Origin of the sequence: Paraburkholderia fungorum, from assembly GCF_900099835.1 — a bacterium.
GTDB lineage: Bacteria > Pseudomonadota > Gammaproteobacteria > Burkholderiales > Burkholderiaceae > Paraburkholderia > Paraburkholderia fungorum_A.
On sequence record NZ_FNKP01000001.1, the window covers coordinates 1 to 57,671 of the forward strand.

Genomic DNA, 57,671 nt, shown 5'->3' on the forward strand with positions numbered 1-57,671 from the left:
ACTGAATGTACTCGGGCCGGAAATCGTGCCCCCATTGCGACACGCAATGCGCCTCATCAATCGCGAAAAGGCCGATGCGCGATCGCTCCAGCAACTCCTGGAAACGCGGCGTCATCAGACGCTCTGGCGCGACGTACAGCAGGTCAATCTCGCCCTCGCGCAACGCGCGCTCAGTGGCCATTGCCTCCGCACTCGACAACGTCGAGTTCAGATACGCCGCGCGCACGCCAACTTCAGTGAGCGCCGCCACCTGATCCTGCATCAGCGCGATCAACGGCGACACGACGATGCCCGTGCCGAAACCACCTTCACGCCGCACCAGCGAAGGAATCTGATAGCACAACGACTTGCCGCCGCCCGTCGGCATCAACACGAGACAATCACCGCCGCCGGCGACGTGATCGACAATTTCGCCCTGCTGCCCTCTGAACGCGGGGTAACCAAAAACTTCGTTGAGGATTTCGAGCGGACGGGACATGTATTTGGAAGAAGCAGCCTAAAGCCGGTAACACGAATTTTACCAACGCATTCGCGCCGCGCCGGCGCTTTGCGGCAACGTTAGCCATCAGGCCTACGAATCCACAAAAACGCACAGAAAAGACGCCCGCGGTGCGTGGGACAGGAGCAGGTGTGAAAGCACTAAGTCCTGTCGAAAAAAAAGCCGCTCAGTCGAAACTGAGCGGCTTCGCTGGCTAGAGCCCCAAGCGGCTTGCGCCGCCGGGACTTACTCGCCTGAGTGCTGCTGTTCGGCGGCCGGGGTTTCCGGCGTACCGAATTCGAACGACTCTTCCGCTGCGATCTGATCGAAACGCTCGCGGTCGGACAGTTCCTTGCTCTTGCGTGCCTTGTGGAACGCGAGACCCGTACCGGCCGGAATCAGACGGCCGACGATCACGTTTTCCTTCAGACCACGCAGATCGTCGCGCTTGCCCATAATCGCCGCTTCGGTCAACACGCGGGTCGTTTCCTGGAACGACGCTGCGGAGATGAACGAATCGGTCGACAGCGACGCCTTCGTGATACCGAGCAACACGTTTTCGTACGTTGCCGGACGCTTGTCTTCCGCGATCATACGGTCGTTCTCGTCGAGCATATCCGACCGCTCGACCTGTTCGCCCGGGATGAAACGCGTATCGCCGTTGTCCGTAATCTGCACGCGGCGCAGCATCTGACGAACAATCACTTCAATGTGCTTGTCGTTGATCTTCACGCCTTGCAGACGGTACACGTCCTGCACTTCGTCCACGATGTAACGCGACAGCGCTTCGATACCTTGCAGACGCAAGATGTCGTGCGGATCGGCCGGACCGTCGACAATCATTTCGCCCTTGTTGACGACCTGACCATCGTGCACCAGAACCTGCTTTTCCTTCGCGATCAGGAACTCGTGCTGGTTACCCTCGAGGTCCGTGATAACGAGACGCTGCTTGCCCTTCGTGTCCTTACCGAACGACGTCGTACCCGTGACTTCCGCCAGGATACCTGCGTCCTTCGGCGAACGTGCTTCGAACAGTTCCGCCACACGCGGCAGACCACCGGTAATGTCACGCGTTTTCTGCGATTCAACCGGAATACGTGCGAGCACTTCACCGACCTGCACTTGCTGACCGTCCTTCACGGTGATCAGAGCGCCGACCTGGAAGCCGATCTGCACCGAATGCTCGGTGTTCGGGATCTTGACTTCTTCGCCGTTCGCGTCGAGCAGCTTGACCTGCGGACGCACCGTCTTTGCCGCTTGCGAACCACGACGCTTCACGTCGATCACAACCAGCGTGGACAGACCCGTCACATCGTCGATCTGCTTCGCTACCGTCACGCCTTCTTCGACGTTTTCGAACTTCACCGTACCGCCCCACTCGGTGATGATCGGACGCGTCATCGGATCCCACGTTGCCAGTTGCGTGCCGGCCTTGATCTGCGCGCCGTCGAGTTGCAACAGCGTCGCGCCGTACGGCACCTTGTGACGTTCGCGCTCGCGACCGTGGTCGTCGGTGATCATCGCTTCGCCCGAACGCGAGATGACGATCTGCTCGCCCTTCGCGTTGGTGACGTAACGCATCGTTGCCGTGAAACGCACCGTACCGTTCGACTTCGCTTCAACCGACGAAGCCACTGCCGCACGCGATGCCGCACCACCGATGTGGAACGTACGCATCGTGAGCTGCGTGCCCGGTTCACCGATCGACTGCGCAGCGATAACACCGACTGCCTCACCGACGTTGACCGACGAGCCGCGGCCCAAGTCGCGGCCGTAGCAGGCTGCGCACAGACCGTAACGCGTTTCGCAAGTCAGCGGCGTACGCACGCGCACTTCGTCGATGCCGAGGCGTTCGATTTCTTCGACCGCATCTTCGTCGAGCAACGTGCCCGTTTCGTACAGCGTTTCCTGCGATTCCGGATTGACGACGTCAGCGACCGTTACGCGACCCAGAATACGGTCACGCAGCGCTTCGACGACTTCACCGCCTTCGACCAACGCCTTCATCGCGACGCCGTTGGACGTACCGCAATCGTCCTCGACCACCACGAGATCCTGCGTCACGTCGACCAGACGACGCGTCAGGTAACCCGAGTTCGCCGTCTTCAGTGCCGTATCAGCCAGACCCTTACGTGCACCGTGGGTCGAGATGAAGTACTGCAACACGTTCAGGCCTTCACGGAAGTTCGCCGTAATCGGCGTTTCAATGATCGAGCCGTCCGGCTTCGCCATCAGGCCACGCATACCGGCCAGCTGACGAATCTGAACTGCGGAACCACGAGCACCCGAGTCCGCCATCATGTAAATCGAGTTGAACGATTCCTGACGCGTCTGGTTGCCGTCGCGGTCCACAACCGGTTCCGTCGACAGCTGCTCCATCATCGCCTTGCCGACCGCTTCCGACGTTGCCGACCAGATGTCGACCACGTTGTTGTAGCGCTCTTGCGACGTGACGAGACCCGACATGTACTGACGGTCGTATTCCTTCACCTTCTTCGCGGCGTCGCCGACGATGGTTTCCTTCTGCGGCGGCACGAGCATGTCGTCGACGCAGATCGAGATACCAGCGCGCGTTGCCAGACGGAAACCCGACTGCATCAACTGGTCGGCGAAAATCACCGTTTCACGCAGACCGCACTTGCGGAATGCGGTGTTGATGAGGCGCGAAATTTCCTTCTTCTTCAGCGGCTTGTTCAGCACCGAGAACGGCAGGCCCGGCGGCAGAATTTCCGACAGGATCGCGCGGCCAACGGTCGTTGCGTACAGCGTGATCTTCGGCACGAATGCCGGAGCGCCTTCCGACTTGTCTTCGTTGTGGACCATTTCAGTGATCCGCACGTTGACGCGCGATACCAGCTCGACTTCCTTGTTCTCGTATGCACGCAGCGCTTCCGAGACGCCCGTGAACGTCAGGCCTTCGCCCTTGGCGTTCACTGCTTCGCGGGTCGCGTAGTACAGACCGAGCACGATATCTTGCGACGGCACGATCGACGGATCGCCGTTGGCCGGGAACAGGACGTTGTTCGACGCCAGCATCAGCGTGCGCGCTTCCATCTGCGCTTCCAGCGACAGCGGCACGTGAACAGCCATCTGGTCACCGTCGAAGTCGGCGTTGAACGCCGCGCAAACGAGCGGGTGCAGCTGGATTGCCTTACCTTCGATCAGCACCGGCTCGAAAGCCTGAATGCCAAGACGGTGCAGCGTCGGCGCACGGTTCAGCATGACCGGATGTTCGCGGATCACCTCTTCGAGGATGTCCCACACCACCGGCGTCTGGTTCTCGACTTCCTTCTTCGCAGCCTTGATGGTGGTAGCAACACCCATCACTTCGAGCTTGTTGAAGATGAACGGCTTGAACAGTTCGAGCGCCATCAGCTTCGGCAGACCGCACTGATGCAGCTTGAGCGTCGGGCCGACCACGATCACCGAACGGCCCGAATAGTCAACGCGCTTACCGAGCAAGTTCTGACGGAAACGACCGCCCTTACCCTTGATCATGTCAGCGAGCGACTTCAGCGGACGCTTGTTCGCGCCGGTCATCGCCTTACCGCGACGGCCGTTGTCGAGCAGCGAGTCGACGGCTTCCTGCAGCATCCGCTTTTCGTTGCGGACGATGATTTCAGGCGCCTTCAGCTCGAGCAGACGCTTCAACCGGTTGTTACGGTTGATCACGCGGCGATACAGGTCGTTCAGGTCCGACGTCGCGAAACGGCCGCCGTCCAGCGGCACCAGCGGACGCAGTTCCGGCGGCAGCACCGGCAGCACTTCGAGCACCATCCAGTCAGGCTTGATGCCCGAACGCTGGAAAGCCTCGAGCACCTTCAGGCGCTTCGCGTACTTCTTGATCTTCGCTTCCGAACCCGTGTTCTTGAGTTCGGTACGGAGCATCTCGACCTGTTCGTCGATGTTGATCGCGCGCAGCAGCTCGCGAACGCCTTCCGCGCCCATCTCGGCACGGAATTCGTCACCGTATTCTTCGACCTTGTTGTAGTAATCCTCTTCGGTCATGATCTGCCGCGCTTTCAGCGGCGTCATGCCCGGGTCGATCACGACATATGCTTCGAAGTACAGCACGCGTTCGATGTCGCGCAGCGTCATGTCGAGCACCATGCCCAGACGCGACGGCAGCGACTTCAGGAACCAGATGTGAGCGACCGGCGAGGCCAGCTCAATGTGGCCCATCCGTTCGCGACGCACCTTGGCCAGCGTCACTTCGACGCCGCACTTCTCGCAGATCACGCCACGATGCTTCAGGCGCTTGTACTTGCCGCAAAGGCATTCGTAGTCTTTGATCGGCCCGAAGATCTTCGCGCAGAACAGACCATCGCGTTCCGGCTTGAACGTCCGGTAGTTGATGGTTTCCGGCTTCTTCACTTCGCCGAACGACCACGAACGGATCTTGTCTGGCGAAGCCAGACCGATCTTGATCGCGTCAAAAACTTCGGGTTGTTGGACTTGCTTGAATAGATCGAGCAGAGCTTTCATTGCCTTCTCTCCGTAGTCCGATTAGTTGCGGTCGAGGTCGATGTCGATACCCAGCGAGCGGATTTCCTTCACCAACACGTTGAAGGATTCCGGCATGCCTGCATCGATCACGTGATCGCCCTTGACCAGGTTCTCATACACCTTGGTCCGGCCTGTCACGTCATCCGACTTCACCGTCAGCATTTCTTGCAGCACGTACGATGCGCCGTACGCTTCGAGCGCCCACACTTCCATCTCACCGAAACGCTGGCCACCGAATTGCGCCTTACCGCCCAACGGCTGCTGCGTCACGAGCGAGTACGGGCCCGTGGAACGCGCGTGCATCTTGTCGTCGACCAGGTGGTGCAGTTTCAGGTAGTGCATGTAGCCGACCGTTACCGTACGTTCGAACATCTCGCCTGTGCGGCCGTCGTACAGACGAACCTGATTCTTCGACGGCGTCATGCCGAGGTTCTTCGCGATGTCGTCCGGGAATGCCAGATCCAGCGCGCGCGACATTTCTTCTTCCGTCGCACCGTCGAACACCGGCGTTGCGAACGGAACGCCTTCGCGCAGGTTCTTCGCCAGTTCGACGATTTCCTCGTCGGTGAAGCTGTCCAGCTCTTCAGCGCGGCCCGACTCGTTGTAGATCTTGGTCAGGAATTCGCGCAGTTCAGCGATCTTCGCCTGACGTTGCAGCATTTCGCCGATACGCCAGCCCAGACCCTTCGCGGCCCAACCCAGATGCACTTCGAGAACCTGACCCACGTTCATCCGCGACGGCACGCCGAGCGGGTTCAGAACGACGTCAGCCGGACGGCCGTCGGCCATGTACGGCATGTCTTCGATCGGAACGATCTTCGACACGACACCCTTGTTACCGTGACGGCCAGCCATCTTGTCGCCAGGTTGCAGACGACGCTTGACTGCCAGATACACCTTGACCATCTTCAGCACGCCCGGCGGCAGTTCGTCGCCTTGCGTGAGCTTCTTGCGCTTTTCTTCGAACGCGAGGTCGAACTGGTGGCGCTTTTCTTCGATCGAGTTCTTGATCGCTTCGAGCTGTGCCGCTGCTTCTTCGTCCGCGAGGCGGATGTCGAACCAGTGATAGTGATCCAGATCTTCCAGGTAAGCCTGTTCGATCTTCGTGCCCTTCGCCAGCTTCTTCGGACCGCCGTTCGCGACCTTGCCGTCGAGCATACGTGCGAGACGCTGGAACGCGTCGCCTTCCACGATGCGCAGCTGGTCGTTCAGGTCGAGGCGATAACGCTTCAGTTCATCGTCGATGATCTGTTGCGCACGCTTGTCGCGTTGAATGCCTTCACGCGTGAACACTTGCACGTCGATGACCGTGCCGCTCATGCCCGACGGCACGCGCAGCGACGTGTCCTTCACGTCCGAAGCCTTCTCGCCGAAGATCGCGCGCAGCAGCTTTTCTTCCGGCGTCAGCTGGGTTTCGCCCTTCGGCGTGACCTTACCGACCAGCACGTCGCCTGCTTCGACTTCCGCGCCGATGTACACGATGCCCGACTCGTCGAGACGGCCAAGTTGCACTTCAGCCAGGTTCGAGATGTCGCGCGTGATTTCTTCCGGTCCGAGCTTCGTGTCGCGAGCGACGACATTCAGTTCTTCGATATGGATCGACGTGTAACGGTCGTCAGCAACCACCTTCTCCGAGATCAAGATCGAATCTTCGAAGTTGTAGCCGTTCCACGGCATGAACGCGATCAGCATGTTCTGGCCGAGCGCGAGCTCGCCCAGATCGGTCGATGCGCCGTCAGCCAGCACGTCGCCACGAGCAACCTTGTCGCCCATCTTCACGATCGGACGCTGGTTGATGTTCGTGTTCTGGTTCGAACGCGTGTACTTGATCAGGTTGTAGATGTCGACACCGACTTCGCCGGCAACCGCTTCGTCGTCGTTCACGCGAATCACGATACGGCCTGCGTCGACGTAATCGACCACACCGCCGCGGAATGCCTGAACCGTCGTACCCGAGTCGACTGCCACCGTGCGTTCGATACCCGTACCGACCACGGCCTTTTCAGGACGCAGACACGGCACAGCCTGACGCTGCATGTTCGAACCCATCAATGCGCGGTTCGCGTCATCGTGCTCGAGGAACGGAATCAGCGATGCTGCCACCGACACGATCTGCGACGGCGCCACGTCCATGTACTGGATGCGGTCCGGCGTGACCATCAGCGTTTCGCCCGCTTCACGCGACGACACCAGTTCGTCGGTCAGCGAGCCGTCTTCAGCAACCGCCGCGTTCGCCTGAGCGATCACGTAACGGCCTTCTTCAATCGCCGACAGGTAGTCGATCTGATCGGTCACCTTGCTGTCCACGACCTTGCGATACGGCGTTTCGAGGAAGCCGTATTCGTTCAGGTGCGCATACAGAGCGAGCGAGTTGATCAGGCCGATGTTCGGACCTTCAGGCGTTTCAATCGGGCACACGCGACCATAGTGAGTCGGGTGCACGTCGCGGACTTCAAAGCCAGCGCGCTCACGCGTCAAACCGCCCGGGCCAAGTGCCGAAACACGGCGCTTGTGGGTGATTTCCGACAGCGGGTTCGTTTGGTCCATGAACTGCGACAGCTGCGACGAACCGAAGAACTCGCGAATTGCCGACGAAATCGGCTTCGAGTTGATCAGGTCGTGCGGCATCAGGTTTTCGCTTTCGGCCTGGCCGAGGCGTTCCTTCACAGCACGTTCGACACGCACGAGACCTGCACGGAACTGGTTTTCCGCCAGTTCGCCGACGCAACGCACACGACGATTGCCCAAGTGGTCGATGTCGTCCACTTCGCCCTTGCCGTTACGCAGCTCGACCAGGATCTTGATCGTTGCGAGGATGTCGTCGTCCAGCAGCGTCATCGGGCCGACGATCTCGTCGCGACCCACGCGACGATTGAACTTCATACGACCCACCTTGGACAGGTCGTATGCGTCTTCGCTGTAGAACAGACGGTTGAACAGCGCCTCGACCGCTTCTTCGGTCGGCGGTTCGCCCGGACGCATCATGCGGTAGATCGCGATGCGAGCGGCCATCTTGTCCGCGGTTTCGTCGATACGCAGCGTCGACGAGATGTACGGACCTTGATCCAGATCGTTCGTATAGAGCGTCTGGATGTCTTTGATCTTCGATTCGCGCAGCTTGTCGAGGACGGTTTCGGTGATTTCGTCGTTCGCGTTAGCGATGACTTCACCCGTGTCGCCGTCGACAACGTTCTTCGCAAGCACGCGGCCGAGCAGATAGTCTTCCGGGACCGAGATGAACTTGGTCTTCGCGTTGTCGAGATCGCGAATGTGCTTCGCGTTGATCCGCTTGTCCTTCTGGACGATCACGTTGCCATCACGGTCGGTGATGTCAAAGCGCGCGACTTCACCACGCAGACGCTCCGGCACGAATTCCATCTGCGCGCCTTCCGGCATCAGCGTGAAATTGTCGAACACGAAGAAGTTTGCGAGGATCTGTTCCGGCGACAGGCCGATAGCCTTCAGCAGGATCGTGACCGGCATCTTGCGGCGACGGTCGACGCGGAAGTACAGCACGTCCTTCGGGTCGAACTCGAAATCGAGCCACGAACCGCGGTAAGGAATGATACGTGCCGAGAACAGAAGCTTGCCCGAGCTGTGCGTCTTGCCCTTGTCGTGTTCGAAGAACACGCCAGGCGAACGGTGCAACTGCGAAACGATCACACGTTCCGTGCCGTTGATGACGAACGAACCGGTCGGCGTCATGAGCGGAATTTCGCCCATGTAGACTTCCTGTTCCTTCACTTCCTTGACGACCGGCTTGCTCGGCGATTCCTTGTCGAGCAGCACCAGACGCACTTTCGCGCGCAGGGCCGAGCAGTACGTCAAACCGCGCTGCTGACATTCCTTGATGTTGAATGCCGGCGGCGACAGCATGTAGCTGACGAACTCGAGACGAGCGAACCCGTTGTGCGAAACGATCGGGAAAACGGATGTAAACGCCGCTTGCAGGCCTTCCGGCTTGCGTTGCGTAGACGACGTGTCTGCTTGCAGAAACGTGCTGAATGATTCAAGCTGGGTAGCCAGCAGGAAAGGTACTTGGTGAACGATGGGGCGCTTCGCAAAACTCTTGCGAATACGCTTCTTCTCGGTGAAGGAATATTGCATACGATCTCCGAATCACGGCGGGCATTGTTGTCGAGGCAGGATACCTTGATGAGACAACCCGAGTGTTCACCGACTGAGACCCGATGGCCGTCCGATGGCTTGAACGAGCCTAGAAGCTTGGTGGTTGGCCGCTACCAACCGCTGGCTGACGGCAGCGGATGCCTATGTTGCCCGCTACCCGACCAAACTTGCCTTCTGCAGTCGCTTCAGAAGACAAAGAGAAACGCCGGTCAATGTTGCCGAATGGCGATTTTCTTTGGCTTCTGGGAACGACGTTTCTGCCGAAACAAGCCTGCAAAAACGTAGCCCCCACAAAGCACAAAAAGGCCGGCGGTGAAAAACCGCCAGCCTTCGCACAGCGCGCTGAAACTTACTTGATTTCAGCCTTCGCGCCGGCTTCTTCCAGCTTCTTCTTGGCTTCTTCAGCAGCAGCCTTCGGTACCGATTCCTTAACAGGCTTCGGTGCGCCGTCGACCAGGTCCTTCGCTTCCTTCAGGCCGAGACCCGTCAGTTCACGAACAGCCTTAATGACCGAAACCTTGTTCGCGCCGACTTCCGTCAGGTTGACCGTGAATTCGGTTTGCTCTTCAGCAGCAGCAGCAGCGCCGCCTGCCGGGCCTGCCACTGCAACAGCAGCTGCCGACACGCCAAACTTCTCTTCGAACGCCTTGACCAGTTCGTTCAGTTCCAGAACCGACATCGAGCTTACTGCTTCGAGGATGTCTTCTTTTGCGATTGCCATTTGAAATACTCCTAAATTGAATTCGGATACAGCCAGCGATCAATCACGCTCGACTGAAGTGCGTTACGCAGCGGTTTCTTCGCCTTGTTTCTTTTCAGCCAGCGCGGCCAGAGCGCGCGCGAAGCCAGAAACAGGTGCTTGCATAACGTACAACAGCTTGGAGAGCAGTTCTTCGCGGCTCGGGATGCTTGCCAGCGCTTGCACGCCAGCCTTGTCCATCACCTTGCCTTCGTAGGAACCAGCCTTGATGATCAACTTGTCATTGGTTTTGCCGAAGTCGTTGACGACCTTAGCAGCAGCAATTGCATCTTCCGAGATGCCGTAGATCAGGGGGCCAGTCATCTGCTCTGCCAGCGGAGCAAACGGGGTACCTTCGACAGCGCGACGCGCCAGCGTGTTCTTCAACACGCGAAGGTAAACCTGTTGCTCACGCGCTTTCGCGCGCAGCTTGGTCAGATCGCCAACCGCGATTCCACGATACTCAGCCAGAACCACGGTCTGGGCTTTCGCGACTTGCGCGGCAACCTCAGCGACGACGGCCTGCTTGCTTTCTTTGTTGAGTGGCACGGTTAACCTCCAGATTCGATACACACAGCGTGCGCCATGCGTACCGCGTTCAATAACGGCGTCCGACCAGTCAGGAGTATTTCGACCGCCTGACACCCGCATTACTGCGGAGATCAACCGGCTTCATCACTACAAAACCTTTTCGGGTTCGCCATCTGCGTTGGCTTGAATTAAGGGCCCGCCTACCTGCTGCTTGCCCACCAACGGTCTTTGACAACCGGTTGCGCGATGCATACTGCCATCTCGCAACCGCCCAAAGCCCATAAAACCGCCCCGACTCACGCCGAGGCGATGAGATTCATTACTGTGCAGCGATCGATGCCTGGTCGACGCGAACGCCAACACCCATCGTGCTCGACACTGCAACCTTGCGCAGGTAGACACCCTTGCTCGTTGCCGGCTTCGCCTTTTGCAGCGCGTCGACGAGAGCATTCAGGTTGCTACGCAGAGCCGTCGGCTCGAACGAAGCACGGCCGATGGTGGCGTGGATGATACCGGCCTTGTCGACACGGAATTGCACCTGACCAGCCTTGGCGTTCTTGACAGCAGTCGCGACGTCCGGCGTAACCGTGCCAACCTTCGGGTTCGGCATCAGGCCGCGCGGGCCGAGGATCTGACCCAGCGTACCGACAACGCGCATCGTGTCCGGCGAAGCGATCACGATGTCGAAGTCCAGCTTGCCAGCCTTGACTTGTTCAGCCAGGTCTTCCATACCGACGACTTCTGCGCCAGCTGCGCGAGCCTGCTCAGCCTTTTCGCCTTGAGCGAACACCGCGACGCGAACCGACTTACCAGTACCTGCCGGCAGAACGACCGAACCACGAACCACTTGGTCCGATTTCTTCGCGTCGATGCCGAGTTGCACTGCGACGTCGATCGACTCGTCGAACTTCGCGCTTGCGCATTCCTTGACGAGCGACAGAGCCTCGTCGATCGCGTACAGTTTTTGACGATCAACTTTGGCTGCAAATGCTTGCAGACGCTTTGAAAGCTTAGCCATTTACACGCCCTCCACGGTGATGCCCATCGAGCGGGCGCTACCAGCGATCGTACGAACCGCTGCGTCCAGATCAGCTGCCGTCAGATCGGGCATCTTGGCCTTGGCGATGTCTTCAGCTTGAGCGCGGGTGATCGTGCCGACCTTGTCGGTATGCGGCTTGCTCGAACCCTTGTCGATCTTCGCTGCCTTCTTGATCAGAACCGTAGCCGGCGGCGTCTTCAGAACAAACGTGAAGCTCTTGTCCGCGAACGCGGTGATCACGACCGGAGTCGGCAGACCCGGCTCCAGCGCTTGAGTCTGCGCGTTAAACGCCTTGCAGAACTCCATAATGTTCAGGCCGCGTTGGCCCAGTGCCGGACCGACCGGCGGCGACGGGTTGGCTTTACCTGCAGGGATCTGCAGCTTGATAAAGCCGATGATTTTCTTTGCCATTTTGAAAACCTCTTTGGAGCGCCGGATGAAACAACCAGGCGCTCAGTGAGTGATAGCGCGCGTTCGTCGAAACTGAACTACTTACGCTCCTCAACGGCCATTACGCGGACCGTAAGCGCGAAATACGGAGCGCACCATCTGGTGCGCTCCGTGGAATTCTGGATTACAACTTTTCGACTTGGCCGAATTCCAGCTCGACCGGCGTTGCGCGGCCGAAGATTGTAACGGAAACACGCACGCGCGACTTTTCGTAGTTCACTTCTTCGACGCTGCCGTTGAAATCCGTGAAAGGACCATCCTTCACTCGAACCATCTCGCCAACTTCAAACAGGGTCTTCGGACGCGGCTTTTCCACGCCTTCCTGCATTTGCGACATGATTTTTTCGACTTCCCGCGGGGAAATCGGGCTCGGGCGATTACGCGCACCGCCGACGAAACCAGTCACCTTAGCCGTGTTTTTCACGAGATGCCACGTTTCGTCCGTCATTTCCATTTCCACCAGCACGTAGCCAGGGAAGAAACGACGTTCGGTCACAGATTTGTGACCGCCCTTGACCTCAACCACTTCTTCAGTCGGAACAAGGATTTGACCAAACTGGTCCTGCATGCCAGCACGTTCAATGCGCTCCTGAAGCGCACGTTGCACGCTCTTCTCCATGCCGGAGTAGGCGTGCACCACATACCAACGCTTGCCGCTCGGGGACGCCGGAGTATCGCTCATATCATTTCCAACCCAGAATCACCGAGAAAATCGCCCATTCGATGGATTTATCACTAACCCAAAGAAAGATTGCCATGACAAACACGAAGCCGAACACTACTAGCGTTGTTTGGGTGGCCTCTTTACGAGTTGGCCAAACAACCTTGCGAACTTCTTTGTACGAGTCTTTGGCGAAAGCGATGAAACCCTTGCCAGGCGCGGAGAGGAGACCGACTGCAACACCCGCGATAGCACCAACAGCCAAGGCAGCTCCGCGGACGTACCATTCCTGACCGTTAAGCCAGAAGAACCCCACGAACCCGGCCAAGACCAACAATACGCCCGCGACGAGCATCAGCTTGTCGCCGGATGTATTTACAGTTTCGACGGAAGGATTCGCCATAACACCTTAACGAAGCGCCATACACGACGCGAGAGTTGGCAGGGGCAGAGGGAATCGAACCCCCAACCTTCGGTTTTGGAGACCGACGCTCTGCCAGTTGAGCTATGCCCCTAAACCATTTGGGGTTGACGACACCGCCAACCCCTAAAACTATCGATCAACGAGAACTAACTGGCTTACTCGAGGATCTTTGCAACCACACCAGCGCCGACCGTACGGCCGCCTTCGCGAATTGCGAAACGCAGACCTTCTTCCATCGCGATCGGGTTGATCAGCTTCACCGTGATCGACACGTTGTCGCCCGGCATGACCATTTCCTTGTCCTTCGGCAGCTCGATCGAGCCCGTCACGTCCGTCGTACGGAAGTAGAACTGCGGACGGTAGTTGTTGAAGAACGGCGTATGACGACCGCCTTCGTCCTTGCTCAGCACGTACACTTCAGCCGTGAAGTGCGTGTGCGGGTTGATCGAACCCGGCTTCGCCAGAACCTGGCCACGCTCCACGTCTTCACGCTTCGTGCCGCGCAGCAGGATACCAACGTTGTCGCCTGCCTGACCCTGGTCGAGCAGCTTGCGGAACATTTCCACGCCCGTGCAGGTCGTCTTCACCGTCGGCTTGATACCGACGATTTCGATTTCTTCGCCGACCTTGACGATGCCGCGCTCAACGCGACCCGTCACCACCGTGCCACGACCCGAGATCGAGAACACGTCTTCCACCGGCATCAGGAACGCACCGTCAACTGCGCGCTCCGGCGTCGGGATGTACGTGTCCAGCGCGTCGGCCAGATTCATGATCGCCACTTCGCCCAGCTCGCCCGCATCGCCTTCCAGCGCCAGCTTGGCCGAACCCTTGATGATCGGCGTGTCGTCGCCCGGGAAGTCGTACTTCGACAGAAGTTCGCGAACTTCCATTTCGACGAGTTCCAGCAGCTCAGCGTCGTCCACCATGTCGCACTTGTTCAGGAACACGATGATGTACGGAACGCCAACCTGACGGGCCAGCAGGATGTGCTCGCGCGTTTGCGGCATCGGGCCGTCTGCAGCCGAACACACCAGGATCGCGCCGTCCATCTGCGCTGCGCCCGTGATCATGTTCTTCACATAGTCAGCGTGGCCCGGGCAGTCAACGTGTGCGTAGTGGCGGTTAGCCGTTTCGTACTCGACGTGTGCCGTGTTGATCGTGATACCACGTGCCTTTTCTTCCGGCGCCGCGTCGATCTGGTCGTATGCCTTTGCTTCGCCGCCAAACTTCTTGGTCAGAACCGTCGTGATCGCTGCCGTCAGCGTGGTCTTGCCGTGGTCAACGTGACCGATCGTGCCGACGTTCACGTGCGGCTTGGTCCGCTCAAACTTACCCTTGGCCATTTTCGACTCCTAAGAGGATTTTTCCGTACGTTGCGCCGGGCGCAAACAATCACCGTGTATTTCTGGTGCCCATGGGCAGGATCGAACTGCCGACCTCTCCCTTACCAAGGGAGTGCTCTACCACTGAGCCACATGGGCGCTACTTCTGTATTGCTGGAGCGGGTGAAGGGAATCGAACCCTCGTCGTAAGCTTGGAAGGCTTCTGCTCTACCATTGAGCTACACCCGCAGAACTTATGGATTCCCAACAACTACTACAGCTTGCATTCTGGTGGAGGAGGTTGGATTCGAACCAACGTAGGCGTAAGCCAACAGATTTACAGTCTGCCCCCTTTAGCCACTCGGGCACCCCTCCGCAGAGAACTAGTAATTATGATGGAACTACCACTTGTTGTCAACAACTTCTTGACTGTTCCGAATCATATGCTCTCACTTATATAGTGAGTAAATCCACGCTCAAAAACGCAGAAACCCCACCTTTGCGGGGTGGGGTTTCTGATGCTGCTGGGGAGCCTGACGATTACCTACTTTCACACGGGCAATCCGCACTATCATCGGCGTGGAGTCGTTTCACGGTCCTGTTCGGGATGGGAAGGGGTGGTACCGACTCGCTATGGTCATCAGGCATGACTTGTTGTCGTACTGCTCGTGGAGCAATACAACCAATCTGGAAGAAGTAGTTTCTGGTGATGCTCACCAGAGAAGCTTTTGGGGTTGTGCTGTTTCTGGCACAACACTGATCTCAACCGTGCGTCTCGTGTCCCTTTGCGGGAGCAAGACACACCTGTTATAGGATCAAGCCTTACGGGCAATTAGTATCAGTTAGCTTAACGCATTACTGCGCTTCCACACCTGACCTATCAACGTCCTGGTCTTGAACGACCCTTCAAGGGGCTTAAAGCCCCGGGGATATCTCATCTTAAGGCGAGTTTCCCGCTTAGATGCTTTCAGCGGTTATCTCTTCCGAACATAGCTACCCGGCGATGCCACTGGCGTGACAACCGGTACACCAGAGGTTCGTCCACTCCGGTCCTCTCGTACTAGGAGCAGCCCCCTTCAAATATCCAGCGCCCACGGCAGATAGGGACCAAACTGTCTCACGACGTTTTAAACCCAGCTCACGTACCTCTTTAAATGGCGAACAGCCATACCCTTGGGACCGGCTACAGCCCCAGGATGAGATGAGCCGACATCGAGGTGCCAAACACCGCCGTCGATATGAACTCTTGGGCGGTATCAGCCTGTTATCCCCAGAGTACCTTTTATCCGTTGAGCGATGGCCCTTCCATACAGAACCACCGGATCACTATGACCTGCTTTCGCACCTGCTCGACTTGTCGGTCTCGCAGTTAAGCACGCTTATGCCATTGCACTATCAGCACGATTTCCGACCGTACCTAGCGTACCTTCGTACTCCTCCGTTACACTTTGGGAGGAGACCGCCCCAGTCAAACTGCCTACCATGCACTGTCCCCGACCCGGATAACGGGTCAAGGTTAGAACCTCAAACAAACCAGGGTGGTATTTCAAGGTTGGCTCCACGCAGACTGGCGTCCACGCTTCATAGCCTCCCACCTATCCTACACAGATCGGTTCAAAGTCCAATGCAAAGCTACAGTAAAGGTTCATGGGGTCTTTCCGTCTAGCCGCGGGGAGATTGCATCATCACAAACACTTCAACTTCGCTGAGTCTCGGGAGGAGACAGTGTGGCCATCGTTACGCCATTCGTGCAGGTCGGAACTTACCCGACAAGGAATTTCGCTACCTTAGGACCGTTATAGTTACGGCCGCCGTTTACCGGGACTTCAATCAAGAGCTTGCACCCCATCATTTAATCTTCCGGCACCGGGCAGGCGTCACACCCTATACGTCCACTTTCGTGTTTGCAGAGTGCTGTGTTTTTATTAAACAGTCGCAGCCACCAGTTTATTGCAACCCCTTCACCCTTTGCCCGCAGGGGCATCAAGCTACAGGGGCGTACCTTATCCCGAAGTTACGGTACCAATTTGCCGAGTTCCTTCTCCCGAGTTCTCTCAAGCGCCTTAGAATACTCATCTCGCCCACCTGTGTCGGTTTGCGGTACGGTCTTGTTAAACTGAAGCTTAGAGGCTTTTCTTGGAACCACTTCCGATTGCTTCTTCACCTAAGTGAATGGCCTCACACCCTTGAATTCCGCGCCCGGATTTGCCTAAGCGCCTTCTCCAATGCAAGGACCGGGACTTCCAACACCCGGACAACCTTCCGCGATCCGTCCCCCCATCGCATTTAACAATGGTGCAGGAATATTAACCTGCTTCCCATCAGCTACGCATTTCTGCCTCGCCTTAGGGGCCGACTCACCCTACGCCGATGAACGTTGCGTAGGAAACCTTGGGCTTACGGCGAGGGGGCTTTTCACCCCCTTTATCGCTACTCATGTCAGCATTCGCACTTCCGATACCTCCAGCACACTTTTCAATGCACCTTCGCAGGCTTACGGAACGCTCTCCTACCATGCACATAAATGTGCATCCGCAGCTTCGGTATATTGCTTAGCCCCGTTACATCTTCCGCGCAGGACGACTCGATCAGTGAGCTATTACGCTTTCTTTAAAGGATGGCTGCTTCTAAGCCAACCTCCTGACTGTTTTAGCCTTCCCACTTCGTTTCCCACTTAGCAATATTTGGGGACCTTAGCTGGCGGTCTGGGTTGTTTCCCTCTTGACACCGGACGTTAGCACCCGATGTCTGTCTCCCGTGATTGCACTCTTCGGTATTCGGAGTTTGCTATGGCGTAGTAATCCGCAATGGACCCCACAACCATGACAGTGCTCTACCCCCGAAGGTGATACACGAGGCACTACCTAAATAGTTTTCGGAGAGAACCAGCTATTTCCAGGTTTGTTTAGCCTTTCACCCCTATCCACAGCTCATCCCCTAACTTTTCAACGTTAGTGGGTTCGGACCTCCAGTACGTGTTACCGCACCTTCATCCTGGCCATGGATAGATCACCTGGTTTCGGGTCTACACCCAGCGACTGAATCGCCCTGTTCGGACTCGCTTTCGCTACGCCTGCCCTAATCGGTTAAGCTTGCCACTGAATGTAAGTCGCTGACCCATTATACAAAAGGTACGCAGTCACCCCTTGCGAGGCTCCTACTGTTTGTATGCATGCGGTTTCAGGATCTATTTCACTCCCCTCCCGGGGTTCTTTTCGCCTTTCCCTCACGGTACTGGTTCACTATCGGTCGATCACGAGTATTTAGCCTTGGAGGATGGTCCCCCCATCTTCAGACAGGATTTCACGTGTCCCGCCCTACTTGTCGTACACCTAGTTCTTCCATAATGTTTTCGTCTACAGGGCTATCACCTGCTATGGCAGCACTTTCCAGAGCTTTCGACTAACACTACAGATAAAGAGTACAGGCTGGTCCCATTTCGCTCGCCACTACTCTGGGAATCTCGGTTGATTTCTTTTCCTGCGGTTACTTAGATGTTTCAGTTCACCGCGTTCGCTTCTCATGACCTATGTATTCAGTCATGGATACTCCATAAGGAGTGGGTTTCCCCATTCGGATATCGGGGGATCAAAGCTCGTTTGCCAGCTCCCCCCCGCTTTTCGCAGGCTACCGCGTCCTTCATCGCCTGTGATCGCCAAGGCATCCACCACATGCACTTGTTCGCTTGACCCTATAACGGGTGTGTCTCCCGCCGTCTTCACTGGGAAGACCGCGTTTTCTCACACTCGCTACAGGTTGAGTATTCGTGTTGCGCCGTATTCCAAAGCAATCTTTCGATCACCTTTTCATACATTGATACAATCACAACCCTGATCCACCTACTCACACACCCATCTCTAAGTATGCTTTCGTGAATCTCTTTACTACTTCTTCCTGATTGTTAAAGAACGACAGCCGATATCGCGATTGCTATAACCGCGTATCCCTACTGACTGGCTCAATCGCCAATGCATAACATTCTGTGCACTCACAGAACACTAGGCATTGAAGATTGGTGGAGGATGACGGGATCGAACCGACGACCCCCTGCTTGCAAAGCAGGTGCTCTCCCAGCTGAGCTAATCCCCCAGTCATACAGATATCACAGAGGTTTTTTATCGATTAGTGCAGCCACCGCAGAAACAGTGGTGGGTCTGGATGGATTCGAACCATCGACCCCCGCCTTATCAAGACGGTGCTCTAACCGACTGAGCTACAGACCCCTGAGTCTGTCTTGATTTACAGCCGATAAGCGTGAGCGCTCAACACTTGATGCGTTAGCTCGAGAAAGGAGGTGATCCAGCCGCACCTTCCGATACGGCTACCTTGTTACGACTTCACCCCAGTCATGAATCCCACCGTGGTAAGCGCCCTCCTTGCGGTTAGGCTACCTACTTCTGGTGAAACCCACTCCCATGGTGTGACGGGCGGTGTGTACAAGACCCGGGAACGTATTCACCGCGGCATGCTGATCCGCGATTACTAGCGATTCCAGCTTCACGCACTCGAGTTGCAGAGTGCGATCCGGACTACGATCGGTTTTCTGGGATTGGCTCCCCCTCGCGGGTTGGCGACCCTCTGTTCCGACCATTGTATGACGTGTGAAGCCCTACCCATAAGGGCCATGAGGACTTGACGTCATCCCCACCTTCCTCCGGTTTGTCACCGGCAGTCTCCCTAGAGTGCTCTTGCGTAGCAACTAGGGACAAGGGTTGCGCTCGTTGCGGGACTTAACCCAACATCTCACGACACGAGCTGACGACAGCCATGCAGCACCTGTGTTATGGCTCCCTTTCGGGCACTCCCACCTCTCAGCAGGATTCCATACATGTCAAGGGTAGGTAAGGTTTTTCGCGTTGCATCGAATTAATCCACATCATCCACCGCTTGTGCGGGTCCCCGTCAATTCCTTTGAGTTTTAATCTTGCGACCGTACTCCCCAGGCGGTCAACTTCACGCGTTAGCTACGTTACCAAGTCAATGAAGACCCGACAACTAGTTGACATCGTTTAGGGCGTGGACTACCAGGGTATCTAATCCTGTTTGCTCCCCACGCTTTCGTGCATGAGCGTCAGTATTGGCCCAGGGGGCTGCCTTCGCCATCGGTATTCCTCCACATCTCTACGCATTTCACTGCTACACGTGGAATTCTACCCCCCTCTGCCATACTCTAGCCCGCCAGTCACAAATGCAGTTCCCAGGTTAAGCCCGGGGATTTCACATCTGTCTTAGCGAACCGCCTGCGCACGCTTTACGCCCAGTAATTCCGATTAACGCTTGCACCCTACGTATTACCGCGGCTGCTGGCACGTAGTTAGCCGGTGCTTATTCTTCCGGTACCGTCATCCTCCCCGGGTATTAACCAGGAAGTTTTCTTTCCGGACAAAAGTGCTTTACAACCCGAAGGCCTTCTTCACACACGCGGCATTGCTGGATCAGGCTTGCGCCCATTGTCCAAAATTCCCCACTGCTGCCTCCCGTAGGAGTCTGGGCCGTGTCTCAGTCCCAGTGTGGCTGGTCGTCCTCTCAGACCAGCTACAGATCGTCGCCTTGGTAGGCCTTTACCCCACCAACTAGCTAATCTGCCATCGGCCGCCCCTGTAGCGAGAGGTCCTAAGATCCCCCCCTTTCCTCCGTAGAGCGTATGCGGTATTAATCCGGCTTTCGCCGGGCTATCCCCCACTACAGGACACGTTCCGATGTATTACTCACCCGTTCGCCACTCGCCACCAGGGTTGCCCCCGTGCTGCCGTTCGACTTGCATGTGTAAGGCATGCCGCCAGCGTTCAATCTGAGCCAGGATCAAACTCTTCAGTTCAAACCTGTTACTGTTTTTCGGTTCCGTTAAGAACCGGTCGCTCACTCAACGTACTGACGAATGATTCATCTGTCCGAGGACAGAAAAACCTTCCTTTCATTACTGTGTGAGACTTGATGCTTTTGCTTTGCAGCAGACCCCGAAGGATCCACTCGCATCGCGTATCAAGCGCCCACACTTATCGGCTGTTAATTTTTAAAGATCGATCCGCTCACAAAACTGCGCCCACTTCAACCACCCGGCACCGCTTCGTTCTGCGTCGCTGCGTCTGCAGCAGAGAAACGAGATTATGAAGGCTCTTTTTCGTTTCGTCAACAGTATTTTTTGCTTTCGCTTAAAAATCTGTTCACGTCACGGCCGCTGGTTTCTACTGCGGCCCTCGTTCGCAAACGAGGAGGCGAATCTTAGGTGAACCTGCGCCTCGTGACAAGGGTTTAGCCGAATCTTTTTTGACGACTCACTTTCGGGGCGAACTCGTCAACGCATCTACCGGTACCGCTTCGCCCATGGCCGTGTAGCCGGCATCGCTCGGGTGAATGTGGTCGCCACTGTCAAAAACCCGTTGCAAACGGTCGGGCTGCGCCCGGTCACGTAGCGCGGCGTCGAAATCGACCACGCCGTCAAATGCATGGCTGGTACGAATCCACTGGTTGACGGCAACGCGAATGCTTTCCCGCTCCGCCGGCAGCGACGCCGGCGTCAACGTTGCGCCGAAGACCTTGACGCCGCCATGCCGCGCGGCGGCAATGATCCGCTGATAGCCGGCGATCAGATCCGCCGCCGTCACCGAGGTATGCGGAGAGTCGCAATCGAGTCCGCTGCGGGGCGGCATCGTCGCGAAATTGATGTCGTTGATACCGATCAGCAGAATCGCCGTCTTGACGCCAGGCCGATGCAAGACGTCGCGGTCGAATCGCCGCGCAAGCGCGTCGCCATAACAGGCGGAGTCGCTCAACAGCCGGTTTCCGCTGATGCCGAGATTGACCACCGCAGTCGAGTGGTCGCCCGTTTCGGCTAGCCGGCGAGCCAACGCGTCAGGCCAGCGGCGATTCTGGTTCAGGCTGGAGCGCATGCCGTCGGTGATCGAGTCGCCGATTGCGGCGACCGCGGACGTCGACGGCGTCGCATCGACCGACAGCCCCGTCACCCACACATACTGAGTAAAGCGTCCGCGAAATGCGTCGGCCGATGCGTCCGCCGCGTGGTTACCCGGTGCGGAAATGTAATTGACCTGGCTCGACACGCGATGCCACGCGGCAATCCGTTGTTCCGGCCCCATGAACGCACTAATCGCGTAGGGCTCGCCTTCCTTGATCTCGAAAGCAACGGGATCGCTGTCCAGCTCCCCTCCGGCCGGAATGCTCACCCCGCCCTTGCCGCCAAAAGTCACGCGCGCCGAATCTTTTCCGGTAGCCGCCGCGCCGCCCGCCGACCGCGCGATGCGCAGGTCGTCGATCACGAGCGGCTTCGTGCCGTATTCGTTACTCAAGTGGATTCTTGCGGAGTTGCCCGACAGCGTCGGGTAAATAATCTGGCGAACGGTGCGTCCGGCCACTTCAGGTGCGCGGTACAACGCCGGAAGCTCAGCCCGCTGCGGAATGGGTTGCAGCGCCGTCGCCCAGGCGGCGACCCAATGCGCGGGGGCATCGGCGGCGAAAACGGTGGGAGAAACGGCAAATTGCGCTAGCAGCGCCGCGCCGCATGCGGCAGCCAAGGTGCGAATGGTCATTCGGATCGTCGGTGGAGGGTTCAGGCCAAGCGTGCATTGTGCCCGATCACACCAACGATCGCGGGCGGCTGCTCACGCACGCCGCCCCGCCCAGCTTACGCCGACCGCGTCCCCGTCATGTTCAACGCGAGCGCTTCGGCAACCTCGATCCCGTCGATGGCAGCCGAATAAATCCCGCCCGCATACCCGGCACCTTCGCCCGCCGGATAAAGCCCCTCTACATTCATGCTCTGATAGTCGTCCCGGCGACGCACACGAATCGGCGACGACGTTCTCGTCTCCACGCCTGTCAACACCGCGTCGTGCATGGCGAAACCGGCGATCTTCTTGTCCATCTGCGGCAGCGCTTCGCGAATGGCCTCGATCACGTAATCGGGCAGCGCAGTGCTGAGGTCAGTGGGATGCACGCCTGGTTTGTACGACGGCACGACAGACCCGAGCGACGTAGACGGCCGACCCGCAATGAAATCGCCAACCAGCTGGCCCGGCGCCATATAGTTGCCGCCGCCCAACTCGAACGCGCGCTCTTCCCACTTACGCTGGAACGCGATACCGGCGAGCGGGCCGCCAGGGTAATCGTCCGGCGTGATGCCGACGACGATACCGGCGTTCGCATTGCGCTCGGCCCGCGAATACTGGCTCATGCCGTTGGTGACAACCCGGCCCGGTTCGGACGTGGCCGCGACCACCGTGCCGCCCGGGCACATGCAGAAGCTATACACCGCGCGCCCATTGCTGCAGTGATGCACCACCTTATAGTCGGCGGCGCCAAGCTGTTTGTGACCGGCGAATTTTCCGAATCGGCTGCGATCGATCAAACCCTGCGGATGCTCGATCCGGAAACCGAGCGAAAACGGCTTCGCTTCGATATAGACGCCCCGGTCGCTCAGCACCTGAAAGGTGTCGCGTGCGCTGTGACCGACCGCCAGTACGACGTGATCGCAGCGAAGCGTCTCGCCCGTCGACAGTTTCAGGCCGCGCACCTTGCCGTCATCGATCTCGATATCGTCGACGCGGGTTTCAAAGCGCACTTCGCCGCCCAGTTCGTGAATGGTCGCGCGCATCTTTTCGACCATGCTGACCAGGCGGAACGTGCCGATATGCGGCCGGCTCAGAAACAGAATGTCTTCCGGCGCACCGGCCCGGACGAACTCCTCGAGCACTTTACGGCCGTAGTGCTTTGGGTCCTTGATCTGGCTATAAAGCTTGCCGTCCGAGAACGTACCCGCGCCGCCTTCGCCGAACTGCACGTTCGACTCGGGATTGAGCACCGACTTGCGCCACAACCCGAACGTGTCCTTGGTCCGCTCGCGCACGGCCTTGCCGCGCTCGAGAATGATCGGCCGGAAGCCCATCTGCGCGAGGATCAGCCCGGCGAACAGCCCGCACGGCCCCATGCCGATCACCACCGGGCGCAGCGTGGTCAACTGCGCCGTCGCCTTCGCGACAAACTTGTACGCCATATCCGGCGTCACGCCGCAGTGCGGCACGTCGGCGAGCCGCTTCAGCGCGGCCGCTTCATCCGTTACCTCGACATCGACGATGTACGTGAGCTTGATGTCGGCGCGTTTGCGGGCGTCGTGCGCACGGCGAAACACGGTGTAGCGGATGAGCCCTTCTTCACCGACGCCGAGTTCCGCGAGACGGGCGCGGACGGCCGCCTCCAGAGCGCTTTCGGGATGATCGAGGGGAAGTTTGATTTCGCTTAGACGTAACATGAGATACCGGGGATGCAGGTGGGCCGCAAATCGCGGCCAATTCGCAATTTTATAGGTTAAGTGTGGGCGCGGGGCGGCGACGCTGACGAAACGCCTCCACAACGAAACTGGGCGCACCTCTATCGACCTCCTGCACCGACCATAAAAAATTTATTAACCGACCGGTCGGTTGGCTTATACTGTGCCGACACAGACAACTTCCGCAGAGAGCGTCCCCATGTACACGCAATCCCTGGATATTCCCGGCAACGTCGCATCGCTCGAAGCCGGTGCGAGTTCGCCCGAGCAGGTTCAATTCGACGCGGTCATGGCCGCCGACGGCAAGATCGAAGCGCAGGACTGGATGCCCGACGCGTACCGCAAGACGCTGGTGCGGCAAATTTCGCAACACGCGCATTCCGAGATTGTCGGCATGCTGCCGGAAGGCAACTGGATCAGCCGCGCGCCGAGCCTGAAGCGCAAGGCGATCCTGCTCGCCAAAGTGCAGGACGAAGCCGGTCACGGCCTCTATCTATATAGCGCGGCCGAAACGCTCGGCGTATCGCGCGATCAGCTGATCGCCGCGCTGCATTCGGGCAAGGCCAAATATTCGAGCATCTTCAATTACCCGACGCCCACGTGGGCCGATGTCGGCGTGATTGGCTGGCTGGTCGACGGCGCGGCGATCATGAACCAGATTCCGCTGTGCCGTTGCACGTACGGCCCGTACGCGCGCGCCATGATCCGCATCTGTAAGGAAGAGTCGTTCCATCAGCGCCAGGGTTTCGACGCGCTGATGTCGATGATGTCCGGTACCGAAGCCCAGCGCGAACTGGTGCAGCAGGCGGTGAACCGCTGGTGGTGGCCGGTGCTGATGATGTTCGGCCCGAGCGATAAAGATTCGATCCACAGCAATCAGTCGTCGAAATGGGGCATCAAGCGTATTTCGAACGACGATCTGCGCCAGAAATTCGTCGACGCCACCGTCGATCAGGCCAAGGTGCTCGGCGTCACGCTGCCCGACCCGGACCTGAAATGGAACGAAGCGCGCGGCCATCACGATTACGGCGACATCGACTGGGAAGAATTCTGGCGCGTCGTCAACGGCGACGGCCCGTGCAACCGCGAGCGCCTCGCCACCCGCGTCAAAGCCCATAACGAAGGCGCGTGGGTCCGCGAAGCCGCCCTCGCCCACGCCGAAAAACAGCGCCAGCGCGCACAACAGCACGCCGCTTAACTCAAGCGTCACGCCGGACAAAGAATCAGGAGATGAGCATGAACAAGGAATGGCCGATCTGGGAAGTCTTCGTGCGCAGCAAGCAGGGACTCGACCATAAACATTGCGGCAGTTTGCACGCCGCCGACGCGCCGATGGCGCTGCGCATGGCCCGCGACGTCTACACGCGCCGCCAGGAAGGCGTGAGCATCTGGGTGGTGCCGTCATCGGCGATCACGGCGTCGGCGCCGGAAGACAAGGCGGAGCTGTTCGAACCGGCCGGCGACAAGATTTACCGCCATCCGACGTTCTACACGCTCCCCGACGAAGTCAACCACATGTAAGCGCGGCCATGAACACGACGCCCCAACATCTCCAATACGTACTGCGCCTCGCGGATACCGCGCTGATCCTCGGTCAGCGCAATACCGAGTGGTGCGGCCACGGCCCGATCCTCGAAGAAGATATCGCGCTGTCGAACATGAGCCTGGATCTGATCGGCCAGGCGCGTCTGCTGTACACGCACGCCGCCACGCTCGAACAGCAGCTCACCGGCAACACGCGTACGGAAGACGATTACGCGTACTTCCGCGCCGAGCGCGAATTCGCCAACTACACGCTGGCCGAGTTGCCGCATTTCGGCCCGCTCTCCGGCACGGCGCAGGCCGAGAAGGATTACGCGGTCACGATCGTGCGCAATTTTCTGTATTCGACGCTGATGGCGCATGTGTGGACCGCGTTGACCACTTCCGCTGACGAGCAACTCGCGGCTATCGCGTCGAAGTCGATCAAGGAAACCAGCTACCACGTGCATCACGCGAGCGAGTGGCTGATCCGTTTCGGCGACGGCACCGACGAATCGCACCGCCGCGCCCAGGCCGCGCTGGATTATCTGCTGCCGTACACGCGCGAGTTTTTCAGCGCCGACGCGGTGGAAGATACGGTCGCCGCGGCAGGTATCGGCCCGAAAACGTCGGACCTCGAAGCAGCCTGGCTCGACGACATCCGCGCCACGCTCGACGAAGCCACGTTGACGCTGCCCGAAGCGGTCAAGCACATCACGACCGGCAAGCACGGCGAGCATTCCGAGCATATGGGCTTCGTACTCGCTGAAATGCAGAGCCTCGCGCGCCAGCATCCCGGCGCGACCTGGTAATCAACGGCGACCCGAACATGACGACGACTTCGACAGTCCCCCAGACAGCCGACGCCACGCTCCAACGTGCGTGGACCGTACTCGAAGCGGTGCCGGACCCGGAAATCCCGGTGGTATCGATTCGCGAACTCGGCATTCTGCGCGACGTGCGCCGTGATGCCGACGGCACGCTCGAAGTCGTCATCACGCCGACCTATTCCGGCTGCCCGGCGATGTCGCAAATTGCCGAGGACGTCGGCCATGCGCTCGACGCCGCGGAACTCACGCCCTACCGGATCGCTACGGTGCTCGCGCCCGCCTGGACCACCGACTGGATGACGGCCGACGCCCGCGAAAAACTGCGCAACTACGGCATCGCGCCGCCCACGGGCAACTGCGGTTCGGCCGCGCCGTCGCAGGAAAAAGTGGTGCGCTTCGTGCCGCGCTCGTTGCCCGCGCCTTCGTGTCCGCGTTGCGGCTCGGCGCACACCGAGCGTCTCGCGCAATTCGGCTCGACTGCCTGCAAAGCCTTGTACCGCTGCGTCGACTGCCGCGAACCCTTCGACTACTTCAAACCATACTGATATGGCCACTCCGCAATTTCATCCGCTGCGCATTCGTGAAGTTCGGCCCGAAACCGTCGACGCCGTTTCGGTTGCCTTCGAAGTCCCCGTCGAACTGCGCGATCACTATCGCTTCACGCAGGGCCAGTTCGTCACGCTGAAAACTCATATCGACGGTGAGGAAACGCGGCGCTCGTATTCGATCTGCGTCGGCGTCACCGATTACGATCGCGACGGCGAGTTGCGCATCGGTATCAAACGTGTGCGCGGCGGGCGTTTCTCGAATTTCGCGTTCGACACGCTGCAACCGGGCCACACCATCGACGTGATGACGCCGGACGGCCGTTTCTTCACGCACCTGAACGCGGACCAGGGCCAGCAATACCTCGCGTTTTCGGGCGGCTCGGGCATCACGCCGGTACTGGCGATCATCAAGACCACGCTCGAAGTCGAGCCGCGCAGCACCTTCACGCTGGTGTACGGCAACCGCAGCGTCGACCAGATCATGTTCGCGGAAGAACTCGAAGATCTGAAGAACCGCTTCATGAACCGGTTCGTGCTGTACCACGTGCTGTCCGACGATCTGCAGGACGTCGAGTTGTTCAACGGCGTGCTCGATCAGGAAAAGTGCGCAGCCTTCATCGAAAACCTGCTGCCGGCCGATGCGATCGACGAAGCGTTCATCTGCGGCCCCGGTCCGATGATGGACGCCGCCGAAGCCGCACTGAAAGCGGCTGGCGTGCCGACCGAAAAGGTCCACGTGGAGCGCTTCGGTTCGCCGCTGCCGCAAGCAGGCGTGCCGCCGGTCGAGATCACCGAAAACACGCCCGCCGCCGATCTCGAAATCGTGCTCGACGGTAAACGCCGCAAGCTGCGCCTGCCGTATCAGGGCGTGAGCGTGCTCGATGTGGGTCTACGCGCAGGTCTTGCGCTGCCCTATGCGTGCAAGGGCGGCGTTTGCTGCACGTGCCGCGCGAAAGTGCTCGAAGGCGAAGTGAAGATGGAAAAGAACTACACGCTGGAGGAACACGAAATTCGCGACGGTTTCGTGCTGACCTGCCAGTGCCATCCGATCAGCGACCGCGTGGTGGTGAGCTACGACGAACGTTGAAGCGCGTGTCGTGAGCGCGCGTGGTGCGACATCCACGGCGCTTTCAGCCGTTCGGCGATCCGCTTACACTAGGGGCCGCCCGCGTCCGGACACCTGTTCCGGCCGACGGGCGGCCCCTTTTGTTACTGCCACGCCCAGCCACTGCCAATGAGCACGATCCACCTCACCAATGGCGATGTCGCCGCCGAGTCACTGCGCGCCGCGCTCCACGAAGCGGGCCGCGACGACCGCGTGCACGCGCTGCGCGACGATCTGGCAGTCGGACCGCTACGCGGCATCGACGACATGGCGGAACTGCGCGCGAACTTCTGGGATCGCGTCAGCGCGGACAACCGGCGCGATTTCCTGCGCGAGTGCCGCGAACAGACCACGGGGCTGGAGAGCATCGCCAGAGGCGAAGCCAATCTGGTGGTCTGGCACGGCGAAAGCGCGTCGGATCAGTTGATGCTGCGTCGTGTCTGCTACCACCTTCGCAATAGTCCACAGCGGCTGAACGAAGTGCGTCTGTCGATTCGCGATCTCACCGATCCGGGCGCGTGGGCGCATAGCCGCAAAGACCGCGCGACTTCCGTCGGCATGTTCGCGCCGGACGTGTTGCTGGGCCGCCTGCCGGAAGCCGCGCCGATTTCGGTGCTGCGTATCAGCCGGCTCGCGCTGGAGTGGCAGGAAGTCAAACACGCGAACGGCGAGACGCGACGCTGGCGCGACAACACGTTCAAAAGCGGCACCTTCGCCGAACTGGACACGCTGATTCTCGACCGCATCACCGAAGACTGGCAGCCCGCGTCGCGCGTCGCCGCCGACGTGATGAGCGCCGAACTGTGCTTCCTGGTCAGCGACAGCATCGTGCTCTGGCGTTTGCGCGAACTGGCCGCGATCCGCCGCATCAGGCTGCGCGGCGACGCGAGCGCCTGGCGCACACTGGAACTGAGCGCAGCGCTCACCCCCTGTCCACACTAATAAAACAGACGACTATGGCCCGTACCCGAGCCCCCGACCACGAAACCCAACGCGAGCAGATTCTCGAACTGGCTGCGGCAAAATTCGCGCAAACCAGTTACCCCAGCACGTCGATGGCCGACCTCGCGGCCGCTAGCGGTACGTCGAAAGCCCGTCTGTATCACTATTACGCGAGCAAGGAAGCGATCCTGTTCGACCTGCTGGATAGGTACACAAAGCGGTTGATGCTCATCATCGCCGAGGTGGAAGGCGCGAGCCAAAGGCGCGGTCTCACTGAACGCGAGACGTTCGCCGAGTTGATCCGCGCGTTTCTTTCAGAGTATGAAACGTCGCACAGCCGGCACGTCGCGCTGTTGAACGACGTGAAATACCTGGTCGATGCCCAGCGCGAAGTGGTCCTGAACCGTCAGCGCGACGTGGTCGCGGCTTTTGCGCGGCAACTGTCACGTGCTTATCCCGACCGGGCCACACGCGAAAACCAGACCGCGCTCACGATGATGGTGTTCGGCATGATCAACTGGACTTTCACCTGGCTTAAGCCAGACGGCCGCATGGGTTACAGCGAATTCGCCGAACAGGTGGTCAGTATGGTCGACCATGGTTTGGGCTCGACCGAGCATTCTTGACGCAAAGCAACAATCTACTGAGCAATGCGCGACGTATGTGTCCGCCGCGCGACACCGCGTCACGAACGCTCGTTCATTTTATTTTTCATTACAAATCAATGCTTTAAAAATAGGGCGCAAGGTTTTTAGTCACCTTCTTCAGAATTGAATACGGGTTTTCCCTAGTGATCGACGGCGGTTTCCGCTAAAATCGTTTTTGCGGTGCACCACGCCGCTCGATCAAAAGGAGAACCCGACCATGAACATTCTGACTAACCGCACCGCCGAGCAGATCGTCGCGCACGATCGCCTTCCGCGGACAGCCGGTCGTGCGCCTGTTCTGGTTCGTGAGCTCAACGCGATCGACCGTGACCGGCTGCTGGCTCACTTCCTCGCACTCGACGAAGACGACCGCCTGCTGCGCTTCGGCCAGGTCGTGCCGAATCACGTGATCGAAAACTACGTCCGCGCTATCGATTTCTCGCGCGACACCGTTTTTGGCGTTTTCAACAGCAAGCTGGAACTCAGCGGCGTCGGGCACCTTGCCTATCTGCCGGCCGAGGGCGACAAACGCACGGCTGAATTCGGCGTGTCGGTGCTGGAAAGCGCGCGCGGTCAGGGCATCGGCTCGAAGCTGTTCGAGCGCGCCGCCATCCGCAGCCGCAATACTCACGTCACCACGCTGTACATCCACTGCCTGTCGCGCAATTCGACGATGATGCACATCGCGAAGAAAGCCGGCATGAAGATCGAATACGCGTACGGCGAAGCTGATGCTTATCTGACGCTGTCGCCGGCAGATCAAACGAGCATCATCGCCGAGATGCTGCAGGAACAGGCCGCGGTGTTCGACTACGCGCTCAAGCGCCAGGCGCGTCACGCGTCCAAACTGTTCGAGTCGTTCATGCCCACAGCGGCTGCGGCCTGAAAAGCTTGGGTTGAGGCGACTTCGGACGCTTCGACGGAATAACAAAAGGGCAGCCTTCCGGCTGCCCTTTTTGCATGCTACGCGCCATTCACCGCTCGCGACGCTCTGCCGCCAACCTGTTGCTTACAAAATAGGCAGCGCCGTCGTCTCCTTGAATTTCTCCAACGAAAAACTCGATTTCACGTCGATCACCGACGGATGGTGCAGCAGCTGATCCTGCACAAAGCGCGAAAAATGCGCCATGTCCTCGACCTGCACACGCAGCAAATAATCCATATCGCCGGTCATTGCGTGACACGCAACCACCTCGGGCCACGTCTGAACCGCCGCGCGAAACAAGTCGGCGTGCGTGACATCGCCACGCGGACTCAGCGCCGATCCGCCGCGCTTTTCCAGCCGGACATTCACGTAAGCGAGCAGATCGAGTCCCAGCTTCTGCGGATCGAGCAACGCGACGTAGCCACGAATCACCCCGCTCTCCTCCAGCCGCCGAATCCTTCGCAGACACGGACTCGGCGAAAGATTGACGCGCTCAGCAATCTCCTGATTGGACAGCCGCCCATTCTCCTGAAGGATGGCCAGAATGCGCCGGTCAATTGCGTCTATCTCGACGTGAGCCATTTTCTGCCGTCCAGGAAAAGATTTGAGCTAAAAAATAGCTCAAGCGTATCGACCGGCGATTAAGTTCGCAAGTTTTCGTCGCCATGACAAATCTACACTTGCTTCATTCAGTTCACTTCAGTCGCGGCTCAGGTCGCAATCAAGCAAACATTCCCCCCGCGCACATCAGCCGGCGCTATCAGGAGACAGACAATGAAGGTCACAACTTGGGACAACCCGGTCGGTACTGACGGTTTCGAATTCATCGAATACACCGCGCCGGACCCGAAAGCGCTCGGCAAACTTTTCGAACAGATGGGCTTCACCGCCGTCGCGAAGCACCGCCATAAAGATGTGACGCTGTATCGCCAGGGTGAGATCAACTTCATCGTCAACGGGGAAAAGGATTCGTTCGCGCAACGCTTCACGCGTCTGCATGGGCCGTCGATCTGCGCCATCGCTTTTCGCGTCCAGGATGCCGCAAAAGCCTACGAACAGGCGCTGGAAAAAGGCGCGTGGGGCTTCGACAACAAAACCGGCCCGATGGAACTGAACATTCCGGCCATCAAAGGTATCGGCGACTCGCTGATTTACTTCGTCGACCGCTGGCGCGGCAAGAACGGCGCGGAGCCGAACAGCATCGGCAACATCGATATTTACGACGTCGACTTCGAACCGATTCCGGGCGCGAACCCGAATCCGGTCGGCCACGGCCTGACGTATATCGATCACCTGACGCACAACGTGCATCGCGGCCGCATGCAGGAATGGGCGGAGTTCTACGAGCGCCTGTTCAATTTCCGCGAAGTGCGTTACTTCGATATCGAGGGCAAGGTGACGGGCGTGAAGTCGAAGGCGATGACTTCGCCGTGCGGCAAGATCCGCATTCCGATCAACGAAGAAGGTTCGGACACGGCCGGCCAGATTCAGGAGTATCTGGACGCGTATCACGGCGAGGGCATTCAGCATATCGCGCTCGGCAGCAACGACATTTACCTTACCGTCGACGGTTTGCGCGCGTCGAACATTTCGCTGCTCGACACGATCGACACCTACTACGAGCTGGTCAATCGCCGTGTGCCGGATCATGGCGAACCGCTCGACGAAATGCGCAAGCGCAAGATTCTGATCGACGGTGCGCCGGACGATCTGCTGCTGCAAATCTTCACCGAGAATCAGATTGGGCCGATCTTCTTCGAGATCATCCAGCGCAAAGGCAATCAGGGTTTCGGCGAGGGCAATTTCAAGGCGCTGTTCGAATCGATCGAACTCGATCAGATTCGCCGCGGTGTAGTGCAGGACAAAGCCTGACAAGTGAAAATTGACAGTTGGCAATTCCAGATTGCCGACCAGAAATGAAAAGGGCGGCGATCTCGCGATCGCCGCCCTTTTCATTTGCGCTGTCGCTCAGGTTAAGCGAACAGCCGGTTATCAACCAATGCGCCGCCTGTGCGGTGCATCACGAATTCTGATCTTCCTCGTCCGATCTCGTGGAGCGCGACACACGCGCCGTTGCCACGCTGACGGGAGAAACTTGCGCCGTACGGCTAATCGCGTTCGACAGCGCCCCTGCGCTGCCCGAGTTGGAGCGCACCGGCGCGCTCATCGCGAAGAATGCTGCAGAGACCATCAGGAAGGTCTGAATATTTCTAGTGTTCATGCGTACTCCTTTTCTAACTGCCCTGTTGTCCTGAAGCTTCGCCGAATGCGAAGCGTTGCGTAGACATTGCTCACAGGTGCCGGTTAGACAGCAATTTGCACGACGGTTCCGCGATTTCTTCGCTTTTACAGCTTGTTACAGCCACGCTTAATTAATCAGCAGCGAATCGATACATGTGCCCGTTTTCGCCGCAAATCACGCTGCATTGCGGCAATTTTGACCCAAGGCGGCGGGTTTCTCCGAGTGCTACCATCACTTAAAACACGTCAATATGACGGTCCCGGCCCCACGCATTCACAAGATGCTGCCGGCCCAAAAAAGTTTTGGTGATCCCAAGCTGAGTGGAGGAGTACACATAATGAATGCCCCGCTAGACGCCGGTCAGCGAGCCACGCTCGAAGCCGCGCTGACGTCCGTCACGCTCGACGATAAATACACACTCGAACGCGGCCGCGCGTACATGAGCGGCATCCAGGCGCTGGTCCGTCTGCCGATGCTGCAACAGGAACGCGATCGGACCGCCGGCCTCAACACTGCCGGCTTTATCTCCGGCTACCGTGGATCGCCACTCGGCGGACTCGACCAGTCGTTGTGGAAGGCGAAAAAGCATCTCGCCGCGCGCCAGGTCGTATTCCAGCCCGGCGTCAACGAAGACCTCGCGGCGACCGCCGTCTGGGGTTCGCAGCAGGTCAACCTGTACCCCAGCGCCAAATACGACGGCGTGTTCTCGATGTGGTACGGCAAGGGCCCAGGCGTCGACCGTTCCGGCGACGTTTTCAAGCACGGCAATTCAGCAGGTTCCGCGCGAAACGGCGGCGTTCTCGTGCTAGCCGGCGATGACCACGCGGCCAAGTCCTCCACCCTCGCGCACCAGTCCGAGCATATTTTCAAGGCGTGCGGCCTGCCGGTGCTGTTCCCGTCGAACGTGCAGGAGTATCTCGACTTCGGTCTGCACGGCTGGGCGATGAGCCGCTACTCCGGCCTGTGGGTCGCGATGAAGTGCGTGACCGACGTGGTCGAATCGTCGGCTTCGGTGGATATCGACCCGCATCGCACGAAAATCATCCTGCCGGAAGATTTCGCGATGCCCGATGGCGGTCTGAATATTCGCTGGCCCGATCCGCCGCTCGTGCAGGAAGCGCGTCTGCTCGACTACAAGTGGTACGCCGCGCTCGCCTACGTGCGCGCGAACAAGCTGGATCGCATCGAGATCGATTCGCCGCATGCGCGCTTCGGCATCATGACCGGCGGCAAGGCGTATCTCGACGTGCGCCAGGCGCTCACCGACCTCGGTCTCGACGACGAAACCTGTTCGCGCATCGGCATCCGGCTTTATAAGGTCGGCTGCGTGTGGCCGCTCGAAGCGCAAGGCGCGCACGGCTTCGCGAAAGGGCTCGACGAAATTCTGGTGGTCGAGGAAAAACGCCAGATTCTCGAATACGCGATCAAGGAAGAACTGTACAACTGGCCCGACGCGCAACGTCCGCGCGTGTTCGGCAAGTTCGACGAGAAAGACGGCGCAGGCGGCGAATGGTCGGTGCCGATGGGCAACTGGCTGCTGCCGGCGCATTACGAACTCTCGCCCGCGATCATCGCGAAGGCCATTGCGACGCGGCTCGACAAATTCGATCTGCCGTCCGACGTGCGCGCGCGCATCGCCACGCGCATCGCGGTGATCGAGGCGAAGGAAAAGGCGCTCGCCCGGCCGCGCGTCGAAGCCGAGCGCAAACCGTGGTTCTGCTCGGGCTGTCCGCACAACACGTCGACCAATGTGCCGGAAGGCTCGCGTGCGATGGCCGGCATCGGCTGCCATTACATGACGGTCTGGATGGACCGCAGCACCAGCACGTTCAGCCAGATGGGCGGCGAAGGCGTCGCGTGGATCGGCCAGGCGCCGTTCACCAACGACAAACACGTGTTCGCCAATCTCGGCGACGGCACCTACTTCCACTCCGGGCTGCTGGCGATTCGCGCGGCAATCGCGTCGAAAGCGAATATCACGTACAAGCTGCTCTATAACGACGCGGTGGCAATGACGGGCGGCCAGCCGGTCGACGGCGTGTTGACCGTGCCGCAAATCACCCATCAACTCGCCGCCGAAGGCGCATCGAAGATCGTGATCGTGACCGATCAGCCGGAGAAGTATTCGGCGAATGTCGGGCTCGCGCCGGGCATCGACATCCATCATCGCGACAAGCTCGACGACGTGCAGCGCGAACTGCGCGACATATCGGGCACCACCATCCTGATCTACGACCAGACCTGCGCGACCGAAAAACGGCGTCGCCGGAAACGCGGCACTTATCCCGATCCGGCGCGGCGCGTCGTGATCAACGAGGCGGTGTGCGAAGGGTGCGGCGACTGCTCGGTGAAGTCGAACTGTCTGTCGGTCGAACCGTTGGATACCGAATACGGCACCAAGCGCCAGATCAACCAGTCGACCTGCAACAAGGATTTTTCGTGCGTGAACGGCTTCTGCCCGAGCTTCGTGTCGGTTGAAGGCGGCCAGTTGCGCAAGCCGAAAGCGTCGTCGGGCGTAGCGAGCGACGGCGATGCGATGCCGCCGGTACCGGAGCCGGCGCTGCCGTCGATCGAGCGTCCTTACGGCGTGCTGGTCACGGGCGTCGGCGGCACCGGCGTCGTGACGATCGGCGCGCTGCTCGGCATGGCTGCGCATCTGGAGAACAAGGGCGTCACCGTGCTCGACGTCACCGGCCTCGCGCAAAAAGGCGGCGCCGTGATGAGCCACGTGCAGATCGCGAACAATCCGGCCGACATCCACGCCACCCGCATCGCGATGGGCGAAGCGAGTCTCGTGATCGGTTGCGACGCGATCGTTACGGCCAGCGACGAATGCGTGTCGCGGATGCAGGCCGGCCACACGCGCGTGGTGCTGAACAGCGCGCACACGCCGACCGCCGAACTCATCAAGAATCCGAACTGGCGCTTTCCGGGCAGCAGCACGGAAGCCGACGTACGTGCCGGCGCGGGCGACGAAGCTGTCGATACGGTCGATGCAAATCACTTCGCCGTTGCGCTGCTCGGCGACGCGATCTACACGAATCCGTTCGTGCTCGGCTATGCGTGGCAGAAGGGCTGGGTGCCGCTCACTTACCAGTCGCTGATGCGCGCAATCGAGTTGAACAACGTGCAGATCGAGAAGAACCGTGCGGCGTTCGAATGGGGCCGTCGTGCCGCGCACGATCTGGCCACGGTGCGCAAGCTCGCGCAATCGCAAGGTCGCGGGGCGGCGGAAGAAATGGCGAGCAGCAAAATCATCGCGCTGCACACGCCGAAGGCACTCGACACGCTGATCGACAAGCGCGCACAGTACCTCGCCGCATGGCAGAACCAGACGTACGCGGATCGTTACCGCGCGCTGGTGTCACAAGTGCGTGCAGCGGAATCGGCGCTCGATTCGATCGACGGCCAATTGCCGCTGACCGAAGCCGTCGCGAAAAACCTGCACAAGCTGATGGCGTACAAGGACGAGTACGAAGTCGCGCGCCTCTACAGCGACCCTGCGTTTATCGAAAAGTTGAAGGCAAGTTTCGAGGGCGACTGGAAGCTGCACATCCACCTCGCGCCGCCGACGTTCTCGAAGAAAGACGCTCATGGTCATCTGGTGAAGAGAAAGTACGGCCCCTGGGTTTTCAGCGCAATGCATGTGCTGGCCAAACTCAAGTTCCTGCGCGGCACGGCGCTCGATCTTTTCGGCAAGACGGAAGAGCGTCGGACCGAGCGGGCGTTGATTGTCGAATACGAAGCGCTGGTACGCGAACTGATCGGCGGGCTGACTGCGCAGAAACGCGACCTGGCGCTTGAACTCGCGAATCTGCCAGACGGCATTCGCGGCTACGGCCACGTGAAGGAGAATAATCTGAAGGGCGTGCGGATCAAGTGGAACGAGTTGCTGACGCGCTGGCGCTCGCCGGAAACCGGGAAGACGCAGCACGCGGCTTGATCTCGATTTTTTGACCTGGCGAGTCCAGGTGGAATGAAAAAAGCGGTTGTCCTTTCGGACAACCGCTTTTTTTTGCATGCCTTGAAACGCGCTACGGAGTCGTTCCCGCAACGCGCCCAATCACACGTTACTTGTTGTTCACCGGCTTGCGCGCGTTAGCCGAGGCCACCGCCGTCATGTTGATGATCCGGCGCACGGTCGCAGCCGGCGTCAGGATATGCACCGGCTTTTCAGCGCCCAACAGGAACGGACCGACGGTCACGCCTTCGCCACCGATCATCTTCAGCATGTTGTACGTGATGTTCGCGGCTTCGACGTTCGGCATGATCAGCAGGTTCGCTTCGCCGCTCAGCGTCGTGCCCGGGAACGCAGCCTTGCGGATCGCTTCAGACAAAGCCGCGTCGCCATGCATTTCACCGTCGATTTCGAGCGTCGGCGCGCGTTCGGCAATCAGCTTGCGAGCCGCCGCCATGCGCTGCGACGACGACGACGGCGCGCTGCCGAAGTTCGAGTTCGACAGCAACGCGACCTTCGGCGTGATGCCGAACTTCTCGATTTCGCCCGCAGCGAGGATCGTCATGTCGGCGAGTTGCTCGGCGGTCGGCGTTTCGTTCACGTACGTGTCGCAGATGAACAGATTGCGGCCCGGCAGCATCAGCAGATTCATCGCGGCGAAATTCTGCACGTTCTCCGCCTTGCCCAGCACCTGCTCGATGAACTTCAGATGCGTGTGGTACTGGCTGATCATCCCGCAGATCATGCCGTCGGCTTCGCCCAGACGCACGAGAATCGCGCCGATCAGCGTGTTGAACTTGCGCATCGCGGCCTTCGCGACGTCCGGCGTCACGCCTTCGCGCGCGCCGAGTTCGTGATACGCCTGCCAGCATTGCTGATAACGCGGATCGTCTTCCGGGTCGACGATCTCGAAGTCTTCACCGCACTTCAGCTTCGAGCCCATTTTCTTCAGACGCATCTCGATCACCGACGGACGGCCGACCAGAATCGGCTTGGCAATCTTTTCGAGCAGCACGAATTGCGCGGCGCGCAGCACGCGCTCGTCTTCACCTTCGGCGAACACGATGCGCGCCGGTTGCGACTTCGCAGCCGCGAACACCGGGCGCATGACCATGCCCGTGCGATACACCGTCGTGCCGAGTTCTTCGCGATATGCGTCCATGTCCTTGATCGGACGGGTCGCGACGCCCGAATCCATCGCAGCCTGAGCGACGGCCGGCGCGATCTTGATGATCAGGCGCGGGTCGAACGGCTTCGGAATCAGGTATTCCGGGCCGAATTCGAGCGAGTGGCCTTCGTACGCCTTCGCGACCTCGTCGCCCTGATCGGTTTCTTCGGCCAGTTCAGCGATCGCGCGCACGCACGCCAGCTTCATTTCTTCGGTGATCGTGGTTGCGCCAACATCCAGCGCGCCACGGAAGATGAACGGGAAACACAGCACATTGTTGACCTGGTTCGGATAGTCCGAACGGCCGGTCGCGACGATGCAGTCGGGGCGAACCTTCTTCGCTTCTTCCGGGCGGATTTCCGGTTCCGGATTGGCCAGCGCCAGAATCAGCGGCTGGGTGCCCATCTCGACGACCATTTCCGGCTTCAGCACGCCTGCGCTCGAGCAGCCGAGGAACACGTCGGCGCCGCGAATCGCGTCAGCCAGCGTGCGCGCTTCGGTGTTCGCCGCGTAACGTTCCTTCGACGGATCGAGATTGCCGCGACCTTCGTAGATCACGCCCTTCGAATCGGTGACGAGAACGTTCTTCTTCGACAGACCGAGGTTCACCAGCAAGTCCAGACACGCAATGGCCGCTGCGCCCGCGCCCGAACATACCAGCTTCACTTCGTCGAGTTTTTTGCCGACCACTTTCAGGCCGTTCAGAATCGCCGCCGACGCGATGATCGCCGTGCCGTGCTGATCGTCATGGAAAACGGGGATCTTCATGCGCTCGCGCAGCTTCTTCTCGATGTAGAAGCACTCGGGCGCCTTGATGTCTTCGAGGTTGATGCCGCCCAGCGTGGGTTCGAGCATCGCGATGGCTTCGACCAGCTTGTCCGGGTCGGTCTCGGCGAGTTCGATATCGAACACGTCGATGCCGGCAAACTTCTTGAACAGACAGCCCTTGCCTTCCATCACCGGCTTCGCGGCGAGCGGGCCGATATTGCCGAGACCGAGCACGGCCGTGCCGTTCGTGATCACGCCGACCAGGTTGCCGCGCGACGTGTACTTCTGGGCGTCGAGCGGTTCGTCGTAGATCGCCATACAGGCCGCGGCGACGCCCGGCGAGTAAGCGAGCGACAGATCGAGCTGGTTCGACAGCGGCTTGGTGGGCGTAACCGAAATCTTGCCGGGTTTCGGATTCTGGTGATATGCGAGAGCGCTTTGCTTGAGTTGTTCGTCCATTTTTTTAGCCTGCGAGACGTAAGAAATTGGCCGGGCACCCTGCACCGTTGACGTCGTATTCATCTATCGAATAGACAATTGACCGAGGCGGATTTTTGCGTGCGCCGAGTAGGCGACGCGCCGAGCCGCGACGGGGGACGAGACAGTGCGGAGTGCTTCGCGGGCCGATCAGTGTACACCCCGAAAGCGTCGCTGAACTGCGTGGTTAACACTGCTCACCATACGCGAAACACCCGCTGGCTATGGTGCGCCGCCGCATGACGTGAACTGGTTGTCGCAGGGTTCGGTGCGGATAGCGGCGCGCGTTTCAACGCTCATCTGCACAAATCGCAGGCAGTTTGCGAAGCGCTTTTTCAGCAAACAAACCGCGTGCAAGCTTATTCGAGCTCTGCGCCGCGTCGTTCGGGAATCAGAAAGAGCGTGGCGAAGATGTCGAGCAGGTAGATCGACGCCAGAAAGGCCAGCGCGGCGCCGAACGAATAACGTGCGGCGAGCGCGCCGACCACGACCGGACCGAAGCCGCCCACCGCGCGGCCCACGTTGAACAGCACATTCTGAGCGGTGGCCCGCGCGTCGGTCGGATAAAGCTCGGAAATCAGCGCGCCGTAACCGCCGATCATCCCGTTGACGAACACGCCCATCGCCGCGCCGCCGATCAGCAAAGCCATGGGCGTGCTCAGGTGCGCGTAGACGAACACCATCACAACTGCGCCCACCTGATAGAACAGGAAGGTCGGCTTGCGGCCGAAGCGGTCGGCGGCCAGGCCGAACAGCCAGATGCCGGCCGCCATGCCGAGCACCGTGACCGCCGTCCACACGCCGGATCTGGTCAGCGAATAGCCGAATGTTTTCGACAGATAGCTCGGAAGCCAGATCATCAGCCCGTAATAGCCGAAGTTCTGAACCGAGCACAAGATAGCGACGCCGATGCTTGCCCGCGTGGTGCGGCCATCGGCGACCAGCAGCCTGAACGGCTGCTTGCGCATGCCGCGCGCGACGCGCTCGGTGAACAACGCGGGTTCCTCGACGCGGCGTCGCACGAAAAACGACACGATGGCGGGCAGCAGGCCCAGCGCAAACATGCCGCGCCAGCCGATCAGCGGCAACAGGAGCGGCGTCAGCAGCGCAGCCGCCAGTACGCCGAGCTGCCAGCCAAGCCCGACATACGACGACGCCCGCGCCCGCTGCGACGCCGGCCACGCTTCAGCGACCAGCGTCATGCCGATGCCGAACTCGCCACCCAGCCCGATTCCGGCGATGGTCCGGTAGATCAGCAGGTCGGTATAGCCCTGCGCCAGCGCACATAGCCCGGTGAAGACCGCGAAAATCAGAATCGTCCACGTCAACATTTTCACGCGCCCGAAATAGTCGCTCAGCGCCCCGAAAATCACCCCGCCCGCAACCGCGCCGATCAACGTCCACGTGACCAGCGAGCCCGCCTGCGTCGAACTCAGGTGCAGATCGACGGCGATCACGGGCAGCATGAAGCCGAGAATCAGCAGATCGAAGCCGTCCATCGCATAGCCGAGCACCGACGCGATCAGCGCCCGTCCCGCGTAGCCCTTCTGGGTGGAGGCGCGAGTGTCGGTGGCGGAGGAGGCGGCATTCATTGGAAGCATTCCGTAGGTCAGAGGGGCACGCGGGGCGTCGGCAAGATCGCGGCGCCCGAGAAATTCGCGTGAGTGTAAAGGCGCTCCAGACTGCTCACAAGCAGGCAAAAAAGGGCGGAGAGCCGTTACGAGCGCAGTGCCGCCATGGTCCGCAAAGCCCGAGCCGCGCGGCCGTTATGACCGCCATTCGCGCCGCCCGCGCACGACGGCCTCCTCGGGAGCACCCATTTCGGGTAAAATATCGGCCTACGCGCGTAGCAAAAACCGGCCTGTACTCCAGACCGGCAGCGTATTCCGCCCGGCATGGCGCGGCATACCTCGCTTGCTGCGCCACCGGGCCCCGCGCCCGCTTCTCCCGCTCATACCCAAGGATCCCGCCCATGACAGGCTTCGATCGCCAGACGATCTCCGACACGACCGCAAAAATGCTGCTGGAAGTTCAGGCAGTGCACTTCAACGCGGAGAAACCGTACATTTTCACGTCCGGCTGGGCGAGCCCGGTTTATATCGACTGCCGCAAGCTGATTTCGTATCCGCGCGTGCGACGCGGCCTGATGGAAATGGCCGAAGCCACCATCCTGCGCGATGTCGGCTATGAGCAGATCGACGCGGTCGCCGGTGGCGAAACTGCGGGCATTCCGTTCGCGGCATGGCTCTCCGACCGCCTGATGGTGCCGATGCAATACGTGCGCAAGAAGCCGAAGGGTTTCGGCCGTAACGCGCAGATCGAAGGCCTGCTGACCGAAGGTCAGCGCGTGCTGCTGGTCGAAGACCTGACCACCGACAGCCGCAGCAAGATCAACTTCATTAACGCGCTGCGCACCGCCGGCGCGACGGTGAACCACTGCTTCGTGCTGTTCCACTACAACATCTTCAAGGAAAGCGTGTCGGTGCTGAAAGACATCGACGTCGATCTGCACGCGCTCGCCACGTGGTGGGACGTGTTGCGCGTCGCGAAGGAAAACAAATACTTCGACACGAAGACGCTCGACGAAGTGGAAAAATTCCTGCACGCACCGGCTGAATGGTCGGCCGCGCACGGCGGCGCAAACGCGACGCCGCAGTAAGCTTCGCCGCGTCTGGCAGATTAAGCAGACCCGTTGAGTTGAAAAAAGGCCGCCTGTCTCACGACAGGCGGCCTTTTTGTTTCCCACGCTTCGGGGCGAAAAGAATTCACTGAGGAATTTCGCCCTTATCGCCCGCCGAATGCGATGACAGGTTCAGCAAGCCATTGCTCTGCGCGTACTGAAACAGTTCGGAATCGCGATCAATGCCGAGTTTGCGCATGGCCGTATTCTTTTGCGTGCTGATCGTCTTGATGCTGCGGTTCAGTTGCTCGGCAATCTCCTTGATCGTCATGCCGGATACGAACAGGCGCACCACTTCCAGTTCGCGCCTGGACAGCATTACTTCGTCGCTCTTACCACCGGAATTTATGCGAAGTGCGTCAAGCGCGGCTTTAACTGACGGGCTCATATATTCCAGATTGCGGCTGACGTGTTGCACCGCTAATCCAATATGACTCAAATCGTCCGATTTGTTGACGACCGATATCACGCCGAGCTCGCGCAGCCGTTGAAGCAACGCGGCATTTTCCAGCATGGTGAGAACGACGATAGGTAGATTAGGAAAATTCCGACGCAAGTATCCAATTAGTGGCAAGCCGTCGCCGTACTGGCCGCCAGGCATGGCCAGGTCTGTAACGAGCACATCGCAGGCGTCGTTCTGCAGCATCTTGATAAGTTCTGTCGACTGCCGCGCACGCCCGACAATTTGCATTCCTGGAAACTTTAGCAGCGCATGTTCCGCGCCGAACAGGATCACCGGATGGTCGTCGGCCACGATCACTCTGAGTGGATTTGGCATTGCCCTCCTCTTGATACAGAAAAACCACTCTCCACAACGTCAAACATTTCTTTTTTGAATTCTAAATAAGCAGGGAATAAGTAACCCGCTAAAAAGGCGCGCGGAGAATACTTTGACTATATCCGATTTCCTCTCTTTTCAGCGTCGGATGATGCATCGGAGAGCTAATGTTAGACTTGATTCGACCCTCGGGCAAAAATTAGGGACAATAATCATCGTGAGGAATCGCCTCGCGCCCTGACAGGAGAAGCGGCACATGCGCTCGCGTTGGCTGGTTGTTTCGCTTGCTTCGCCGTTCTACCGTACGCTGCCCTTTGCCTGCGCAATCCTGGGTGTCGCGCTCTATGCAATGTCATGCCCGCGCGCGTTTGCCGAAGGTACCTTCGCGATCAGCAGCGCCAGCTTCAAATCGGGCGGCAACGTAGACGCCGCGCAGATTTTCAATCAGGACGACTGTAAAGGCGGCAATCGCTCACCGCAATTGACGTGGCACGACGCGCCACCCGGTACCCGCAGTTTCGCCGTCACCATGTTCGATCAGGATGCGCCCGGCCGGGGCTGGTGGCACTGGGCGGTCGCGGGCATTCCGGCAACGGTCAGCAGCTTGCCTGAGAACGCGAGTTCGTCGGGTTTCCTTACCAAGCTCGGCGCGGTCGAAGCGCGCAATGACTTCGACACCGATGGTTACGGCGGCCCTTGCCCGCCGCCAGGCAAACCGCATCGGTATATCGTCACCGTTTATGCATTGAGCACCGCCGATTTGCGCCTCGCGCAAGGTCGACCCGCGCTGATGTTCGATCACGAAATCGGCACGGCGGCGCTGGGTAGTGCGCGGATGGTGGTGAATTACGGGCGTTGACGCAACTAGATGTCTGCGCGCGTGGCGACGGGCTGTAGCAGTCGAAGCGTTAGAGGATTCGTGAGCTTTGTAGCGAGCCTCGGGGAAACAGCGACCTTCTCGCGCCTAAGGAGACGTTGGTATTTATCGCGCGCGGCGGCCGAACGCTCCGAACGCTACCGGTATTGCAGGAGCATTCGCGTCGATTTCCACAGCATTGCTGACGAAAACCAACTGGCTTGCCAATTGCATCGCATCGGATTGCCGCCCGCGTGGAACGAATGTCATCCGCGTGGGTTAATGTCAGGCGGAGCGGCATGCGTCATGCTGATCGAGACGGCGCGGCCGCATCGTCGCACCATGGTCGTACCTCACCCCATCCCGTGTCATCTTGCCGGAGCGTTGCATGTCAAAAATTGTCATCGTTTATCACAGCGGCTACGGCCATACGAAGAAAGTCGCCGAGGCCGTGCTGACGGGCATGCTCGAAGCAGGCGCGCAGGCGAAGCTGATGCCGGTCGGCGACATCGACGATGCGGGCTGGGCCGAGCTGGCCGAAGCCGACGCGATCGTGTTCGGCGCGCCCACGTACATGGGCGGTCCATCGGCCGATTTCAAAAAATTCGCGGACGCGAGTTCGAAACCGTGGTTCGGTCAGACGTGGAAAGACAAGATCGCGGCCGGCTTCACCAACTCGGCAACCATGAACGGCGACAAGTTCTCGACGATCCAGTACTTCGTCACGCTCGCGATGCAGCACGGCATGATCTGGGCGGGCACCGGCATGATGCCGTCGAATACCAAGGCAGCCACCCGCAACGATCTCAACTACGTGGGCGGTTCCACGGGGTTGCTCACGCAGTCGCCTGCGGATGCGTCGCCTGAAGAAGCACCTCCTTCCGGAGATCTGGAGACGGCGAGGATGTTCGGCGCGCGCGTCGCCGGCGTCACGGCGCGCTGGATTGCGAACGCGGGCTAGGTTGTTGGGGGGATGCGGGGCGCGTTTGGTGCCGGGTGGCTTGTGAAAAGTGACGACGCTTGCCGGGTGGGTTCGACGGCTTCGACATCCTGGCCCGTCAGCCCAATGTCCCGCCTCCCCTCAAACCACCACCAGTCCCATAAACTCGCTCCAAACGCGCACAGCAAGGACACGCCAATCCACCACCCGCAATCGCCACCCTGTTCTCCCGCCAACCCGATGCCATCAGCCTGCATCTGCCGCACAACAGGTCACGTCAGTGTCACTTTCAGCGCGCATCGTCGTTTTTTCACCCCTTTTTTGCCCCGTTACGCACGTCCGCCGCCGTGTGGTCTTAAAATAACGTTCCGGCGCGGCGTCGCGCCCCGTTTCCAGCAAGCGAGTGAGATCGAGATGAGCACGAAAGTTTTTGTCGACGGACAGGAAGGCACCACCGGCCTGAAGATTTTTGAATATCTGTCGTCGCGCGCCGACGTAGAGATCCTGCGTATCGAAGAAGCGAAACGCAAAGATATCGAAGAGCGCCGCCGTCTCATCAATGCGTCGGACGTCACGTTTCTGTGCCTGCCCGATGTCGCGTCGCGCGAATCCGCTTCGCTGGTCGACAACGACCGTACCGTGCTGATCGACGCGAGCACCGCGTTCCGCACCTCTGCCGACTGGGCGTACGGCCTGCCCGAACTGGCCCGCTCGCAGCGCGAACGCCTGCGCACCGCGAAACGCATCGCCGTGCCGGGCTGCCACGCGTCGGCCTTCGTGCTGGCCATGCGTCCGCTGGTCGAAGCAGGTGTCGTCGCGCCGGAGTTCGCCGCGCACGCCTACTCGATCACCGGCTACAGCGGCGGCGGCAAGAAAATGATTGCCGACTACGAAGCCGGCGGCAACGACAAGCTCGCGAGCCCGCGTCCTTATGCACTCGGTCTCACGCACAAGCATCTGCCGGAAATGGCTGCACACACGGGCCTGAAGTCGGCACCGGTCTTCACGCCGATCGTCGGCGATTTCTACAAGGGCCTGGCCGTCACCACCTTCTTCTCGCCGAACCAGCTCGCCAAGAAGACGACGCCGCAAGACGTGCAGGCGCTGTTCGCCGAGTACTACGCGGGCGAGCAGTTCGTGCACGTCGCGCCGTTCGACGCCGAAGCGAATCTCGACAGCGGCTTCTTCGACGTGCAGGCGAACAACGACACGAACCGCGTCGACCTGTTCGTGTTCGGCAATGAAGAGCGCTTCGTGACCGTCGCGCGCCTGGACAATCTGGGCAAGGGCGCATCGGGCGCGGCGATCCAGTGTATGAACCTGGCCATCGGCGCCGCCGAAGACGCCGGCTTGAAACGCTAAATCCATTCAGACGCAGACGGTAATCAACCGTCGCTCTGCCGAAAAGCCGGTCTTTCAGACCGGCTTTTCTGTTTTAAAAATCCATCGATTTAAATTCCCGCAAAAACTTTATCGGTATTAGTCCGCATTACTTGAAAAATAAAATGCGGAATGCGTTCCAAAGCGCCGGTAATTCATTCCTGAAGCTGACCACACAGCATAGTTTTCCGCCTAGGGAAAGTCCGCATTCTTACGCGAACGGTCGTTCGAAGATGATAGAGCCATTTTGCTGTAACGCCTGTCGGTAAAGGGCGTGCGGCTAAGCAACGGACCGGCTTCCAAGGCGAAATTTCATTTTTTGTTTAAAAGGGCCGCTGACGTCCACGCTGTCTACGCATGCTGAAATTCTCGCTGTTTGAATCGGTCTTTTTAGACACCTCATTCAATTGACAGGCATTAACCGCGCAGCGAAATTAGTCCGCACAATTACATGACAGGGAGATAGCCGCATGTCGAATGCCATGATTCGAGGCGTTGCAATGGCAATTGCCACCACGCCATTGCTGATTGCATGCGGAGGCGGCAAAGCCGACAATCCGGCCGCGATTAATTCACCTCAGTGCTCGGGTTCGAGTTGCGGCACACAGGGCGCGCCCGCCAGCAGCGACAGTTCGGCGGCACTCTGCCCGGCCACCGCCGACATCGTCAAAAGCACGTATCTGGGTGGAGCGGGTAGCGGCGAAGTCGTGCAGTTGAACATCGACGCCACCGCGATGACCTACACGCTGAAGTGGCTCGAATCGCCGATTCCGCTGCGCACCGGCCAGGTCACGCCGACCCGCGCGGGCACCACGATCACCGGCGCGGTGATCCATCCGCCCACCGGGGCGCTGCCCACCGCCGAGCAAACGCGTTGCGCATTCATTCTCGGCGCGGGCAGCGGCACGGCAGCGGGCGACGGTCAGCCTTATACGACGCCGGACTACGTCAACAACCCGAACCCGCCGATGGTCCTCGTCGGCCTAGGCGTGGCGGGCGGCGGCATTCCCGGCGCGACGGTCGAGTTCGACGGATTGACGATCCCGCTCGTCGGCTCCGGCATCGGCGCGGTTCCGAACCGTCATTTCGACTTCTATCCGTTTCTGGGTTTCGCGAGCACGACGACCGACATCAGCAAATTGCCCGGCACGTACAACGGTCTGCTGTATCACCTCGCACCGTCCAGCAACTATGCGACGGTCGCCACCAACACGGTCGAGACCTTCGACGCCAGCGGAAATTGCACCAGCAGCAACACGGCCAACGCCAGCTACTCGGCCAACGCGGGCGGCTGTCTGACCACTGGCAGTGCGTTGACGCTGAACAGCAACGGCTACTTCGACAGCCAGGCGGCGCCGCAAATCGTGCCGCAACTCCAGCTTCCGCTGATCGGCGCGACCGGCAAATCCGCGACGGCACACATGATCCTTGGTCAGATCAACGGCGCAACCGTGCCCCTCGTGGTCCGGACGGGATTCGTCAATCTTGGCACTGCGCCGCTCCATCTCGATGCGAAAGTCGACGACGAATCCGGCATCGCGATGCTCGCCGCCGCCACGCCGCTGGCGTCCGGCGGTTTCGACGGCGGCTATGTCGGCGCGGATTCGAACTTCAAGTCGACCGCGACCTTGATCCAGGGCGGCGTCGGCTCGTTCATCAACCCGTCGACCTCCGCCGCCGAAGACGGCTTCGGCCTGACCTACGGTCTGCAAAGCCCCGGCCTGGTCGGCGTTGCGCAGGCGAACGGCCAGACCGGCTACGCGATTGCGTCGGGCGGCCTCTACGCAATCGAAATCCAGGGCACGGTCAACGGCGGCATCACGTCGACCTCGGCCAATTCGGATACGCCGAATGCACCGTACTTCGGCATCGGCGCGCAAATCAGCAAATGAAGTGACGCAAACGCATTGAAGCAGAGGAATCAGTAAAGGCATCACGTCGCAGTTCGTACTACGGGACCGACATAAGCAAAAGGTGGCCGGACTGGGAGCCGGCCACATACAACGAAAATATTCTGGAGGCGGTATGAAATGGAGAATCCTTTCGGTGCTCGCTCTTGCTGCACCGTTGCTGGGGGCGTGCGGCGGTGGCGGCGGCGGAGATGGACCGGTGACGGAAGTGCGTCTGTGTCCTGCGTCGCTCGACTACGGCACGGTGTTCACGGGCGGCGGCGGTGACGGCGAACTGGTCAAGCTGCAACTCGACACGACCAAGATGACCTGGCAGGTCAATTACATCGAGTCGCCGATTCCGGCGACCACCGGCACCGTCGTCCCGACGCGCGCCGGTCAGACTGCCAGCGGCACGCTCACCCAGGAAACTCTGCTGCCGACCAACAAGCTCAACCAGTGCGCGTTCCGGCTGAACGGCGCAAGTCTCGACCCGACCCGTCCGGCGCGTATTTTCGTCGGCGAAGGCGTGGCGGGCGGCACGATTCCGGGCGCGGAAATTTCGTTCGGCGGGATTCTCGGCGTGGGCGCGGTGCCGGACACCACGTTCCCGTACTACCCGTTCATCGGTTTTTCGTCGATTGAAACGAATCTTGCGAACGTCGCCGGGACTTATAACCAGCTCGGTTATCACCAGGTGCCGTCACAAAGTTTCGCGCCGGTCGCGGTCGATTCGAAGATCACGATCAACGCCGACGGCACATGGACGGAGTGCGACAACTCTGGCGTCAACGCGGGCAAATGCCAGCAGCCGGGCAGCAACTTCGCCGCGGCAACCGACGGCAGCGGCGCGTTCCAGACCAACAACTTCCAGGGCCAGGCCAAGCCGACACTCGCGACCACGCCGCAAGCGCGCGGCTACATGATCGTCGGCAAGCTGAAGAACCAGCTGGTGCCGATTCTGGTGCGCACGGGCGCGGCCAACTCGTCGGTGACCACGCCGGTCAATGGCTCGCTCGGGCCGTTCGCCGACGACGAGTCGGGCATCTCGATCCTGTCGCCGCAAACGTCGGTCGCGGTGAACTCGCAGAACGGCGAGTACATCGGCGTGGATAGCCAGTTCGACTATCGCACGACCGCGCTCGAAGGCACCGAGGCCACGCTGCTGGATCCGTTCAACGCGTCGCAGGCATCGCTCGCGACCGCGCTGAATCTGGACTTCACGCAAGCCACGCCAGGCGTGGTGACGACCACACAGGTGGGCGCATCGACCGGCACCACGCCGACCGGAAAGATGATTTTCACCGGTGGCGTATTCGGCTACCTCGATCTGACCAGCGCGACCTCGCCGTACTTCACGATCGGCGCCTTCGTCCAGTAACTCCGGTAACGGGCGCCGCACGCGCCGTCTCGCAGCAGCGAGGCGGCCGCGTCCCGGCTGCTGCGCGAAACCACGGCACAGCGCAGCGGCCGGCGTCCCAACGAATATCCAGCGCACTGGCCGGGTCGATGACCCGCCGCCGTCCATCGCATGCGATGAGCGACACGAGCGCCTGAGGAGAAAGAAGATGAAAAAAGTCTGTCTCGCGATACTGTTCGCTGTCCTGTCGGCCAGTGCGTACGCGCAGCACGCGGGCGACAACGTCGCCGTGCTGGGCTGGTTCCACGTGATGCCGCAGGATTCGAGCACGCCGCTCACCACCAACGTCGCGCCGACGCCGATCAATACGCCGCTGCGTCTGCCGAGTTCGTTCACGTCGCCGGGCACGGGGTTATCGACCAATAGCGCCAATACGGTCGGTCTCGTTTTCAGCCATTACCTCACCGATCACATCGCGGTGACGACGGTGGCGGGCGTGCCCCCGGTCTTCAAGATTTACGGTCACGGCACGATTCAGCCGCCGGGGCCGGCGGGCGCGCTCGGTCAGCAGGATCTGGGCGATCCGCAGGCTAATCCGATCGTGAAGAGCGTGCGCCAGTGGAGCCCGGCGCTGCTGTTCCAGTATTACTTCAACGAGCCGACCGCGAAATTGCGTCCGTTCGTGGGCGTGGGTGTGTCGTACAACTGGTTCTCCGATGTCCAGTTGAGCCCGAACTTCGTGGCATCGACGCAGAACAATCTCGGCGCGGTGCTGGCCGCCGGTGCGGGCAAGCCGGGGACGACGCAGGTGTCGGCGAAGGCGTCGTCATCGTGGGCGCCGGTGTTCAACGCAGGTCTCGCGTACAACATCACCGATCACTGGGGGCTGGTGGCGTCCGTCACGTACATCCCGCTGAAGACGACCTCGTCGGTCATCATCAAGGCGGCGGACGGCACGGAGCTGGGGGTGTCGAAAGCGGAGCTGAAGGCGGACCCGATCATTTCCTTCCTGGCCGTTTCGTACAAGTTCTGAGTTCGGGCGTTCTGCCTGGGACGTTCAGGACGCTCACACGACAAAGCCGGCGACCTCACGCGAGAGGTCAGCCGGCTTTGTTTTTCTGGTATCGATCGGGTCGGGCGAAGCGCGAATAACGTTCGCCGGGAAATTCTGGGCAAAAAAAAGCCCACCTATGTGGGTGGGCTGAATCCATATCAGAGGAGACATGGAGGAGACAAGGCAAATCTTAGCAAAAGATTTGATGCGGCGCAACATGCAAATTAGGGTAGACCCTCAATGTCACAAAAATACAACGCAGCGCTTTTTAGCCTTGTGTCCCTTTTGGTCACTCTGTGTTCTGGCCTTTCGCTTAGTGGCGTACCAGCGCCATCATCGCGCCGAAGCCGACAAACATCCCGCCAGTCAGACGATTGAACACGCGGGCGACGCTCCGGCTCTTCAATTTCGCCCCAATGCGCGTGCCGAAACCCGCATACACGAGATACCAGCTCACTTCGATCGCGGCGAAAGTGGCGAGCAGCACCGCGAATTGCGGCAGCTTGGGCTGTGCGGCATCGATGAATTGCGGCAGCAGCGCGGCCGCGAACAGAATCGCTTTCGGATTGCTGCCCGCCACGAGGAACCCGTTGCGATACAGAGCGAAGCGCGAGCGCGCGGGTTTGGCGGCCAGCTCGTCGGCGTGTTCGGCGGCGGCTTCGTCGACTGGAGCGCGCCATGCCTTGATGCCCAGGTAGACGAGATACACCGCGCCGATCATCCGCAGCGCGTTGAACATGGTCGGCCACGCGGCGAGAAACACGCCGAGCCCCGCCGCCGATACCGCCAGCATCAACACCAGCGCCGACAAACACCCCGCCATGGTCGCGCTCGAACGACGCAAGCCGTGCTGCGCGCCGTGCGTCATCACGAGCAGCATGTTCGGACCGGGAATCGCGGAAACGACGAAGACGGTGGCAACGAACAGCCACCAGGTATGCAAAGTCATTGGAATCAACGCGGATAAAAGAATCGGGCAGCTATTATGCCTGCCCGGTCAGAACCAAAGCGACGGCGGCGGTCGAACCACGACCCGCCACCCACGCCACGCCGCAAAGAAAAAGCGCGGCGAGACGCCGCGCACATGGGCCTTTCACACGCCGCTGTTCGCTCAGAAGCGGCCAATGTGCCGCTTACCGCCCTGCGCGCCGCGCAGCGACTTCACCCAACACGGCGAAGTCCTTCTCGCCGTCACCGTGAGCGACCGCTTCGATCAGGCTGTCGCGCACGACGCTCGCAATCGGCATCGGCGTCGTCACTGCGTCGGCGGCGGCCAGCGCGAGACGAATGTCTTTCAGACCGAGACGCGCCTTGAACAGCGCCGGCTCATAGCTCCGCTCCGCGATCAGCTTGCCGTAGCCCGAATAAACCGGCCCCGGAAACAGGCCGCTCGTGATGACATCGAGGAAATCCTGCATCGCGAGACCGTGACCGGTCACCAGCGTCGCGGCTTCACCGAGCGTCTCGACCGCCGCGCCCAGCATGAAATTCGCGGCCAGCTTCATCACGTTCGCCTGTTGCGGCAGCGAGCCGATGCGCCACGTTTTCTGGCCGATCGCGTCGAAAACGGGCTGAACCCGGTCGATCGATTCCGCCGGACCACCCGCGACAATCGTCAGCTTGCCAGCAGCCGCGACATCGGGCCGGCCCAGCACGGGCGCAGCGACGTAGTGAACGCCGCGCGACGCATGCGCCGTCGCCAGTTCTTCGGCCAGCGCCACGGAAATGGTCGCCATGTTCACGTGGATCAACCCACGCGGAGCATGTTCGAGCAACGACGCAGTGATCACTTCGCGCAACGCGTTGTCATCGGCCAGCATCGAGAACACGGCTTCGCCCGCAAACGCTTCGGCCGGCGTGGCGACGAGTCGCGCTCCTGCGTCGACGAGCGCTTGCGCCCGTTCCGGCGAGCGGTTCCATACGCGCACCTGATGCCCGGCTTTCAACATGTTTGCAACCATCGCGGCGCCCATCTCGCCGAGACCGATAAAACCGATGTCCATCTGTCACTCCGTCTTCTAAAGAACCTGAAGTAAAGCACACCCATGCGACAAGCGCAGGACAACGTGCAATGAAACATGCAATCGGACACAGTGCGATACTGCGTAAATGGTCACCGCGACATTCCGCTTCTATGAGGAGTTGAACGATTTTCTCGCCCGGCCGCTGCGCCGGCGCGAGTTCAGTTGCGCATGCGCGCGCGGCGCGACCGCGAAGCACATGATCGAAGTGCTCGGGGTGCCGCATACCGAGGTCGAACTGATTCTGGTGAATGGCGAGTCGGTGGGTTTCAATCATCCGTTATCGGACGGCGACCGCATCGCCGTTTATCCGAAGTTTGAAGCGCTCGACATCCAGCCTCTGCTGCGCGTACGCGAGCGGCCATTACGCGTGGTGCGTTTTATCGCCGATGCGCATCTCGGCGGCCTTGCACCGCTGCTGCGGCTCGCCGGCTTCGACACGCTGTACGACAACCACTATCCCGATGCCGATATCGAAGCGCTTGCCGCCGCTCAGCAGCGCATTGTTCTGACGCGCGACCGCGAGTTGTTGAAACGCCGCAGCATCACGCATGGTTGCTATGTCCGCACGCTCAGGCCGCGCGAGCAATTGCGCGAAGTGTTCGAACGGCTCGATCTCGCGCACAGCGCGCAGCCGTTCCGCTTATGCCTGATGTGCAACGCGCCGCTACGGCGAATCGCCAAAGATGAGGTCGGCACGCGCGCGCCGGATGGCGTCCTCGAGCGGCATAACCAGTTCGTCACTTGCGACGTTTGTCAGCGAGTGTTCTGGGAAGGCACCCATTGGCAGAGAATGCGCGCGCTGATGGACAGTGTCGCCGCGCCGGGCCGGCCGCCACACGCCACCACGCAAACGCCTGGCGCGTGACTCACCGCGCGTACAATACGGGGTTACTTATCTGGCAGAGGCCTTCCGTATGGCGATGAAAAAAACCGACCTTGAAAAGAACAAGGCGCTCAAGCTGAACAACGCGATGAAGCTGTCGACCGCCGACCGCTTCGGCAAAGCCTCGGCAGCCGAGCCGAAACTCGACCGCCGTGAACAGCGCAAGCTCGATCAGGCGCAAGGCCTGGTGCCGTTTGCCTGCAAGCTGAACAGCGAGCTGGTCGAAGACCTGAAAGCGCGCGCAGCGAACCACCCCGAGGGTCTGAGCGGTCTGTTGACCGAAGTGATCAAGCGCGGTCTGGCTGACTGAAGCCGGATCGATCGCGTATCGCAAGAACGGCGACAAACGCGAAAAGAATGCAAAAAGGCCAGAGCACACGCTCTGGCCTTTTTGCTGGTCACGCCCTTTTCCACTTTGCGCTGCATGAGCCGACTCGCGACAAAATGCGGCCAAGCGGAACAGCTCGCCCGATTGAACGGGCCTGAGCTTAGTTTTGCGTACCCTTGTCGTTCGTGCCCGCTGCCGAAGCTGCTGCGGAAACGCCAGCGCGCTTGCCGTGCGTCTTCAGCTTCTTGCTGTGATGCTTAGCCGGAGCTGCTGCAGCGGCCGGTGCTGCGTCCGATGCCTGTGCGAAAGCTTGAACGGAAACCAGCGCGATCGATGCGGCTGCGAGCGAGATAATGACTTTTTTCATGTGTTGTTCCCCAAACCTGACGACTGATTCAATGTGAATGAAGTAGCTGCACGGTAAAGCAGACAGGGCTTGAGGCGCCTCCCGCTCCCCGCGGGAGAGTATTACCCAGGTGTAGGCCATTTGTCATGCCCAAAACTTGATATGTATTTTCCGGGAGACAGCGTGCTTTCACGGTGCTTTCAGACATTCAGCATTCCGTATCAGGGATATCACTTAGGCGGTTTTGGGCCGCTTATTCAAGCCTCTGATTCGAGCCGCGATTCAGACCAGATTGCGCAGCAGACTCGCGGTCTCCAGCAACGTCGGCAGTACACGATGCAGCGCGGCATTGGCCGACTCCTGGCCGATCGGCATGCTGACGCTGATCGCCGCCACCACCGACCCATGCCGGTCACGCAACGGCACTGCGACACCGCGCACTCCGAGTTCGAGTTGCTGATCGGTGACCACGTAGCCGGTGCGGCGAATATCGGCGAGCACCTCGCGCAATCGCTCGATGGTGGAATACGTGTGCGGCGTGAACACCTTGATCGGATAAGACGCGAGCCACTGCTCGATGCTTTCGGGCGCCTGGAACGCCAGCAACACCAATCCCGCCGACGATAACGGCGCCGGCGCGCGCGAGCCGAGCACGAAGCCGACCGCCATCGCCCGATTCACTCCGTTGCGCGCGACGTACACCACGTCGTGTTCATCGAGGATCGCGACCAGCGCGGTTTCCTGCACCGTTGCGGTAATGCGTTGGAGAAACGGCTGCACGGTGCGCGGCAAGCGCGCGGAATCCAGATACGACTGCCCCAGGCGCAATACGCGCGGCGCGAGCCAGAAAAGCTTGCCGTCGGTGTCCACGTAGCCGAGTTCGCGCAGTGTCAGCAGATAACGGCGTGCCGCCGTGCGTGACAACGCAGCCCGCACCGCGACCGTGGTCGGTGTCATGCGGGCGTGTTCTTCGTCGAATGCTTCGATGATCGCCAGCGCCTTCGCGGCGCCCGCGATCCAGTCTTTTTCATCCATGGAATTTGCCTGAATTTGCGTGGGAATGTGGAGGACGATTCCGGTCGTAGGCCGCGTGGAGTTTGCGCGATTATCGCGCGAGTCGGTGCATGCGCGGTGGCGGGCATCGAGTGCCAGGCGAATCGGGCTTGATCCGCGACGTTCTTCCGCGCAGCGCTTACACCCTTGCCGATCCCGAATGCTCGTCGTAAGGTGCACTGCGCTGTCGTCACACGGTAGGTGCCGAGCGCCGCACAACAACCACAACTTCCGACAAACCTCCTTTGAATTCCGATACCCACCAACACCTGCGCGCCAATCTGCTGATGCTGATCGCCGCCATCATCTGGGGCTCTGCTTTCGTCGCGCAACGCCTGAGCTTCGACGCGATCGGCCCGTTTCTGTTTACCGGATTGCGCTTCCTGCTCGGCGCCCTCGTCGTCCTGACGATGATCGTCTGCGTCAGACGCTCCGCACTCGCGGAAGTGACCAAGCGCGGACCGAACGGCGCACGCGAACTGCTCGGCGCAGGCGGCTCGCTTGGCGTGGTTCTCGCCGTATCGATCTCGCTGCAACAGATCGGCCTGCAATACACGAAGATCGCCAATGCCGGTTTTATCAGCTCGCTTTATGTCGTGATCGTGCCTCTGCTGGGCGTGTTGTTCAGGCATCGCACGGGATTCGGCACGTGGCTCGGCGCAACGCTGGCGGCGATCGGCATGTACTTCCTGAGCGTCGACGAACATTTTTCGATGCTGTACGGCGACTGGTATCAACTGGCCGGCGCACTCGTCATTTCCGTTCAGATGATGCTGGTCGGCCGCTTCGCGCAACGACACGACACACTGATGCTGGCGCTCGTGCAGTTTGTCGTGTGCGGGCTCGCGTGCCTGGTTGTCGGGCTGGTCATCGAGCCGGTCAGCCTCACGGTGATAAAGCGCGCCGCGCCGACCATTGCGTACGGCGGAGCGTTGTCGGTCGGCGTCGCATATACGATTCAGGTGGTCGCTCAACGCTACGCGGCACCCTCGCACGCGGCGGTGATTTTCAGTATGGAAGGCGTGTTTGCAGCGCTAGCCGGTTGGTTCGTGCTCGGTGAAACGCTGTCGGAGCGCGCGCTGATCGGATGTGCGCTGATGCTGGCGGGTTTGATCGTCTGTCAGGTCATGCCGAACTGGCGGCGGGACCGCGTTCCGCGGGCGTCTTCGTCTTAAGCGCGACGGGAATCGCGCTTTGTGGACCGACGATCTAAGTGATCTGCTGTATTCAACCGTCGGAACCTTGATGCGCCAACGGTTCTCGCCCAGCCCTAAGCCGCTCGCGGGTGAGCGAAGAATGTGGGCGTATCCGCGGTGGGTGGGAATACGCACCAGCAGCCATCGTCATGTCGAAAGAAAAACAGGCTTCGCGAACCCGCTTCAATCGATGTCTCGACACGCACATAACGCCGCCCGCCCACGCGGGTCCGGCTGAATTCAGTGACATGGACCGGCGCCGAAGGTAACGGCGCGAGCCATTTCTCAACCAGAAAACGCAATGACTGTTCGCTTGCGGCTCTCATGATCCGCTCCGCACGGGCTTGGTTTGATGCGCTTCGCGGATGGCGTCGGCGTTGTTGTCGGTGTCGTCGGCATCAGCGTCTTCTTCAGCGGATGCAAGGGCGATTGCCCGGTTGGTGGCTGCTGCCCGCAACGTACTGCAATGGGCCGCATGCCGGATATCCGAGAGAAGCCGGACTAGCTGTCGTGCTGATCTGCGTTTCATACACCCCCCGCACTGCACCAAGAACCTCAGAAAACACTTTAACTCTATGCCTGGATCAAGCGTTGCCGAAATGGTTTTGACGAAATAGCAACACTCGCGCTTGCAAAAAGAGAGACGCAATCTTCGTACCGCGCATCTTGAATGTGCGCGTGACGTGGGAGGTGGTCTGTACGCTGGCGAGCGGTTTACGTCGCAGGAAATGCCGATGAATTGGCCGCAGGAAATATTGCTAAAAATTTGGGCACCGGGAGGAGGGAAAAATACTCGCCGGAGGGGAAGTTATCCACAATCGCCTATGAATAACTTCGGTATAGCCCCCTGAACAGCCTGTGCGTGGAATCTTGATAAGAGCAGCTTGTCACTCAGCGCCATCAAAGTTATCCCGGTTATGTAGTTTTTCTACAGACGTATTCCGCAGAGTTATTGTTTCTGCACGGCGTTGATGTCACGGAACATTTGGGAGTTATCCACAGAAGGGGTTAACCCTTGTTAACTATTACTACATATGTATACAAACAAAGTAAAAGACATAGGATAAGTACCGCTTCGGCGCTGAGATTCGAGGCTGTGCAAGTTAACCGCCCTTCTCCTCGAACCCCGCGTTCGATCAAGGCGTGACGACGTTAACTCCACTTGCCGGCAAAGTCGCCGCAGCAGCGGCCTGGCCGATTGCATCCGGCAGAGCAGGAGCAGGTGCCGAAGTTGTCGTTTCAACCTGAATCTGGACCGGCACCGGCAGCAGTCGTGTTTCGACCGAGCTGCTCGTCACCGGCTGCGTGCGCACCACCGTCTGAAGATAGTGATCGACGAGTCCGAAGAAACGGTCGTAGAACTTGCCCGAAGGAATCGTCTCGCTCGACACCTTGACCATCGCGTCGTTGTTCGAGCGGATAGGCAATGACAGCGAACCCAGCACGCTGAGCCCGACACTGGCCGAGGTATCGCTTTTCTTCAGTGCAAAACCGTTCTGCACCGCGTTGACGTAAACGATGCTCGTATCGGCCGCCTCTTCTCCCGGCGTGCAGACCACATGAAATTCGACGACCACATGGGTATCGCCGGTCGGCTGAAAATTCTTGGTGCCGTCGACGGTATCGGTGCGCGGCATCGTCGTCAGATAGCCTTGGCTCAACAGTGCGCGGCGAGCGGCTTCGCAGCTGTCCGTCGTGCTCGAATTGAAATTGCGCGCATAAGGGCTCGCGCCCGTTTCGAACAATTCCTGCTGGAATTTGGGCTGTGGCGTGCTGCTGCAAGCCGCGAGCGTGAGCAGGCCACCTAGGCCGAAGGCGCCGAACAGAGCGGAAACTGTGCTTTTAGGGGACGAGGGCAACATGGTCGATCGCAAGAAACGCTGCGTGAGCGCGGATGGGAAAGCATTGTAGAGCGGTTATCCGGCGTGCGTAAAAGCTCGCCAGGCAGCCCGTAGAGCGGTACGGCGCGGTCGTTTACATGCAGGGAAAGAGATGACCGCAGCCAGGGTGCCACGGCGGTAAAAAACCACGCAGAAAACGCGGTTTTATTTCGAGGCGGCAGTCGATCCGACGGCAACCGGCTTCGACGCCGCACCACTGCTCTGGCCGATGGCATTGAGCATCGGTACGGTAAACGCGTCGGTCCAATGATCCAGCGGCAACGGTGCGCAGCGGTCTGCTTCGCATACGTCCGTTTTTACGTCGGACG

Annotated in this window: 45 protein-coding genes, 6 tRNA genes and 3 rRNA genes (1 of these 54 running past the window's edge); 21 read left to right on the forward strand and 33 right to left on the reverse strand. The window is 59.8% G+C overall.

Annotated features, from left to right (window positions below; genetic code table 11):
* From BLS41_RS00005 to rpoB, 3 genes are all read right to left on the reverse strand, one after another.
* The coding region (locus tag BLS41_RS00005) for a DEAD/DEAH box helicase (RefSeq protein ID WP_143026188.1) at positions 1–478 on the reverse strand (478 nt) is incomplete at its 3' end.
* Between the two features lie 246 nt (positions 479–724).
* Positions 725–4,963 carry a DNA-directed RNA polymerase subunit beta' gene (gene rpoC, locus BLS41_RS00010; protein ID WP_074762369.1) on the reverse strand — a complete coding sequence of 1,413 codons (4,239 nt, stop codon included), beginning with the start codon at positions 4,961–4,963 and terminating at the stop codon, positions 725–727.
* 21 nt (positions 4,964–4,984) lie between these two features.
* Positions 4,985–9,091 (reverse strand): DNA-directed RNA polymerase subunit beta, encoded by a 4,107-nt coding sequence (rpoB, locus tag BLS41_RS00015; protein WP_074762370.1) that lies wholly within the window; start codon positions 9,089–9,091, stop codon positions 4,985–4,987.
* Between the two features lie 124 nt (positions 9,092–9,215).
* Here rpoB and BLS41_RS38205 point away from each other — a divergent pair, with 124 nt between their 5' ends.
* Positions 9,216–9,428, forward strand: coding sequence for a hypothetical protein (locus tag BLS41_RS38205; RefSeq protein ID WP_143026189.1), 213 nt, complete (start codon positions 9,216–9,218; stop codon positions 9,426–9,428).
* 33 nt (positions 9,429–9,461) lie between these two features.
* Here the strand turns inward: BLS41_RS38205 and rplL are convergent, their stop codons facing one another.
* The 18 genes from rplL to BLS41_RS00105 all read right to left on the reverse strand — a co-directional run bounded on the left by rplL (position 9,462) and on the right by BLS41_RS00105 (position 23,546).
* Entirely contained in the window at positions 9,462–9,833 is a 372-nt protein-coding gene (gene rplL / locus BLS41_RS00020; protein WP_074762371.1) for a 50S ribosomal protein L7/L12, read from the reverse strand.
* 63 nt (positions 9,834–9,896) lie between these two features.
* Positions 9,897–10,400, reverse strand: coding sequence for a 50S ribosomal protein L10 (gene rplJ, locus BLS41_RS00025; RefSeq protein ID WP_074762372.1), 504 nt, complete (start codon positions 10,398–10,400; stop codon positions 9,897–9,899).
* Between the two features lie 301 nt (positions 10,401–10,701).
* Positions 10,702–11,400: a 50S ribosomal protein L1 gene (gene rplA, locus BLS41_RS00030; protein ID WP_074762373.1), complete on the reverse strand. Its 699-nt coding sequence runs from the start codon at positions 11,398–11,400 to the stop codon at positions 10,702–10,704.
* On the reverse strand, positions 11,401–11,832 hold the full coding sequence (gene rplK, locus BLS41_RS00035; protein WP_074762374.1) for a 50S ribosomal protein L11: 432 nt from the start codon (positions 11,830–11,832) through the stop codon (positions 11,401–11,403). It lies immediately after the preceding gene.
* 163 nt (positions 11,833–11,995) lie between these two features.
* Positions 11,996–12,553, reverse strand: a complete 558-nt coding sequence (gene nusG, locus BLS41_RS00040) for a transcription termination/antitermination protein NusG (protein ID WP_007180147.1) — start codon at positions 12,551–12,553, stop codon at positions 11,996–11,998.
* 1 nt (position 12,554) lies between these two features.
* Positions 12,555–12,935 (reverse strand): preprotein translocase subunit SecE, encoded by a 381-nt coding sequence (gene secE, locus BLS41_RS00045; protein WP_015003929.1) that lies wholly within the window; start codon positions 12,933–12,935, stop codon positions 12,555–12,557.
* 36 nt (positions 12,936–12,971) lie between these two features.
* A tRNA-Trp gene (locus tag BLS41_RS00050) sits at positions 12,972–13,047 on the reverse strand.
* A 64-nt stretch (positions 13,048–13,111) separates the two neighbouring features.
* Positions 13,112–14,302 carry an elongation factor Tu gene (tuf, locus tag BLS41_RS00055; protein ID WP_074762375.1) on the reverse strand — a complete coding sequence of 397 codons (1,191 nt, stop codon included), beginning with the start codon at positions 14,300–14,302 and terminating at the stop codon, positions 13,112–13,114.
* 63 nt (positions 14,303–14,365) lie between these two features.
* Positions 14,366–14,440: transfer RNA gene (locus tag BLS41_RS00060), tRNA-Thr, on the reverse strand.
* Positions 14,441–14,456: 16 nt separating this feature from the next.
* Positions 14,457–14,530: transfer RNA gene (locus BLS41_RS00065), tRNA-Gly, on the reverse strand.
* Positions 14,531–14,570: 40 nt separating this feature from the next.
* Positions 14,571–14,656: transfer RNA gene (locus tag BLS41_RS00070), tRNA-Tyr, on the reverse strand.
* Positions 14,657–14,812: 156 nt separating this feature from the next.
* A 5S ribosomal RNA gene (gene rrf, locus BLS41_RS00075) occupies positions 14,813–14,926 on the reverse strand.
* 166 nt (positions 14,927–15,092) lie between these two features.
* Positions 15,093–17,972, reverse strand: a 23S ribosomal RNA gene (locus BLS41_RS00080).
* Between the two features lie 322 nt (positions 17,973–18,294).
* Positions 18,295–18,370 (reverse strand) — tRNA-Ala (locus BLS41_RS00085).
* A gap of 57 nt (positions 18,371–18,427) precedes the next feature.
* Positions 18,428–18,504, reverse strand: a tRNA-Ile gene (locus BLS41_RS00090).
* Between the two features lie 64 nt (positions 18,505–18,568).
* Positions 18,569–20,099: ribosomal RNA gene (locus BLS41_RS00095) — 16S ribosomal RNA — on the reverse strand.
* The 16S, 23S and 5S rRNA genes sit together here with 5 tRNA genes alongside, the layout of an rRNA operon.
* A gap of 457 nt (positions 20,100–20,556) precedes the next feature.
* Positions 20,557–21,828 carry an SGNH/GDSL hydrolase family protein gene (locus BLS41_RS00100; protein ID WP_074762376.1) on the reverse strand — a complete coding sequence of 424 codons (1,272 nt, stop codon included), beginning with the start codon at positions 21,826–21,828 and terminating at the stop codon, positions 20,557–20,559.
* Positions 21,829–21,923: 95 nt separating this feature from the next.
* On the reverse strand, positions 21,924–23,546 hold the full coding sequence (locus BLS41_RS00105) for an NAD(P)/FAD-dependent oxidoreductase (protein WP_074762377.1): 1,623 nt from the start codon (positions 23,544–23,546) through the stop codon (positions 21,924–21,926).
* Positions 23,547–23,763: 217 nt separating this feature from the next.
* Between BLS41_RS00105 and paaA the strand changes: the two genes are divergently transcribed.
* The 8 genes from paaA (at position 23,764) to BLS41_RS00145 (ending at position 30,043) form a co-directional block, all read left to right on the forward strand.
* Positions 23,764–24,762, forward strand: a complete 999-nt coding sequence (paaA, locus tag BLS41_RS00110) for a 1,2-phenylacetyl-CoA epoxidase subunit PaaA (protein WP_074762378.1) — start codon at positions 23,764–23,766, stop codon at positions 24,760–24,762.
* A 38-nt stretch (positions 24,763–24,800) separates the two neighbouring features.
* Complete coding sequence (paaB, locus tag BLS41_RS00115) at positions 24,801–25,085, forward strand: 1,2-phenylacetyl-CoA epoxidase subunit PaaB (protein WP_007179854.1); 285 nt, start codon at positions 24,801–24,803, stop codon at positions 25,083–25,085.
* Positions 25,086–25,093: 8 nt separating this feature from the next.
* Positions 25,094–25,897, forward strand: coding sequence for a 1,2-phenylacetyl-CoA epoxidase subunit PaaC (paaC, locus tag BLS41_RS00120; RefSeq protein WP_074762379.1), 804 nt, complete (start codon positions 25,094–25,096; stop codon positions 25,895–25,897).
* Between the two features lie 17 nt (positions 25,898–25,914).
* Positions 25,915–26,460, forward strand: a complete 546-nt coding sequence (gene paaD, locus BLS41_RS00125; RefSeq protein WP_074762380.1) for a 1,2-phenylacetyl-CoA epoxidase subunit PaaD — start codon at positions 25,915–25,917, stop codon at positions 26,458–26,460.
* 1 nt (position 26,461) lies between these two features.
* The gene (paaE, locus tag BLS41_RS00130) at positions 26,462–27,550 is read left to right on the forward strand and encodes a 1,2-phenylacetyl-CoA epoxidase subunit PaaE (RefSeq protein WP_074762381.1); all 1,089 of its coding nucleotides are present in this window, start codon (positions 26,462–26,464) and stop codon (positions 27,548–27,550) included.
* 147 nt (positions 27,551–27,697) lie between these two features.
* On the forward strand, positions 27,698–28,510 hold the full coding sequence (locus tag BLS41_RS00135) for a DUF1835 domain-containing protein (protein ID WP_074762382.1): 813 nt from the start codon (positions 27,698–27,700) through the stop codon (positions 28,508–28,510).
* A gap of 14 nt (positions 28,511–28,524) precedes the next feature.
* Positions 28,525–29,136: a TetR/AcrR family transcriptional regulator gene (locus tag BLS41_RS00140; RefSeq protein ID WP_074762383.1), complete on the forward strand. Its 612-nt coding sequence runs from the start codon at positions 28,525–28,527 to the stop codon at positions 29,134–29,136.
* 238 nt (positions 29,137–29,374) lie between these two features.
* Positions 29,375–30,043, forward strand: a complete 669-nt coding sequence (locus BLS41_RS00145; protein ID WP_074762384.1) for a GNAT family N-acetyltransferase — start codon at positions 29,375–29,377, stop codon at positions 30,041–30,043.
* 123 nt (positions 30,044–30,166) lie between these two features.
* Here BLS41_RS00145 and BLS41_RS00150 read toward each other — a convergent pair whose 3' ends face one another.
* Positions 30,167–30,664, reverse strand: a complete 498-nt coding sequence (locus BLS41_RS00150; protein WP_074762385.1) for an Lrp/AsnC family transcriptional regulator — start codon at positions 30,662–30,664, stop codon at positions 30,167–30,169.
* A 192-nt stretch (positions 30,665–30,856) separates the two neighbouring features.
* Between BLS41_RS00150 and hppD the strand changes: the two genes are divergently transcribed.
* The gene (hppD, locus tag BLS41_RS00155; RefSeq protein WP_074762386.1) at positions 30,857–31,954 is read left to right on the forward strand and encodes a 4-hydroxyphenylpyruvate dioxygenase; all 1,098 of its coding nucleotides are present in this window, start codon (positions 30,857–30,859) and stop codon (positions 31,952–31,954) included.
* 148 nt (positions 31,955–32,102) lie between these two features.
* Here hppD and BLS41_RS00160 read toward each other — a convergent pair whose 3' ends face one another.
* On the reverse strand, positions 32,103–32,303 hold the full coding sequence (locus tag BLS41_RS00160) for a hypothetical protein (protein ID WP_074762387.1): 201 nt from the start codon (positions 32,301–32,303) through the stop codon (positions 32,103–32,105).
* A gap of 358 nt (positions 32,304–32,661) precedes the next feature.
* Between BLS41_RS00160 and BLS41_RS00165 the strand changes: the two genes are divergently transcribed.
* Positions 32,662–36,267 (forward strand): indolepyruvate ferredoxin oxidoreductase family protein, encoded by a 3,606-nt coding sequence (locus tag BLS41_RS00165; RefSeq protein WP_074762388.1) that lies wholly within the window; start codon positions 32,662–32,664, stop codon positions 36,265–36,267.
* 127 nt (positions 36,268–36,394) lie between these two features.
* Here BLS41_RS00165 and BLS41_RS00170 read toward each other — a convergent pair whose 3' ends face one another.
* Together BLS41_RS00170 and BLS41_RS00175 are read right to left on the reverse strand one after the other, a co-directional pair.
* Positions 36,395–38,677, reverse strand: coding sequence for an NADP-dependent malic enzyme (locus tag BLS41_RS00170; RefSeq protein ID WP_074762389.1), 2,283 nt, complete (start codon positions 38,675–38,677; stop codon positions 36,395–36,397).
* Positions 38,678–39,054: 377 nt separating this feature from the next.
* Complete coding sequence (locus BLS41_RS00175) at positions 39,055–40,287, reverse strand: MFS transporter (RefSeq protein WP_074762390.1); 1,233 nt, start codon at positions 40,285–40,287, stop codon at positions 39,055–39,057.
* A gap of 380 nt (positions 40,288–40,667) precedes the next feature.
* Here BLS41_RS00175 and BLS41_RS00180 point away from each other — a divergent pair, with 380 nt between their 5' ends.
* Complete coding sequence (locus tag BLS41_RS00180) at positions 40,668–41,354, forward strand: orotate phosphoribosyltransferase (RefSeq protein ID WP_042326936.1); 687 nt, start codon at positions 40,668–40,670, stop codon at positions 41,352–41,354.
* A 106-nt stretch (positions 41,355–41,460) separates the two neighbouring features.
* Here the strand turns inward: BLS41_RS00180 and BLS41_RS00185 are convergent, their stop codons facing one another.
* Positions 41,461–42,153: a response regulator gene (locus tag BLS41_RS00185; RefSeq protein WP_074762391.1), complete on the reverse strand. Its 693-nt coding sequence runs from the start codon at positions 42,151–42,153 to the stop codon at positions 41,461–41,463.
* Between the two features lie 256 nt (positions 42,154–42,409).
* Between BLS41_RS00185 and BLS41_RS00190 the strand changes: the two genes are divergently transcribed.
* The 6 genes from BLS41_RS00190 (at position 42,410) to BLS41_RS00215 (ending at position 49,611) form a co-directional block, all read left to right on the forward strand.
* Positions 42,410–43,012 carry a YbhB/YbcL family Raf kinase inhibitor-like protein gene (locus BLS41_RS00190; protein ID WP_074762392.1) on the forward strand — a complete coding sequence of 201 codons (603 nt, stop codon included), beginning with the start codon at positions 42,410–42,412 and terminating at the stop codon, positions 43,010–43,012.
* Positions 43,013–43,397: 385 nt separating this feature from the next.
* Entirely contained in the window at positions 43,398–43,970 is a 573-nt protein-coding gene (locus tag BLS41_RS00195) for a flavodoxin family protein (protein ID WP_074762393.1), read from the forward strand.
* Between the two features lie 393 nt (positions 43,971–44,363).
* Positions 44,364–45,311, forward strand: coding sequence for an N-acetyl-gamma-glutamyl-phosphate reductase (gene argC, locus BLS41_RS00200; protein ID WP_074762394.1), 948 nt, complete (start codon positions 44,364–44,366; stop codon positions 45,309–45,311).
* A gap of 488 nt (positions 45,312–45,799) precedes the next feature.
* A complete protein-coding gene (locus BLS41_RS00205) occupies positions 45,800–47,221 on the forward strand; it encodes a DUF2957 domain-containing protein (protein ID WP_074762395.1) in 1,422 nt (473 codons plus the stop codon).
* Positions 47,222–47,354: 133 nt separating this feature from the next.
* Positions 47,355–48,599 (forward strand): DUF2957 domain-containing protein, encoded by a 1,245-nt coding sequence (locus BLS41_RS00210; protein ID WP_074762396.1) that lies wholly within the window; start codon positions 47,355–47,357, stop codon positions 48,597–48,599.
* A 187-nt stretch (positions 48,600–48,786) separates the two neighbouring features.
* Positions 48,787–49,611: an OmpW/AlkL family protein gene (locus BLS41_RS00215; RefSeq protein ID WP_074762397.1), complete on the forward strand. Its 825-nt coding sequence runs from the start codon at positions 48,787–48,789 to the stop codon at positions 49,609–49,611.
* 334 nt (positions 49,612–49,945) lie between these two features.
* Here the strand turns inward: BLS41_RS00215 and BLS41_RS00220 are convergent, their stop codons facing one another.
* Positions 49,946–50,581 carry a LysE family translocator gene (locus tag BLS41_RS00220; RefSeq protein ID WP_074762398.1) on the reverse strand — a complete coding sequence of 212 codons (636 nt, stop codon included), beginning with the start codon at positions 50,579–50,581 and terminating at the stop codon, positions 49,946–49,948.
* A gap of 184 nt (positions 50,582–50,765) precedes the next feature.
* Complete coding sequence (locus BLS41_RS00225; protein ID WP_074762399.1) at positions 50,766–51,635, reverse strand: NAD(P)-dependent oxidoreductase; 870 nt, start codon at positions 51,633–51,635, stop codon at positions 50,766–50,768.
* 106 nt (positions 51,636–51,741) lie between these two features.
* On the opposite strand from BLS41_RS00225, the gene BLS41_RS00230 reads away from it, so the two are divergent.
* Both BLS41_RS00230 and BLS41_RS00235 read left to right on the forward strand, forming a co-directional pair.
* Positions 51,742–52,521, forward strand: a complete 780-nt coding sequence (locus BLS41_RS00230) for a Mut7-C RNAse domain-containing protein (RefSeq protein ID WP_074762400.1) — start codon at positions 51,742–51,744, stop codon at positions 52,519–52,521.
* Positions 52,522–52,570: 49 nt separating this feature from the next.
* Complete coding sequence (locus tag BLS41_RS00235) at positions 52,571–52,849, forward strand: hypothetical protein (protein WP_074762401.1); 279 nt, start codon at positions 52,571–52,573, stop codon at positions 52,847–52,849.
* Positions 52,850–53,027: 178 nt separating this feature from the next.
* Here the strand turns inward: BLS41_RS00235 and BLS41_RS00240 are convergent, their stop codons facing one another.
* Both BLS41_RS00240 and BLS41_RS00245 read right to left on the reverse strand, forming a co-directional pair.
* On the reverse strand, positions 53,028–53,234 hold the full coding sequence (locus BLS41_RS00240) for a hypothetical protein (RefSeq protein WP_074762402.1): 207 nt from the start codon (positions 53,232–53,234) through the stop codon (positions 53,028–53,030).
* Between the two features lie 261 nt (positions 53,235–53,495).
* Complete coding sequence (locus BLS41_RS00245; protein ID WP_074762403.1) at positions 53,496–54,248, reverse strand: IclR family transcriptional regulator domain-containing protein; 753 nt, start codon at positions 54,246–54,248, stop codon at positions 53,496–53,498.
* 305 nt (positions 54,249–54,553) lie between these two features.
* Between BLS41_RS00245 and BLS41_RS00250 the strand changes: the two genes are divergently transcribed.
* Entirely contained in the window at positions 54,554–55,441 is an 888-nt protein-coding gene (locus BLS41_RS00250) for a DMT family transporter (RefSeq protein ID WP_074766164.1), read from the forward strand.
* Positions 55,442–55,536: 95 nt separating this feature from the next.
* Here the strand turns inward: BLS41_RS00250 and BLS41_RS39470 are convergent, their stop codons facing one another.
* The 3 genes from BLS41_RS39470 to BLS41_RS00265 all read right to left on the reverse strand — a co-directional run.
* Positions 55,537–55,788, reverse strand: a complete 252-nt coding sequence (locus tag BLS41_RS39470; RefSeq protein WP_074762404.1) for a hypothetical protein — start codon at positions 55,786–55,788, stop codon at positions 55,537–55,539.
* Between the two features lie 810 nt (positions 55,789–56,598).
* Positions 56,599–57,324 carry a DUF2242 domain-containing protein gene (locus BLS41_RS00260; protein WP_074762405.1) on the reverse strand — a complete coding sequence of 242 codons (726 nt, stop codon included), beginning with the start codon at positions 57,322–57,324 and terminating at the stop codon, positions 56,599–56,601.
* A gap of 183 nt (positions 57,325–57,507) precedes the next feature.
* On the reverse strand, positions 57,508–57,671 hold the end of the coding sequence (locus tag BLS41_RS00265; RefSeq protein WP_074762406.1) for a lytic transglycosylase domain-containing protein. The gene runs 493 nt beyond the window's last position; the window shows 164 of its 657 coding nt (coding positions 494–657); the start codon falls outside the window, past its right edge; its stop codon occupies positions 57,508–57,510.

Excerpts from the sequence above, each read along its gene's own strand:
- BLS41_RS00190 (WP_074762392.1), top strand. The coding sequence starts at position 42,410 with ATGCGCTCGCGTTGGCTGGTTGTTTCGCTTGCTTCGCCGTTCTACCGT.
- BLS41_RS00140 (WP_074762383.1), top strand. The coding sequence starts at position 28,525 with ATGGCCCGTACCCGAGCCCCCGACCACGAAACCCAACGCGAGCAGATT.
- BLS41_RS00180 (WP_042326936.1), top strand. The coding sequence starts at position 40,668 with ATGACAGGCTTCGATCGCCAGACGATCTCCGACACGACCGCAAAAATG.
- paaD (WP_074762380.1), top strand. The coding sequence starts at position 25,915 with ATGACGACGACTTCGACAGTCCCCCAGACAGCCGACGCCACGCTCCAA.
- BLS41_RS00260 (WP_074762405.1), bottom strand. The coding sequence starts at position 57,324 with ATGTTGCCCTCGTCCCCTAAAAGCACAGTTTCCGCTCTGTTCGGCGCC.
- rplK (WP_074762374.1), bottom strand. The coding sequence starts at position 11,832 with ATGGCAAAGAAAATCATCGGCTTTATCAAGCTGCAGATCCCTGCAGGT.
- rpoB (WP_074762370.1), bottom strand. The coding sequence starts at position 9,091 with ATGCAATATTCCTTCACCGAGAAGAAGCGTATTCGCAAGAGTTTTGCG.
- BLS41_RS00195 (WP_074762393.1), top strand. The coding sequence starts at position 43,398 with ATGTCAAAAATTGTCATCGTTTATCACAGCGGCTACGGCCATACGAAG.
- BLS41_RS00135 (WP_074762382.1), top strand. The coding sequence starts at position 27,698 with ATGAGCACGATCCACCTCACCAATGGCGATGTCGCCGCCGAGTCACTG.
- BLS41_RS00170 (WP_074762389.1), bottom strand. The coding sequence starts at position 38,677 with ATGGACGAACAACTCAAGCAAAGCGCTCTCGCATATCACCAGAATCCG.
- BLS41_RS00225 (WP_074762399.1), bottom strand. The coding sequence starts at position 51,635 with ATGGACATCGGTTTTATCGGTCTCGGCGAGATGGGCGCCGCGATGGTT.
- BLS41_RS00230 (WP_074762400.1), top strand. The coding sequence starts at position 51,742 with ATGGTCACCGCGACATTCCGCTTCTATGAGGAGTTGAACGATTTTCTC.
- BLS41_RS00160 (WP_074762387.1), bottom strand. The coding sequence starts at position 32,303 with ATGAACACTAGAAATATTCAGACCTTCCTGATGGTCTCTGCAGCATTC.
- rpoC (WP_074762369.1), bottom strand. The coding sequence starts at position 4,963 with ATGAAAGCTCTGCTCGATCTATTCAAGCAAGTCCAACAACCCGAAGTT.
- paaA (WP_074762378.1), top strand. The coding sequence starts at position 23,764 with ATGTACACGCAATCCCTGGATATTCCCGGCAACGTCGCATCGCTCGAA.
- BLS41_RS00150 (WP_074762385.1), bottom strand. The coding sequence starts at position 30,664 with ATGGCTCACGTCGAGATAGACGCAATTGACCGGCGCATTCTGGCCATC.
- tuf (WP_074762375.1), bottom strand. The coding sequence starts at position 14,302 with ATGGCCAAGGGTAAGTTTGAGCGGACCAAGCCGCACGTGAACGTCGGC.
- BLS41_RS00165 (WP_074762388.1), top strand. The coding sequence starts at position 32,662 with ATGAATGCCCCGCTAGACGCCGGTCAGCGAGCCACGCTCGAAGCCGCG.
- BLS41_RS00250 (WP_074766164.1), top strand. The coding sequence starts at position 54,554 with ATGCTGATCGCCGCCATCATCTGGGGCTCTGCTTTCGTCGCGCAACGC.
- BLS41_RS39470 (WP_074762404.1), bottom strand. The coding sequence starts at position 55,788 with ATGAGAGCCGCAAGCGAACAGTCATTGCGTTTTCTGGTTGAGAAATGG.
- BLS41_RS00105 (WP_074762377.1), bottom strand. The coding sequence starts at position 23,546 with ATGTTACGTCTAAGCGAAATCAAACTTCCCCTCGATCATCCCGAAAGC.
- BLS41_RS00145 (WP_074762384.1), top strand. The coding sequence starts at position 29,375 with ATGAACATTCTGACTAACCGCACCGCCGAGCAGATCGTCGCGCACGAT.
- argC (WP_074762394.1), top strand. The coding sequence starts at position 44,364 with ATGAGCACGAAAGTTTTTGTCGACGGACAGGAAGGCACCACCGGCCTG.
- BLS41_RS00240 (WP_074762402.1), bottom strand. The coding sequence starts at position 53,234 with ATGAAAAAAGTCATTATCTCGCTCGCAGCCGCATCGATCGCGCTGGTT.
- BLS41_RS00185 (WP_074762391.1), bottom strand. The coding sequence starts at position 42,153 with ATGCCAAATCCACTCAGAGTGATCGTGGCCGACGACCATCCGGTGATC.
- nusG (WP_007180147.1), bottom strand. The coding sequence starts at position 12,553 with ATGAGCGATACTCCGGCGTCCCCGAGCGGCAAGCGTTGGTATGTGGTG.
- BLS41_RS00100 (WP_074762376.1), bottom strand. The coding sequence starts at position 21,828 with ATGACCATTCGCACCTTGGCTGCCGCATGCGGCGCGGCGCTGCTAGCG.
- hppD (WP_074762386.1), top strand. The coding sequence starts at position 30,857 with ATGAAGGTCACAACTTGGGACAACCCGGTCGGTACTGACGGTTTCGAA.
- rplL (WP_074762371.1), bottom strand. The coding sequence starts at position 9,833 with ATGGCAATCGCAAAAGAAGACATCCTCGAAGCAGTAAGCTCGATGTCG.
- paaB (WP_007179854.1), top strand. The coding sequence starts at position 24,801 with ATGAACAAGGAATGGCCGATCTGGGAAGTCTTCGTGCGCAGCAAGCAG.
- secE (WP_015003929.1), bottom strand. The coding sequence starts at position 12,935 with ATGGCGAATCCTTCCGTCGAAACTGTAAATACATCCGGCGACAAGCTG.
- BLS41_RS00205 (WP_074762395.1), top strand. The coding sequence starts at position 45,800 with ATGTCGAATGCCATGATTCGAGGCGTTGCAATGGCAATTGCCACCACG.
- BLS41_RS00210 (WP_074762396.1), top strand. The coding sequence starts at position 47,355 with ATGAAATGGAGAATCCTTTCGGTGCTCGCTCTTGCTGCACCGTTGCTG.
- rplA (WP_074762373.1), bottom strand. The coding sequence starts at position 11,400 with ATGGCTAAGCTTTCAAAGCGTCTGCAAGCATTTGCAGCCAAAGTTGAT.
- BLS41_RS00215 (WP_074762397.1), top strand. The coding sequence starts at position 48,787 with ATGAAAAAAGTCTGTCTCGCGATACTGTTCGCTGTCCTGTCGGCCAGT.
- BLS41_RS00235 (WP_074762401.1), top strand. The coding sequence starts at position 52,571 with ATGGCGATGAAAAAAACCGACCTTGAAAAGAACAAGGCGCTCAAGCTG.
- BLS41_RS00220 (WP_074762398.1), bottom strand. The coding sequence starts at position 50,581 with ATGACTTTGCATACCTGGTGGCTGTTCGTTGCCACCGTCTTCGTCGTT.
- BLS41_RS00245 (WP_074762403.1), bottom strand. The coding sequence starts at position 54,248 with ATGGATGAAAAAGACTGGATCGCGGGCGCCGCGAAGGCGCTGGCGATC.
- BLS41_RS00175 (WP_074762390.1), bottom strand. The coding sequence starts at position 40,287 with ATGAATGCCGCCTCCTCCGCCACCGACACTCGCGCCTCCACCCAGAAG.
- paaC (WP_074762379.1), top strand. The coding sequence starts at position 25,094 with ATGAACACGACGCCCCAACATCTCCAATACGTACTGCGCCTCGCGGAT.
- paaE (WP_074762381.1), top strand. The coding sequence starts at position 26,462 with ATGGCCACTCCGCAATTTCATCCGCTGCGCATTCGTGAAGTTCGGCCC.